Source organism: Burkholderia sp. L-4, assembly GCF_056856535.1.
Genome location: NZ_JBXEOX010000002.1, coordinates 737,834 through 792,424, shown reverse-complemented (window position 1 = coordinate 792,424; position 54,591 = coordinate 737,834). Strand labels below are relative to the sequence as shown.

The 54,591-nt window shown below is 66.0% G+C and carries 60 protein-coding genes (2 of these 60 only partly in view); 34 read left to right on the top strand and 26 right to left on the bottom strand.

Annotation, left to right across the window (positions count from 1 at the left end; genetic code table 11):
* The 4 genes from AC1VVG_RS20365 to AC1VVG_RS20350 all read right to left on the bottom strand — a co-directional run.
* Positions 1-681, bottom strand: partial view of a hypothetical protein gene (locus AC1VVG_RS20365; RefSeq protein WP_124609194.1) — the 5' portion only. The gene continues 114 nt to the left of window position 1, outside the view; the window shows 681 of its 795 coding nt (coding positions 1-681); it begins with the start codon at positions 679-681; its stop codon lies off the left edge, out of view.
* A gap of 3 nt (positions 682-684) precedes the next feature.
* Complete coding sequence (locus AC1VVG_RS20360; protein WP_154233783.1) at positions 685-921, bottom strand: hypothetical protein; 237 nt, start codon at positions 919-921, stop codon at positions 685-687.
* A 117-nt stretch (positions 922-1,038) separates the two neighbouring features.
* Positions 1,039-1,596, bottom strand: coding sequence for a carboxymuconolactone decarboxylase family protein (locus AC1VVG_RS20355; RefSeq protein ID WP_059556384.1), 558 nt, complete (start codon positions 1,594-1,596; stop codon positions 1,039-1,041).
* Between the two features lie 157 nt (positions 1,597-1,753).
* A complete protein-coding gene (locus AC1VVG_RS20350) occupies positions 1,754-2,665 on the bottom strand; it encodes a LysR substrate-binding domain-containing protein (protein WP_034189739.1) in 912 nt (303 codons plus the stop codon).
* 467 nt (positions 2,666-3,132) lie between these two features.
* Between AC1VVG_RS20350 and AC1VVG_RS20345 the strand changes: the two genes are divergently transcribed.
* Positions 3,133-3,525: a DUF2384 domain-containing protein gene (locus tag AC1VVG_RS20345; RefSeq protein WP_482837190.1), complete on the top strand. Its 393-nt coding sequence runs from the start codon at positions 3,133-3,135 to the stop codon at positions 3,523-3,525.
* Positions 3,526-4,785: 1,260 nt separating this feature from the next.
* Here the strand turns inward: AC1VVG_RS20345 and AC1VVG_RS20340 are convergent.
* A complete protein-coding gene (locus tag AC1VVG_RS20340) occupies positions 4,786-6,027 on the bottom strand; it encodes an RHS repeat-associated core domain-containing protein (RefSeq protein WP_482837189.1) in 1,242 nt (413 codons plus the stop codon).
* 451 nt (positions 6,028-6,478) lie between these two features.
* Between AC1VVG_RS20340 and AC1VVG_RS20335 the strand changes: the two genes are divergently transcribed.
* The 3 genes from AC1VVG_RS20335 to AC1VVG_RS20325 all read left to right on the top strand — a co-directional run bounded on the left by AC1VVG_RS20335 (position 6,479) and on the right by AC1VVG_RS20325 (position 8,074).
* Positions 6,479-6,934: a hypothetical protein gene (locus AC1VVG_RS20335; protein WP_482836080.1), complete on the top strand. Its 456-nt coding sequence runs from the start codon at positions 6,479-6,481 to the stop codon at positions 6,932-6,934.
* A gap of 165 nt (positions 6,935-7,099) precedes the next feature.
* Positions 7,100-7,717, top strand: coding sequence for a LysE family translocator (locus tag AC1VVG_RS20330; protein ID WP_200086989.1), 618 nt, complete (start codon positions 7,100-7,102; stop codon positions 7,715-7,717).
* 108 nt (positions 7,718-7,825) lie between these two features.
* Positions 7,826-8,074 (top strand): hypothetical protein, encoded by a 249-nt coding sequence (locus AC1VVG_RS20325; protein ID WP_034189741.1) that lies wholly within the window; start codon positions 7,826-7,828, stop codon positions 8,072-8,074.
* Positions 8,075-8,132: 58 nt separating this feature from the next.
* Here AC1VVG_RS20325 and AC1VVG_RS20320 read toward each other — a convergent pair whose 3' ends face one another.
* From AC1VVG_RS20320 to pobA, 7 genes are all read right to left on the bottom strand, one after another.
* Positions 8,133-9,491 (bottom strand): MFS transporter, encoded by a 1,359-nt coding sequence (locus AC1VVG_RS20320; RefSeq protein ID WP_482836079.1) that lies wholly within the window; start codon positions 9,489-9,491, stop codon positions 8,133-8,135.
* A 198-nt stretch (positions 9,492-9,689) separates the two neighbouring features.
* Complete coding sequence (gene pcaC / locus AC1VVG_RS20315; RefSeq protein ID WP_034189743.1) at positions 9,690-10,076, bottom strand: 4-carboxymuconolactone decarboxylase; 387 nt, start codon at positions 10,074-10,076, stop codon at positions 9,690-9,692.
* A gap of 10 nt (positions 10,077-10,086) precedes the next feature.
* Complete coding sequence (gene pcaD, locus AC1VVG_RS20310) at positions 10,087-10,872, bottom strand: 3-oxoadipate enol-lactonase (RefSeq protein ID WP_059556389.1); 786 nt, start codon at positions 10,870-10,872, stop codon at positions 10,087-10,089.
* Positions 10,872-12,245, bottom strand: coding sequence for a 3-carboxy-cis,cis-muconate cycloisomerase (locus AC1VVG_RS20305; RefSeq protein ID WP_482836078.1), 1,374 nt, complete (start codon positions 12,243-12,245; stop codon positions 10,872-10,874). Before AC1VVG_RS20305 ends, pcaD begins: the two co-directional genes overlap by 1 nt.
* An 88-nt stretch (positions 12,246-12,333) precedes the next feature.
* Positions 12,334-12,990 (bottom strand): CoA transferase subunit B, encoded by a 657-nt coding sequence (locus tag AC1VVG_RS20300; protein ID WP_034189746.1) that lies wholly within the window; start codon positions 12,988-12,990, stop codon positions 12,334-12,336.
* Between the two features lie 64 nt (positions 12,991-13,054).
* The gene (locus AC1VVG_RS20295) at positions 13,055-13,771 is read right to left on the bottom strand and encodes a 3-oxoacid CoA-transferase subunit A (protein WP_021157587.1); all 717 of its coding nucleotides are present in this window, start codon (positions 13,769-13,771) and stop codon (positions 13,055-13,057) included.
* A 143-nt stretch (positions 13,772-13,914) separates the two neighbouring features.
* Complete coding sequence (gene pobA, locus AC1VVG_RS20290; RefSeq protein WP_034189748.1) at positions 13,915-15,147, bottom strand: 4-hydroxybenzoate 3-monooxygenase; 1,233 nt, start codon at positions 15,145-15,147, stop codon at positions 13,915-13,917.
* A gap of 116 nt (positions 15,148-15,263) precedes the next feature.
* On the opposite strand from pobA, the gene AC1VVG_RS20285 reads away from it, so the two are divergent.
* The 3 genes from AC1VVG_RS20285 to AC1VVG_RS20275 all read left to right on the top strand — a co-directional run bounded on the left by AC1VVG_RS20285 (position 15,264) and on the right by AC1VVG_RS20275 (position 17,725).
* On the top strand, positions 15,264-16,190 hold the full coding sequence (locus tag AC1VVG_RS20285) for a LysR family transcriptional regulator (RefSeq protein ID WP_049030913.1): 927 nt from the start codon (positions 15,264-15,266) through the stop codon (positions 16,188-16,190).
* 96 nt (positions 16,191-16,286) lie between these two features.
* A complete protein-coding gene (folE, locus tag AC1VVG_RS20280; RefSeq protein WP_034189750.1) occupies positions 16,287-16,922 on the top strand; it encodes a GTP cyclohydrolase I FolE in 636 nt (211 codons plus the stop codon).
* Positions 16,922-17,725, top strand: coding sequence for an SDR family oxidoreductase (locus tag AC1VVG_RS20275; protein ID WP_482836077.1), 804 nt, complete (start codon positions 16,922-16,924; stop codon positions 17,723-17,725). Before folE ends, AC1VVG_RS20275 begins: the two co-directional genes overlap by 1 nt.
* 49 nt (positions 17,726-17,774) lie before the next feature.
* On the opposite strand, the gene epsC is transcribed toward AC1VVG_RS20275, so the two are convergent.
* Positions 17,775-18,695, bottom strand: coding sequence for a serine O-acetyltransferase EpsC (epsC, locus tag AC1VVG_RS20270; protein WP_034189752.1), 921 nt, complete (start codon positions 18,693-18,695; stop codon positions 17,775-17,777).
* 137 nt (positions 18,696-18,832) lie between these two features.
* Complete coding sequence (locus AC1VVG_RS20265) at positions 18,833-19,066, bottom strand: hypothetical protein (RefSeq protein WP_034189753.1); 234 nt, start codon at positions 19,064-19,066, stop codon at positions 18,833-18,835.
* Between the two features lie 279 nt (positions 19,067-19,345).
* Here AC1VVG_RS20265 and AC1VVG_RS20260 point away from each other — a divergent pair, with 279 nt between their 5' ends.
* The 3 genes from AC1VVG_RS20260 to fnr all read left to right on the top strand — a co-directional run bounded on the left by AC1VVG_RS20260 (position 19,346) and on the right by fnr (position 21,578).
* Positions 19,346-19,753 carry a DUF3005 domain-containing protein gene (locus AC1VVG_RS20260; RefSeq protein WP_034189754.1) on the top strand — a complete coding sequence of 136 codons (408 nt, stop codon included), beginning with the start codon at positions 19,346-19,348 and terminating at the stop codon, positions 19,751-19,753.
* Positions 19,754-20,260: 507 nt separating this feature from the next.
* Positions 20,261-20,728 carry a universal stress protein gene (locus tag AC1VVG_RS20255; protein WP_034189755.1) on the top strand — a complete coding sequence of 156 codons (468 nt, stop codon included), beginning with the start codon at positions 20,261-20,263 and terminating at the stop codon, positions 20,726-20,728.
* Positions 20,729-20,831: 103 nt separating this feature from the next.
* Positions 20,832-21,578 carry a fumarate/nitrate reduction transcriptional regulator Fnr gene (gene fnr / locus AC1VVG_RS20250; RefSeq protein ID WP_034189756.1) on the top strand — a complete coding sequence of 249 codons (747 nt, stop codon included), beginning with the start codon at positions 20,832-20,834 and terminating at the stop codon, positions 21,576-21,578.
* 48 nt (positions 21,579-21,626) lie between these two features.
* Here fnr and AC1VVG_RS20245 read toward each other — a convergent pair whose 3' ends face one another.
* Positions 21,627-22,520 carry a LysR family transcriptional regulator ArgP gene (locus AC1VVG_RS20245; protein ID WP_175028894.1) on the bottom strand — a complete coding sequence of 298 codons (894 nt, stop codon included), beginning with the start codon at positions 22,518-22,520 and terminating at the stop codon, positions 21,627-21,629.
* Between the two features lie 110 nt (positions 22,521-22,630).
* Here AC1VVG_RS20245 and AC1VVG_RS20240 point away from each other — a divergent pair, with 110 nt between their 5' ends.
* From AC1VVG_RS20240 to AC1VVG_RS20220, 5 genes are all read left to right on the top strand, one after another.
* Complete coding sequence (locus AC1VVG_RS20240; protein WP_069705957.1) at positions 22,631-23,251, top strand: LysE/ArgO family amino acid transporter; 621 nt, start codon at positions 22,631-22,633, stop codon at positions 23,249-23,251.
* Positions 23,252-23,595: 344 nt separating this feature from the next.
* On the top strand, positions 23,596-24,543 hold the full coding sequence (locus AC1VVG_RS20235; protein WP_200086993.1) for an aldo/keto reductase: 948 nt from the start codon (positions 23,596-23,598) through the stop codon (positions 24,541-24,543).
* A 154-nt stretch (positions 24,544-24,697) separates the two neighbouring features.
* Positions 24,698-25,486, top strand: coding sequence for a hypothetical protein (locus AC1VVG_RS20230; protein WP_473375996.1), 789 nt, complete (start codon positions 24,698-24,700; stop codon positions 25,484-25,486).
* A gap of 203 nt (positions 25,487-25,689) precedes the next feature.
* On the top strand, positions 25,690-26,658 hold the full coding sequence (locus tag AC1VVG_RS20225; protein WP_034189760.1) for a helix-turn-helix domain-containing protein: 969 nt from the start codon (positions 25,690-25,692) through the stop codon (positions 26,656-26,658).
* 149 nt (positions 26,659-26,807) lie between these two features.
* Complete coding sequence (locus tag AC1VVG_RS20220; RefSeq protein WP_473375995.1) at positions 26,808-28,373, top strand: GMC family oxidoreductase; 1,566 nt, start codon at positions 26,808-26,810, stop codon at positions 28,371-28,373.
* 86 nt (positions 28,374-28,459) lie between these two features.
* On the opposite strand, the gene AC1VVG_RS20215 is transcribed toward AC1VVG_RS20220, so the two are convergent.
* On the bottom strand, positions 28,460-29,440 hold the full coding sequence (locus tag AC1VVG_RS20215) for a helix-turn-helix domain-containing protein (RefSeq protein ID WP_034189762.1): 981 nt from the start codon (positions 29,438-29,440) through the stop codon (positions 28,460-28,462).
* Between the two features lie 176 nt (positions 29,441-29,616).
* On the opposite strand from AC1VVG_RS20215, the gene AC1VVG_RS20210 reads away from it, so the two are divergent.
* The 6 genes from AC1VVG_RS20210 (at position 29,617) to AC1VVG_RS20185 (ending at position 35,286) form a co-directional block, all read left to right on the top strand.
* Complete coding sequence (locus AC1VVG_RS20210) at positions 29,617-30,150, top strand: 2,4'-dihydroxyacetophenone dioxygenase family protein (protein WP_473375994.1); 534 nt, start codon at positions 29,617-29,619, stop codon at positions 30,148-30,150.
* Positions 30,151-30,168: 18 nt separating this feature from the next.
* On the top strand, positions 30,169-31,473 hold the full coding sequence (locus AC1VVG_RS20205; RefSeq protein ID WP_482836076.1) for an MFS transporter: 1,305 nt from the start codon (positions 30,169-30,171) through the stop codon (positions 31,471-31,473).
* A gap of 1 nt (position 31,474) precedes the next feature.
* Positions 31,475-32,596: a 2,3-butanediol dehydrogenase gene (locus tag AC1VVG_RS20200; RefSeq protein WP_059556393.1), complete on the top strand. Its 1,122-nt coding sequence runs from the start codon at positions 31,475-31,477 to the stop codon at positions 32,594-32,596.
* A complete protein-coding gene (locus AC1VVG_RS20195; RefSeq protein WP_034189766.1) occupies positions 32,574-33,296 on the top strand; it encodes an SDR family NAD(P)-dependent oxidoreductase in 723 nt (240 codons plus the stop codon). Before AC1VVG_RS20200 ends, AC1VVG_RS20195 begins: the two co-directional genes overlap by 23 nt.
* 177 nt (positions 33,297-33,473) lie before the next feature.
* Positions 33,474-34,565, top strand: coding sequence for a porin (locus tag AC1VVG_RS20190; RefSeq protein WP_034189767.1), 1,092 nt, complete (start codon positions 33,474-33,476; stop codon positions 34,563-34,565).
* A 181-nt stretch (positions 34,566-34,746) separates the two neighbouring features.
* Complete coding sequence (locus tag AC1VVG_RS20185) at positions 34,747-35,286, top strand: cytochrome b (protein ID WP_482836075.1); 540 nt, start codon at positions 34,747-34,749, stop codon at positions 35,284-35,286.
* A gap of 48 nt (positions 35,287-35,334) precedes the next feature.
* Here the strand turns inward: AC1VVG_RS20185 and AC1VVG_RS20180 are convergent, their stop codons facing one another.
* Together AC1VVG_RS20180 and AC1VVG_RS20175 are read right to left on the bottom strand one after the other, a co-directional pair.
* Complete coding sequence (locus tag AC1VVG_RS20180; RefSeq protein ID WP_482836074.1) at positions 35,335-35,784, bottom strand: hypothetical protein; 450 nt, start codon at positions 35,782-35,784, stop codon at positions 35,335-35,337.
* A gap of 13 nt (positions 35,785-35,797) precedes the next feature.
* Positions 35,798-36,001 carry a hypothetical protein gene (locus tag AC1VVG_RS20175; protein ID WP_034189769.1) on the bottom strand — a complete coding sequence of 68 codons (204 nt, stop codon included), beginning with the start codon at positions 35,999-36,001 and terminating at the stop codon, positions 35,798-35,800.
* Positions 36,002-36,268: 267 nt separating this feature from the next.
* On the opposite strand from AC1VVG_RS20175, the gene AC1VVG_RS20170 reads away from it, so the two are divergent.
* The 3 genes from AC1VVG_RS20170 (at position 36,269) to AC1VVG_RS20160 (ending at position 38,231) form a co-directional block, all read left to right on the top strand.
* Positions 36,269-36,979 (top strand): PadR family transcriptional regulator, encoded by a 711-nt coding sequence (locus AC1VVG_RS20170; RefSeq protein WP_226227126.1) that lies wholly within the window; start codon positions 36,269-36,271, stop codon positions 36,977-36,979.
* A 38-nt stretch (positions 36,980-37,017) separates the two neighbouring features.
* The gene (locus AC1VVG_RS20165) at positions 37,018-37,839 is read left to right on the top strand and encodes a siderophore-interacting protein (protein ID WP_059556401.1); all 822 of its coding nucleotides are present in this window, start codon (positions 37,018-37,020) and stop codon (positions 37,837-37,839) included.
* Positions 37,840-38,006: 167 nt separating this feature from the next.
* On the top strand, positions 38,007-38,231 hold the full coding sequence (locus AC1VVG_RS20160) for a hypothetical protein (protein ID WP_034189771.1): 225 nt from the start codon (positions 38,007-38,009) through the stop codon (positions 38,229-38,231).
* Positions 38,232-38,257: 26 nt separating this feature from the next.
* Here the strand turns inward: AC1VVG_RS20160 and AC1VVG_RS20155 are convergent, their stop codons facing one another.
* Complete coding sequence (locus AC1VVG_RS20155) at positions 38,258-38,839, bottom strand: undecaprenyl-diphosphatase (protein WP_049030290.1); 582 nt, start codon at positions 38,837-38,839, stop codon at positions 38,258-38,260.
* Between the two features lie 432 nt (positions 38,840-39,271).
* Between AC1VVG_RS20155 and AC1VVG_RS20150 the strand changes: the two genes are divergently transcribed.
* From AC1VVG_RS20150 to AC1VVG_RS20135, 4 genes are read left to right on the top strand one after another with little or no spacing between them, the layout of a single operon-like run.
* A complete protein-coding gene (locus AC1VVG_RS20150) occupies positions 39,272-40,012 on the top strand; it encodes an acetoacetate decarboxylase (RefSeq protein ID WP_482836073.1) in 741 nt (246 codons plus the stop codon).
* A gap of 52 nt (positions 40,013-40,064) precedes the next feature.
* On the top strand, positions 40,065-40,850 hold the full coding sequence (locus tag AC1VVG_RS20145; protein ID WP_226252449.1) for a 3-hydroxybutyrate dehydrogenase: 786 nt from the start codon (positions 40,065-40,067) through the stop codon (positions 40,848-40,850).
* The gene (locus tag AC1VVG_RS20140; RefSeq protein ID WP_034187538.1) at positions 40,847-42,064 is read left to right on the top strand and encodes a patatin-like phospholipase family protein; all 1,218 of its coding nucleotides are present in this window, start codon (positions 40,847-40,849) and stop codon (positions 42,062-42,064) included. The genes AC1VVG_RS20145 and AC1VVG_RS20140 overlap by 4 nt, the downstream gene beginning before the upstream one ends.
* 60 nt (positions 42,065-42,124) lie before the next feature.
* Complete coding sequence (locus AC1VVG_RS20135) at positions 42,125-42,589, top strand: signal peptide protein (protein WP_482836072.1); 465 nt, start codon at positions 42,125-42,127, stop codon at positions 42,587-42,589.
* Between the two features lie 43 nt (positions 42,590-42,632).
* Here AC1VVG_RS20135 and AC1VVG_RS20130 read toward each other — a convergent pair whose 3' ends face one another.
* Positions 42,633-43,517: a LysR family transcriptional regulator gene (locus AC1VVG_RS20130; protein WP_482836071.1), complete on the bottom strand. Its 885-nt coding sequence runs from the start codon at positions 43,515-43,517 to the stop codon at positions 42,633-42,635.
* A 122-nt stretch (positions 43,518-43,639) separates the two neighbouring features.
* On the opposite strand from AC1VVG_RS20130, the gene argC reads away from it, so the two are divergent.
* Positions 43,640-44,581, top strand: a complete 942-nt coding sequence (gene argC / locus AC1VVG_RS20125) for an N-acetyl-gamma-glutamyl-phosphate reductase (RefSeq protein WP_482836070.1) — start codon at positions 43,640-43,642, stop codon at positions 44,579-44,581.
* 110 nt (positions 44,582-44,691) lie between these two features.
* Here argC and AC1VVG_RS20120 read toward each other — a convergent pair whose 3' ends face one another.
* Entirely contained in the window at positions 44,692-45,615 is a 924-nt protein-coding gene (locus tag AC1VVG_RS20120; RefSeq protein ID WP_482836069.1) for a LysR substrate-binding domain-containing protein, read from the bottom strand.
* 117 nt (positions 45,616-45,732) lie between these two features.
* Between AC1VVG_RS20120 and AC1VVG_RS20115 the strand changes: the two genes are divergently transcribed.
* Entirely contained in the window at positions 45,733-46,818 is a 1,086-nt protein-coding gene (locus AC1VVG_RS20115; protein WP_034187543.1) for a tartrate dehydrogenase, read from the top strand.
* A 389-nt stretch (positions 46,819-47,207) separates the two neighbouring features.
* Here the strand turns inward: AC1VVG_RS20115 and AC1VVG_RS20110 are convergent, their stop codons facing one another.
* The gene (locus AC1VVG_RS20110; RefSeq protein ID WP_049036013.1) at positions 47,208-47,687 is read right to left on the bottom strand and encodes a nuclear transport factor 2 family protein; all 480 of its coding nucleotides are present in this window, start codon (positions 47,685-47,687) and stop codon (positions 47,208-47,210) included.
* A gap of 63 nt (positions 47,688-47,750) precedes the next feature.
* Positions 47,751-48,356: a TetR/AcrR family transcriptional regulator gene (locus AC1VVG_RS20105; protein WP_059559282.1), complete on the bottom strand. Its 606-nt coding sequence runs from the start codon at positions 48,354-48,356 to the stop codon at positions 47,751-47,753.
* Between the two features lie 267 nt (positions 48,357-48,623).
* Here AC1VVG_RS20105 and AC1VVG_RS20100 point away from each other — a divergent pair, with 267 nt between their 5' ends.
* Positions 48,624-49,040, top strand: coding sequence for a hypothetical protein (locus AC1VVG_RS20100; RefSeq protein ID WP_343727236.1), 417 nt, complete (start codon positions 48,624-48,626; stop codon positions 49,038-49,040).
* 382 nt (positions 49,041-49,422) lie between these two features.
* Here the strand turns inward: AC1VVG_RS20100 and tdh are convergent, their stop codons facing one another.
* A complete protein-coding gene (gene tdh, locus AC1VVG_RS20095) occupies positions 49,423-50,451 on the bottom strand; it encodes an L-threonine 3-dehydrogenase (protein WP_034187547.1) in 1,029 nt (342 codons plus the stop codon).
* 13 nt (positions 50,452-50,464) lie between these two features.
* On the bottom strand, positions 50,465-51,664 hold the full coding sequence (locus AC1VVG_RS20090) for a glycine C-acetyltransferase (protein ID WP_059559279.1): 1,200 nt from the start codon (positions 51,662-51,664) through the stop codon (positions 50,465-50,467).
* A 161-nt stretch (positions 51,665-51,825) separates the two neighbouring features.
* Between AC1VVG_RS20090 and AC1VVG_RS20085 the strand changes: the two genes are divergently transcribed.
* From AC1VVG_RS20085 to AC1VVG_RS20075, 3 genes are all read left to right on the top strand, one after another.
* Positions 51,826-52,437, top strand: a complete 612-nt coding sequence (locus AC1VVG_RS20085; RefSeq protein ID WP_034187549.1) for a helix-turn-helix domain-containing protein — start codon at positions 51,826-51,828, stop codon at positions 52,435-52,437.
* A gap of 139 nt (positions 52,438-52,576) precedes the next feature.
* A complete protein-coding gene (locus tag AC1VVG_RS20080) occupies positions 52,577-52,954 on the top strand; it encodes a DUF2471 family protein (RefSeq protein WP_049036022.1) in 378 nt (125 codons plus the stop codon).
* A gap of 101 nt (positions 52,955-53,055) precedes the next feature.
* Positions 53,056-54,075, top strand: coding sequence for a tyrosine-type recombinase/integrase (locus AC1VVG_RS20075; RefSeq protein WP_124608553.1), 1,020 nt, complete (start codon positions 53,056-53,058; stop codon positions 54,073-54,075).
* 137 nt (positions 54,076-54,212) lie between these two features.
* On the opposite strand, the gene AC1VVG_RS20070 is transcribed toward AC1VVG_RS20075, so the two are convergent.
* Positions 54,213-54,591: the 3' portion of a DNA-binding protein gene (locus AC1VVG_RS20070; protein ID WP_034187836.1), read on the bottom strand. Its footprint extends 803 nt past the window's final position; the window shows 379 of its 1,182 coding nt (coding positions 804-1,182); its start codon lies beyond the right edge, outside the window; the stop codon is at positions 54,213-54,215.

The window sequence follows — 54,591 nt, the reverse complement described above, 5'->3', positions numbered from 1 at the left end:
AATCGAGCGTTGATCCGCTTCGTACGTCTTGTCGCGGGGAACGCGTCGCTGGATCCGGGGCCACAGGTCGGCGTGCAAATCGCGCCATCGCGACGGTCTGCCGTTGTCGATCGCCGGGATGAACGTCTTGATGCTGTAGCAGTCGTCTCGCACTTCGCCAACAAATACGCCTTCTTCGCACGCGAGCCCCAACTGCAACCATTTGTCCCGGTAGATCCACGGCTGCAACCAATAGATATTTGCCATGGCGGTATAGAGGCGTGTGCGGATCTCGTCCTCGCCGGTTCGGCCCGTCCGCTGAATGATCCGTTGCATTGCATGCTGGCTAACCTCGATCCGGTACATGAGACCGTCTTCCGGCCGCACAGCCGACGAACAGACGAAGAAGAAGAAATCCAGCCCGCCAGTGGCGCCACGTTGCTCGAACAATCCGCAGTACATGGTCATTTCGCCGAGGCGTATCAGCGGAAACGTGATCAGGTGCTTGTCGAGTTCCGGCTTCAGCACACGTTCCATGTAGCGGAATGCCTTCCTGCCGCTCATCCCGGGTCGCCACTGCTTTGATACCCGCTTTATCGCGCCATCAAATACCCTGGAAAACGCGAACTGAGACGTCGCATCTGAAATGACTCTTGCTCGTCCGTTCGCTATACGCGGATCAACGAAGCGCGGATGGTCCATGATTCATCGGGTCTCTGCTGCATGCAGTCGATCTGCCAGATCGGCCACAACGGGGAAGTCGATGTGGGTTTTAGCCACTTCGTCGAGGTCGTGGGTGAAGACATTCACGGCGGCGAGTGCAACGATTTCGACGCTCGGTGCGTCGTCGTAGCCCGCATGCCTCACTGCAGCGATGTCGGCATCGCCGAGATGACCAAGCTGCTTCGCTACCAGGCGCGACCATCCAGCGGATTGCATCAATAGAAGCGTTCCGACCAACCACGCGCGCATAGGGAATTGCGCGTGGCCAGAACGGAGCAGCCAGCCATCGAGGCCAGGCAGCCGGACGCTTCATAGGACGCCCGGACCACCCGGACTTCAGGCGGCCTGACGGGCCCGCGTCCGAAGCGGCGGGAACGTCGCGTCAATGTCGGTCTTGAACGTGTTGTTGAAGAGGTTGGTGATGAAGCTGAACGCGGTCTCGGCGACGATGTCGACGATCTGCTCGTCGGTGTAACCCGCGGCACGTACGGCTTCGACATCCGCGTCTTCGATGTGACCGCGCGACATGGCGATCTTGTAGGCGAACTGCAGCGCGGCGTCGGCCTTCGGATCGGTCGAATGGCCGTCGCGATTGAGCTCCATGTCTTCCGGCGTCAGCCCCTGCAGCTTGGCGCCGAGGTAGGTGTGGGCCGACAGGCAGTAGCTGCAGCCGTTCACTTCGGCGGTCATCACGTGGATGCGCTCCCGGGTCTTGTGACCGAGGCTCTTGCCGAGCGCACCGTGCATGTCGGCGATCGCCTTCAGTGCGTCGGGGGATTGCGAGATCAGGGCGAAGAAGTTCGGGATCACACCGAGAACTTTCTCGTAGTTCGCGAGGATCGGTTGCGCTTTGGCGGGAGCGGCTTCTTTCGAGGGGATTGCAAGGCGGGCCATGAGATTTCTCCGTTAATCCGAGCCACCGTGGCTTCGGTAGGAGAGATAGTAGTGACTTCCACCCAAAACAATAATTGGCTATTTTCGAGAACCGACATTCCATCCAGTGAAAGTATTGAGGAATTGGAAAGAGCGCACTCCTTGGAGCGAACGCCCGTCAGGCCTTACCCAGCTCCGACATCGCCGAGCGCAACCGGTCGGTTGCGAAGTCGAGGAAGACTCTCATCTTGAGCGGCAACAGCCCGCGCTCTCCGTGGACGAGACTGACAGGAATCGACTCGACATCGAACTTCGGAAGGACGTGGACAAGCTCCCCGGTGCGGAGCGCGGCATCGCAGTGGTAGCGGTACACCCTCGTCAAACCGGTGTGACGGAGCGCCGCCTGTACCGCTGCCTCAGCCGTGGTCACGGACAGGCGCGGAGTGATGTTGACGTTGAAATCACGTTGGGTCGACGGATCCCGAAACCACCATGTTGCGGTGGAAGGGCCGGCGAAGACAACGCACGGAAGCTTTTCCAGGTCGCTCGGGTGTTTTGGTTTGCCGTGCGCAGCCAGCAGGGCCGGCGAAGCGCACACGAGTGTATCCATGGCGCCGACACGCGTTGCAATCATGTTGCTGTCCGGCAGGGTGCCGATGCGAACTGCCATGTCAACGTGGTCATCGTAGAGATGAAGGTTCCGATCCGAGAGAACCAACCGGACGTTGATCTCGGGATAGGCAGCCAGGAAGTCCGTGACGATGGGCAAGATGTATACATGGCCGAACAGCACCGGCGCGGTGAGCACCAGCTCTCCCCGTGGAGTGGTGTACTCGCCAGCCGCGGCGCGTTCGGTTTCCTCGATGTCTTCCATGATGCGTCTGGCAGACGCGACGTATGCTTGGCCGGCATCGGTCAAGGTCAGCTTGCGCGTTGAACGATGCAGCAATTTCGTGCCGAGATACGCTTCGAGTTCCGTGACCTTCCGGCTCACGGTCGGCAGCGGCATATTCAAGGCTTTCGCGGCCGCAGTGAGGCTACCTTTTTCGATCGTGAGCAGCACGATCGACATTGCTTCCAGTTTGTCCACTTAATCTTCCACCCAATGAAAGATGATCTATGGATATGAAACTATCATTTTTTTGGGTGAAATATCGGAGAAGGCTCTGTCCACACTGGCCGGGGCCTGACGAAGCCGCGTAGTCGGAGTAGATGTTGGCCATAAAAACGACATCGGGGGATGCACCGGAATCTCCTGGTTTTACAAACACGTGTGGGCTCTCAGAAAAGGTGTCTTTGGTCTCCTCGACAGATCAAGGGCTTGGACATCTTTTTTGAGAACGCCGCATGCTTCTTGTCTCAGAAAAGATGTCCGCAGCCCCGGAAATTCTCGGAAAAGGTGTCCTTCGGAATGTCACGGCCCTGCCTAAGCGCCTCGACGGAACTCGGCGACCGGCAGCGCAATGGACGAGCGTTTCAGCGGCCAGCGATGTCGGCACTTCTTGTACTATAAATACGCACAGACTGTGCGCCGAGAAAGCTTCCGCGGACCCTAATCTGGCCCGAGATTCAACGCCACTCCTCGATTTCGATCACTTCCAGGCGTCTTTGAAGGACTCGGAGAGCGCTGCTCCGATCGTCTCGGCGCGACGCTTCGCGGCCGCCCTGCATATCGATATGCGGACACTCGCACGGCCGGCCCATGTCTATCGCAATAGCATCAGTCGTCTTCCCGGCGCCGAAAGCGTGCAAAAGTATCTTCAAGACGCGCTGCGGGTCATCCGAGCTGCAACGGATATATCCGGAGACGTACGAAACACGCTATTTTGGTATCGCAATGAACCGCTGCCAACCTTTGATTGCAAGACTGCTAAACACCTCGTTTCCGAAGGGCGCACTGAAGACAGGCTGCTATACGTCACATCGCTCGGGGCTGGCGCGGCTGGATAGGTCGAGCGCATACGTTACCGTTCCGCAAATTCGCGGCTACTCTCATGTCGTAGCCGACGAATGCGCGGCCCTAGAAAATAGGGAGCGAAACTTACTGGATTGGGCGTGATCCCGCGGTATGTTCCTGCCTCATCTCCTCAAATGCCTGCCTGATGAGCCGGCATTTTCTTTTTCACGCTCATTTAACCGTAGGTCTACCCGGAAATTGCGTATCTCGGAGCCGATAGCGTCGGCAGGCCATCATCACGATCGACCAGTACCCAGCCGAACAGCTGATACCGTCGGTGACTTCGTTGTGGATCCATCTCATTAGATCCTTCGCGTAATCGAGATGCGTACAATCGACGCGAAGGTATTTCTTGCTACGAGAGTTGTAGATGTAATCTGTCTGATCGTTGAAGAATTACGTTCCGTCTGTACCCCCAATTCAGCCTGTCGGTGAAATTCCGGTCGTTGGGGCTACCTGCGACCTTGAATGCCCTTGCCAGAATGTCTCCGTATTTCTACCTTTGTCGCGTTCACCGCTGCACGCAGGGCTAGACGATGAAGCAAAACTCCCTCTCGCACATACCACGCCGACTCGAGTCGTATCGATCGAAATGGACTCCAAGCGAGAAAGAAGAAACAACGCAAGATCAGCGCTGACCAAGTCGAGCATGTTATCGTGGATCTGGCGCAACGTCGGCAACCGCAAAGCCAGCAGACAAATTTTACCGTCAGCCCACAAAAACAAGGGAACGGACGTGAGCCCCTGCCCGTTTAAGCACCGACTTTCGACGCTGCTTACGGTTAAAGCGAGGAGAGAGACACGGCAAAAACCACCTCAAAAATGGATATTTTAAATGACCCCCAGGTAGAAAATCGAACGCAATTATGATATTGCCATCATGAGAAGATGTCGACTCGAGTAATTCAGAATACTGAAAACTCTCAATTCGACTCCGATTTAGAGTTGATCCACCTGATTGCAAGGATAATTATCCCTATCATAACAATGCTCATTAAAATAAATGAGGTGACCGACTGCACTGAAATTTCGCCTCTGAGTCGACCATAAGCAATGATTGGAACCGCACCTACCGCAAGCATCCCGAGTATGTAATGAAAAAATGCCAAACAACGACAAATTTTAGCGTTTTTGCGGTTGCTTGGCACACGATCCTTTATGACCATTAAAATGCAAGCGTATCCTACGAATGACATACCAAGGAGATAAGCTGATGCCGACCCGATTAATATTTGAAATATATCTGACATTCGTCATCTCTTAGACGGGAACCGTGTATTGAACCACGTTCCAATATCGAACAAGGCTTGAGTTTCAGCAGTGGCTAGACCGCCCGCAGCAGCAGCTCCGATAGGACTAGACCCAACTGCCGCTGCCCCGATTCCGGTCAGTGCGCCCGCGGCTCCAGCGCCAGCAGCTAAGCAAACTTGCCCCGGATCAATTCCATGGTTCCCGGTAAGCCACTGGCCTGCCGCGTTTCCTGCGGCACTGGAGATCGCCCCCGTTGCTAGCGCTTCCGACGCTCCGAGTGTGAGACCGGAAAGTCCTCCTACGAGGCCACCAGCGATAGTAGAGACCGCGATATCCGAGAACGAACCTCCCTGCAAATAGGCCGTTAGCCCACCTGCGATACCCCCTATTGCGGCCCCTACTCCGGCGGCCTCCAAATTGAAGATGAACTTCCCATAGGGGTCAATATAGCTTGAAGGGTTTCCGCCCACGTAGGCGTATAAGTTCGCTCCTCCATTCAAATCGATCGGATCTTCGCTCAAGAAGCGCCCGAGAACGGGTTGATAATATCTCGCTCGGTAGTAGAAAAGGCCCGTGCCGTCGTTCTCGCGTCCGGCGTATTGAGCGCTATTACTGCTGGTTTCGCCCGTTGCGGACGACTTTCCGTACGGTTCGTAAGCATAGGATGTCTTGAGCACACCGCTCGTATCCGTGAGCGCGACCGTGCTGCCCAACGCATCGGTGATGAAGCTCCGAGCGCCAAGGCCATCGATTCGGCTATAGATCTCGTCTATGCGGAGGCCGCTGAGCAAGTTCGCAGTGCGCGTAGCCCCTGCCAATTCCTGCACCGCGTTCGGTCCATCATAAAGGAAATTCGTTGCAGTCCCATTGACCGTCTTCACAGTTCGCCGTCCGATCGCGTCGTAGACAAAGCTCGCAGTCGCCGTCCCAGACAGGGAGGCTAGCCGACCACGCGAATCCCATCCATACGTGAGGCTACCATCGCCGGTGAGATTGCCGTTTGCGTCATAGGTGAGCGTAGTCCCGGCCCAGTTGGTCAAGCGGTTGTCCACGTCATAGGTTGCACTCGTGAGCGCGGCTGGAAGGTTCATACTGGCAAGCGATCCTCCAATTTGCGTACGTCGGCCGGCGTTGTCGTACGCGTAGATCAGGTTGCCAACGGTAGTACTGCCGTTCGCATAGGAGATGCCGCTCAATTGATTTGCCACATCGTAGCTGTACGTCGCAACGATCCCATTCGGCAACGTCAATGTCGACCGCCGGCTGGCAGCATCGTAGGTAAACGCTACCTGCGCACTACCTTGCGTGATACCTGCGAGGCGATTTGCAACAGGCAGTCGATGACCGGATTATCCGTTCAGCTGAAGTTATCGTTCCCGAAGTGGATCCGGTAGATGGGCGCGAACCGGCCATTGCACAATTCGTCGATATATTGCATCGAGAGCTGCCGGCTCGACTGACGAGATCGGCACGCTGGCTCCGCGATGACGAGCAACCAAAGGTGATGATGCGCGGAGACGATCTCGAGACTCTCTACCTCCTCCAGTCGGAGGTAGACCGAGTTTTCGACACGCAGTCCGTTCTCATTCATGATAGGGCGAAAAGTACGCCGGACAATCCGCTCCGCTTCACAAGCGTTTCCGCTGCGCGACGCGTACAACCAAGAGCCACGTTCTGGATACATCAGAAAAACTTATGGAGGGAACTGATGATCCCACATTCGTTGCCGTTGGCGTTTTTGACCTCATGAGCAATGCCAGACAGCTGGTACAACAGATCGGACGGACAACACGCTACGCAAGAGGTGGCGATCGCGAGCGCCAAACTGCATGGATCCTTGGCTCACCCGCGAACGCTCTGCGTATTCGTGATGCATGGGAGCGCTACAAGCGGTACGAGGACTATGCGGCACGAAATACCGGCTACATGGTTTCAAACGAAGTCACGTTACCTGATCGTCTGTTGGAGTATATGCCCGAGTACCAGTACATCGATGGGGAATTCCGAGGTCGCTTTGAGTTCGAGCGGCCACTCGCCGCGAGTGATATTCCAAATAAAAAAATGTGTTTACTCGTACATTTCTCAAAATCAAGGTTTAATGAGCCTTATTTTTCGCAGCTACGCCTCGAATATTCAAAGACAACATATTGAGACTGCGGACATCTTTTCTGAGAACCCACACACGCACCACACCGAGCCCCCCAAGCAGCATCCCCCCGTACCGGCATCCATCCACATAACTGTACCGGTACTGTACAGAAAACCGTCGCTAAACTGACCTCCATCCCAGTCCAGAACAGAAATGGAGAATCCGCGATGGAATTCCTCACCCTCAGCGCGTTGCCCGCCGGCATGCTGTTCGCGCTCGTCACGTCGATCACGCCCGGCCCGAACAACACGATGCTGCTCGCATCCGGCGTCAACTTCGGTTTCCGCCGCACGATGCCGCACCTGTTCGGCATCAGCATCGGCGTCGCGATCCTGATGCTCAGCGTCGGCTTCGGCCTCGGCGAGGCGTTCAAGCGCCTGCCGCTGCTGTATACGATCCTCGAGGCCGCCAGCGTCGCGTACCTGCTGTACCTCGCGTGGCGCATCGGCACGTCGGGCGAGGTGAAGGCGCACGGCGCCAAGCCGCGGCCGATGACGTTCGTCGAAGCCGCCGCGTTCCAGTGGGTCAACCCGAAAGCCTGGATGATGGTGCTGACCGCCGCGACGACGGTCCGCCTGTCCGCCGACTACGGGATGAATGCCGCATGGATGTCCGTCGTGTTCATCCTGATCGGCTTCCCGTGTATCTGCCTGTGGGCCGCGTTCGGCCTCGGCCTGCGCCGCTTCCTGTCGAATCCCCGCGCGCTGCGCATCTTCAACGTGACGATGGCCGTGCTGCTGATCCTGTCTCTGTATCCGCTCGTCGCGCACCTGCTGCCGCAGTAAGCGCTCACGGCGCGCCCGTTGAGATTCGCGCAAGGCAGGCGTACCCTTTTGGTACGGGCGCGCGCAACCGCTTCGCCGGTTGCGCCGCAGCTGTCGGGAGACAAGCCGATGAAGCCACTGCTGAGGGCGGGCGAACACATCGAGGGCGTGCACTGGATCGCCGAGTATCACCCGCTCACGCACGATATCCGCGTGCTGCGCGAGAACATCGAAGTCGGCACTTACTGCGCGCCGCCGACACTGTTCGGCGACGAGGAAGAGATGGGCGCCGCGAACCACGACGATCATCGCGGCCGGGAGGCCGCACTGCGCGCTTATCTGCGCAATTTCGTCAAGGAACACGACGCGGAAGAATAGCGGCCCGAGCGGGGCCGCTGGAAGCGGGGCCGGCGCAACGCACCGGCCCTTGCGTCGCTCAATGCCCGAGCGACTCGATCTTGCCGGCCGGCTGCGCGACGCCATGCGGCCGCGCCGTCTGCTTGATCAGCAACGCGATGCACGCGAGCACGCCCGCAACGGCGATCGTCGCGAACACGCCCGCGAACGAGAAGTGCCGGCGCGTCAGTTCGGCGACGAGGAACGATCCCGCGATCCCGCCGAAGCGGCCGACGCCAAGCATCCACGCGACGCCCGTGCCGCGCCCTTCGGTCGGATAGAACGCGGCGGCCAGCGCCGGCATCGACGATTGCGCGGTGTTCATCAGCACGCCGGCCACGAACACGATCAGCACGAGCAGCCCGACGTTGCCGGCCGCCTGCCCGATCGCGTACACGCTCACCGCCGTCAGCGCGTAACACACGGCGATCACGCGGTTCGCGTTGAAGCGGTCCATCAGCACGCCGCACAGCACGGCGCCCACACCGCCGAGCGGGAACAGTGCCGAGATCAGCGTCGCGCTCTTCGGCGTCAGCCCCGCATCCTTCAGCAGGATCGGCATCCAGTTGATCGACGCGTAGAAGATCACGAGGCCCATGAAGTACGCGAGCCACAGCATCACCGAGCCGACGATGTACGAGCGCGACAGCACGACGCCGAGGCCCTTGCTGCCGGTTTGCGGCGCGGCTTCGGTCATCGCGAACGAGCCGGCGTTCAGCGCGTCGCGCGAGATGCGCGCGAGCGTGGCGCGGATCCTGTCGATGGACTGACCGCTCGCGACCATGAAGCGCACCGATTCCGGCATCTTCAGCAGCAACAGCACGCCGAGCACCAGCGGCGTCACGCCGCCGAGCACCAGCACGCTGCGCCAGCCGAAATGCGGAATCATCCACGCGGCCAGGAAGCCGCCGAACGCGGCGCCAAGCGGGAAGCCGCAGAACATCAGGTTGATCACGGTCGCACGGCGCTTGTCCGGGCAGAACTCGCCCATCATCGTGACCGCGTTCGGCATCGCCGCGCCGAGCCCGACGCCGGTGATGAAACGCAGGATCGTCAGATGCCCGATCGTGTTCGAGAAGGCGGACATCAGGCACGCGACGCCGAACAGGAACACCGAGCCGAGCAGCAGCGAGCGGCGCCCGAGCCGGTCGGACAGCGGGCCCGACACGAGCGCGCCGCACGCGAGGCCGAACAGCGCGGCACTCAGCACCGGGGCGAGATCGGGTTTGGTCAGGTTCCATTCGCCGAGCAGCGACGGCGCGATGAAACCGATCGCGGCCGTATCGAAGCCGTCGAGCAGCACGATCACGAAACACATGAGGAACACGAGCCATTGAAAGCCGCCGAACGGCTGCTCGTTGATGAAGGTCTGGACATCGACCACGGGTGCGCGATTCATCGCGAGTCTCCTGGATATAGGTACGAGCAAGACGGCATGAAGCCGTGCCCTTTCTTTGTTCGCGCACCGGCCATCCGGTGCGCCGCGTGCCGATGCTCTGCCGGCACGTTCATCGATCCCATCGCGCGACCCGCTTGCGACAGCAAGCCGCGCGACGGCGGCCGGCCGCCCTCAGCCGGCCGCGCCTGACCGGCCGTCTTACGCGGCCGCGTCCTGTTCCTTGAAGATCTTGTCCGCGAGATGGAACGCGGAATTCGCGGCCGGCACGCCGCAATAGATCGCGGTCTGCAGCAGCACTTCCTTGATCTGGTCGCGCGTCACGCCGTTGTTGCGCGCGGCGCGCAGGTGCAGCGCCAGTTCCTCGCCGCGGTTCAGCGCGACCATCATCGCGATGGTCAGCAGGCTGCGCGTATGGCGCGGCAGGCCGTCGCGCGTCCAGATCTCGCCCCATGCATAGCGCGTGATCAGATTCTGGAATTCGTCGGTCACCTCGGTGCGGTTCTCGAGCGAGCGGTCGACGTGCGCGTCGCCGAGCACCGCGCGGCGCACCTTCATCCCTGCTTCGTAACGTTCCTGGTCGTCCATCGCCGTTACCTCACGCGTTCAGGAAATCGAGCAGCGCACGGTTGAAGCCGTCGGTGCACTCGATGTTCGAAATGTGCGCGGCGTCGAATTCGACGTGCAGCGCACCGGGAATCGCGGCAGCAAGCGCGCGGCCCTGGTCGGGCGGCGTCGACATGTCCTTCGCGCCGGTCACGACGAGCACCGGCAGCGTGATGCCCTTCACCTCCTCGCGCAGGTCGGCGGCGTTCAGCGCGTCGCAGTTCGCCGCGTAGCCGTCCTTGTCGGTATGCACGAAGGTGTCGCGGATCGCGTCGAACAGGCGCGGCTCGCGTTCGACGAATGCGTCGGTGAACCAGCGCGGCAGCACGGCGTCGGCGAGCGCGGCCATGCCTTCGGCACGCGCCTTCTGCGCACGCGGCACCCACACTTCCGGCGAACCGATCTTCGCGGCGGTATTCGACAGCACCGCGCGCACGATGCGTGACGGGTAGCGCGCGGCGAGCGCCGCGCCCGTCAGCCCGCCCATCGAAATCCCGCAGAAATGCGCGCAGTCGATGCCGACGTGGTCGAGCAGGCCGATCACGTCGCCGGCGAGCTGCTCGATCGTGTACGAACCGGCCGGCGCGTCGGAATGACCGTGGCCGCGCGTGTCGTAGCGCAGGATGTTGAAGTGCTGCGTGAGCGGGCGGATCTGCGGTGCCCACATCTGCAGGTCGGCGCCGAGCGAGTTCGAGAAGACGAGCCACGGCGCGTCGGCGCGCGCGGCACGGTCGATCCGGTAATGCAGTTTCACGCCGTTGACAGTGGCGAAAGGCATCAATGTTCTCCTGGTTGTTGCGCGCCCGCATGCAACGCGAGCACGGCGTCGACATAGGCCTGCGCCTCGCCGACGTAATGTGCGGGATCGAGCAGCCGCGCGAGCGCGTCGCGCGACAGGTGCGCCGACACGGTCGCATCGGCGGCGAGCACGTCGAACAGCGTCGCACCGGTGCGCACCGCTTCCTTCGACGCATGCTCGACGACATGGTGCGCATCGAGCCGGCCGATGCGGTCGCCGAGCGCGAGCATCACGGCTTCGCCGAGGATCAGCCCGTGCGTGAGGTCAAGGTTCGCGGCGAGGCGTTCGGTATTGACGTCGATCCCCGCGACGATCTGCGCGATCTGCGCGAGCGCGCCGCCCGTCAGGCGCGCGAGGTCGGGCAGCGCATCCCATTCGGCCTGCCAGCCGCCGAGCGCGCGTTCGTGCTCCTGCACCATCCCCGCGAACACGGTCGCGACGAGGCCCGGCGCGCGCACCGCGGCGGTCAATACCGCCGCGCAACCGACCGGGTTGCGCTTGTGCGGCATCGTCGACGAGCCGCCCTTGCCGGCGGCCGCCGGTTCGCCGAGCTCGCCGACTTCGGTCTGCATCTGCAGCGACACGTCGCGCGCGATCTTGCCGAGCGTGCCCGTCAGCATCCCGAAGCAGGACGCGGCTTCCGCGATGCGGTCGCGCTGCGTATGCCACGGCACGGCCGGCGCTTCAAGCCGCAGGTCGGCCGCGAGCGCGGCAGTGACGCCGCTCGCCTGCTCGCGCAGGCTCGCGAGCGTGCCGGCCGCGCCGCCGAACTGCAGCACGAGCGCCCGCGCGCGCAATTCGGCGAAGCGCGCGCGATGGCGCAGCAGCGCGTCGAGCCACTGGGCGAATTTCAGGCCGAGCGTGATCGGCAGCGCCTGCTGCAGCCACGTGCGGCCGATCATCGGCGTCGCGCGGTGCGTGCGCGCGAGCGCCGCGAGCGACGCGCACGCTTCGTCGAGCATCGGTTCGAGCACGTCAAGCGTGTCGCGCAGCTGCAGCACGGTCGCGGTATCGATGATGTCCTGGCTCGTTGCGCCCCAATGCACGAACTTCGCGGCCTCGGGGTCGTCGGCCTTCACCTGCGCGGTGAGCTGCTTGACGAGCGGAATCGCGAGATTGCCGCCGAGCGCCGCGCCGTGCGCGAGCGCGTCGGCGTCGAGCCGGCCGGCGTCGCATGCGCGTTCGATCGGCGCGACCGCGGTGGCGGGAATCACCTGCCGCGCGGCGAGCGCGCGCGCGAGCGCGGCCTCGACGTCGAGCATCCGCTGGATCGTCGCGCGGGGCGACCAGATCCGGTTGAGCGGCTCGGTGCCGCAGATGAGGGAGGTCAGGCGGGCGCTGTCTTCAAGCATGGCATCGGATTGGGGAAACGGCGTGTGCCTATTGTCCACCCAAGCGGGCCGGCCTGCGCGCGAGCGCACGCGCCGGCACGCCGGCGGTTCAGGCAGCGGCCTTCTGCGTCGCGTCGATCAGCGGCACGCCGGTCAGCTTCTGCAGTTCGTCGAACGACAGGTCGGTGAAGATCTCGCTCACCGCGAGGCCGTCGGCCGTCACGTCGAGCACCGCGAGATCCGTATAGATACGGCTTACGCATTGCACGCCGGTGACCGGATACGAGCACTGCGCGACGATCTTGCTTTCGCCCTGCTTCGTCAGGTGCTCCATCATCACGAACACCTGCTTCGCGCCGATCGCGAGATCCATCGCGCCGCCGACGGCCGGAATCGCATCGGGTGCGCCCGTATGCCAGTTCGCGAGGTCGCCGGTCGCCGACACCTGGAACGCGCCGAGCACGCAGTAGTCGAGATGGCCGCCGCGCATCATCGCGAACGAATCGGCGTGGTGGAAATACGCGCCGCCGGTGAGCAGCGTCACGTGCTGCTTGCCGGCGTTGATCAGTTCGTCGTCTTCCTCGCCCGGCGCGGGCGCGGGGCCCATGCCGAGCAGGCCGTTCTCGCTGTGCAGGAAGATTTCCTTGCTCGGGTCGAGGTGGTTCGCCACCAGCGTCGGCACGCCGATACCGAGGTTCACGTACGCGCCTTCGGGGATGTCCTGGGCGACGCGCTTGGCCATTTCATCGCGGGTCAGTCGTTTCATGTCGGGTCTCCTGGCGACCGGGGCTGACGCTTCAGCGCTTGCTCCGGTCCCATACAAAGTTCGGTCAGGCAGCTTGCGAAGCGGCGTGTTCGGCGGCCAGCTCGGCCGCGTGCGCGGCCTGCGGCACCTCGACGACGCGCTGGACGAAAATGCCCGGCGTCACGATGTGTTCCGGGTTCAGCGCGCCGAGCGGCACGACTTCCGACACCTGCACGATCGCGACCTTCGCGGCGCTGGCCATGATCGGCCCGAAGTTGCGCGCGGTCTTGCGGTACACGAGGTTGCCCCAGCGATCGCCCTTGTACGCCTTCACGAGCGCGAAATCGGCGTGGATCGGCGTCTCGAACACGTACGGCTTGCCGTCGATCACACGCGTTTCCTTGCCTTCCGCGAGCTTGGTGCCGTAACCCGTCGGCGTGAAGAAGCCGCCGATGCCGGCGCCTGCCGCGCGGATGCGCTCCGCGAGGTTGCCCTGCGGCACGAGCTCCAGCTCGATCTCGCCCGCCCGGTACAGCCCGTCGAATACCTGCGAATCGCTCTGGCGCGGGAACGAGCAGATGATCTTGCGTACCTGCTTCGCCTTCAGCAGCGCCGCGAGGCCGGTCTCGCCGTTGCCCGCGTTGTTGTTGACGATCGTCAGGTCGCGCGCGCCCTGCTCGATCAGCGCGTCGATCAGCTCGGACGGCATGCCGGCCGTGCCGAAGCCGCCGATCATGATTGTCGCGCCATCGTGGATGTCGGCCACCGCCGACTGGAGCGATTCGAAAATCTTGTTGACCATGTCTCTTCCTGATACGAACCCGCGGCTCGATGCGCGGCCTGTCGAGGGGACACGCGCGTGCCGCGTGCCGCGCCGGGGCCGACGTCGATCCCGGCATTTGTTCGCTAACCGAACCTAGATTCGATTAGCGAACGATGGGCCGATCATAGAGGCGCGCACAGCGCGTTGTCAAGGCGGGTTCCCTCGGGGGCCGTCGCGTCGTCGAACGGCAATCCGACGTAGTTTTCGGCGAGCGACTGCGCGGCGGCCCGCGAGCGCGTCACGTATTTCAGTTCGGCAAACTTCAGGCGATTGACGAACGGCGAGTCGTCCGGCGACGCGTGCAGCATGTTCGTCATGAAGTACGAGAAGTGCTCGGCGCGCCACACGCGTTCGAGGCAGGTCGCCGAATAGGTGTCGAGCGGCGTCGCGTCGCCCGTCCGGTAGCGTGCGCCAAGCGCGCGGGACAGCGCGCGGACGTCGGCCACCGCGAGGTTCATCCCCTTCGCGCCGGTCGGCGGCACGATATGCGCGGCATCGCCGGCGAGAAACAGGCGCCCGTGCTGCATCGTCTCCGACACGAAGCTGCGCATCGGCGTCACGCTCTTCTGCGTGATCCGGCCCTCGGTCGGCGTCCAGCCCGTGTCGTTCGAGAAGCGCGTGTGCAGTTCGTCCCAGATCCGCGCGTCGGACCATTCGGCGAGATCCTCGTCGGGCTTGCACTGCAGGTACAGGCGCGTGACCGTCGGCGAGCGCATCGAGAACAGCGCGAAACCGTTGTCGTGATGCGCGTACACGAGCTCGTCGAGCGACGGCGCGGCGTCGGCGAGGATGCCGAGCCACGCGAACGGGTAGACACGCTCGAACGTCTTCAGCCGCTCCGCGGGAATCGTCTGGCGCGCGATGCCGTGGAAGCCGTCGCAGCCGGCGATGTAGTCGCAGTCGATGCGGTCCGCGCGGCCGTCCGCATGCTTGAACGTGACGAACGGGTGCTCGCCTTCGACATCGTGCAGCGCGACGTCGCTGACCTCGAAGTGCATCGGGTGGCCGTGCTCGACGCCGGCCGCGATCAGGTCGCGCACGACTTCGTGCTGGCTGTAGACGGTGATCGCGCGCCCGCCGGTCAGCTCGGACAGGTCGATGCGATGGCGCCGGCCGTCGAACAGGAGTTCGATGCCGTGATGTTCGAGCCCTTCGCGGCGCATCCGGTCGCCGAGGCCGGCTTCGTTCAGCGTGTCGACCGTCCCCTGCTCGAGCACGCCGGCGCGGATGCGGTTCTCGCAGTATTCGCGCGAACGCGCTTCGACGAGGATGGAATCGACGCCTTGCAGGCGCAGCAGATGGGAAAGCAAAAGGCCGGACGGACCGGCGCCGATGATGGCGACCTGGGTGCGCATTGTTCGTCTCCTGAACATTGGTTCGAGTAATGGAACACATTTGAGCGCTTTCCCGACTATGCGGCAACGCGATTCAGGAGATATGTTGTATACGTTTTGACGATACTGGCCCGGCGATGGAAGCGCTCGATCTGAACCTGATTCCCTACCTCGTCGCGCTCGACGACACGCGCAACGTGAGCCGCGCGGGCGACCTGCTCGGCGTGAGCCAGCCGCGCGTGAGCACCGCGCTCGGGCGGCTGCGCGAGTATTTCGGCGATCCGCTGTTCGTGCGCACGTCGCGCGGGATGGAGCCGACGCCGCGCGCGCTCGCGCTGCTGCCGGCCGCTCGCGACGCGCTCGCGCAGATCGAGCGCGGCCTCGTCGCGCCGCACGACTTCGACCCGGCCGCGAGCACGCATACGTTCTCGATCGCGCTGTCGGACGTCGGCGAGATCGTGTTCCTGCCGAAGCTGCTGCAGGCGTTCGCGACGCGCGCGCCGCACGCGAACCTGCGTTCGGTCTCGCTCGCGCACGACGAAGTCGGGCGCGGCCTCGAAGCCGGGTCGATCGATCTCGCGGTCGGCTACTTCCCCGACCTCGACGGCAACAACTTCTTCCAGCAGCGGTTGTTCACGCACCGGTTCGTGTGCCTGATGCGGCGCGGCCATCCGTTCGAGCAGACGCCGCCGTTCACGGTCGAGCAGTTCCTCACCTGCGGCCATGCGGTGGTGCGCGCCGAAGGCCGCAGCCAGGAGGTGCTCGAGAAATATCTCGCGAAGCAGCGCATGCAGCGCCGCGCGGTGCTCGAGACGCCGCACTTCATGAGCCTGCCGTTCATCCTGAGCCGCACCGACCTGATCGCGACGGTGCCGCACGCGATCGGCTACGCATATGCGGCCGAGCACGCGTTCATCGTGCCCGTCGAGCCGCCGCTCGCGCTGCCGCGCTTCGACCTGAAGCAGCACTGGCACCGCAAGTACCACAACGATCCGCGCACCGCTTGGCTGCGCGGGGTCGTCGCGTCGCTGTTCAACGACGAGCAGGACGAATGGCCGAAGTGACGAAGGGTGAGCGCGGGGCCGCACGCACGACCCGCGAAAGCATGAAACAATGGCCGGATATCGGCCGCCGGAGGCGGCCTTCGATGGAGCCACTACATGGGTAAGGGAAAGAAAACCGTGCGGCCCGAGCCGGCCGTCACCCGGCCGAGCCGCGAAGAAGCGGAAGACGCCGTCCGCGTGCTGTTGCGCTGGGCCGGCGACGATCCCGCGCGCGAAGGCCTGATCGATACGCCCGCGCGCGTCGTGCGCGCGTACGAGCAGTTCTTCGCCGGCTACGCGCTGGAGCCGCGCGACATCCTCGCGCGCACGTTCAGCGAAGTCGACGGCTACGACGAGATGATCGTGCTGAAGGACATCCGCTTCGAGAGCTACTGCGAGCACCACATGGTGCCGATCATCGGCCGCGCGCACGTCGCGTATCTGCCGAACCATCGCGTGGTCGGCATCTCGAAGCTCGCACGCCTCGTCGACGCATTCGCGAAGCGCCTGCAGATCCAGGAAAAGATGACCGTGCAGATCGCCGACACGCTGTTCGACGTGCTGCAGCCGAAGGGCGTCGGCGTGATCCTCGAAGCCGCGCACCAGTGCATCTCGACGCGCGGCGTGCACAAGCCGGGCGTCGAGATGGTCACGTCGCGTATGCTCGGCACGTTCCGCACCGATCCGTCGACGCGGCGCGAATTCCTGTCGATCGTCGCGAATCCTTCTTCAGTCAACCTCACGAATACCTGATGGCGCAGACGAAGCAAGCGGCGCACGCGCCCGTCGTGCTCGTGACCGGCGCCGCGCGCCGAGCCGGGCGTGCGTTCGCCGAGTATTTCGCGAAGCACGGCTTTCGCACCGCGGTGCATTACGACCGCTCGGCCGATGCGGCGCAGGCAACCGCGCGCGCGATCGCCGAAAGCGGGCACGATGCGGTCGCGCTGCAGGCCGACCTGTCGGATGCCGCGCAGATCACCGCGCTGATCGACCAGGTGTATGCGCGCTTCGGGCGCCTCGACGTCTTGGTCAACAACGCGTCGGTGTTCTGGCAGGACCATTTCCCGAGCTTCGACCTCGCGGCGTTCGACCAGGCATGGGCCGTCAACTGCCGCGCGCCGATCCTGCTCACGCGGGCATTCTACGAACGGGCGCGCGCCGCCGGCACGCAGGGCGTCGTCGTGAACGTGGTCGACCAGAAGATCAAGGAAAACTTTCACCGCGACCACTTCAGCTACACGGTCGCGAAGGCCGCGCTCGGCAACCTCACGCAGATGCTCGCGCTGTCGTCCGCACCGGTGCTGCGCGTGAACGCGGTGTTCCCCGGGCTGATGCTGCCGAGCGACGACCAGACGCAGGCCGATTTCGAACACGCGAGCCGCGCGTCGACGCCGCTCGCGCGCATCGCCGGCCCCGACGACGTCGCGAGCGCGATCCTGCTGCTGACCGGCAATGCGTACAACGGCGTGGATTTCGTCGTCGATGCGGGACAGAACCTGATCCGCGTCGACCAGGACGTGCTGTACAAGCACCGCTCGCCGGACGGCAAGCACTGACGCACACGGCGCGCGCCCGTGCGAAGCGGGCGCGCCGCCGCCCGCCGCGTTACGGCTTCTCGGCGCTCCCGCCTTCGCGAACCTTGCCCTGCGCGACGCTGGTGCCAGGCGGCACGCTGTGTGTGAGCCACACGTTGCCGCCGATCACCGAGCCGCGTCCGATCGTCACGCGGCCGAGAATCGTCGCGCCCGCGTAGATCACCACGTCGTCCTCGACGATCGGGTGCCGCGCATTGCCCTTCACCAGCGCGCCTTCGCCATCGGCCGGGAAACTCTTCGCGCCGAGCGTGACGGCCTGGTACACGCGCACGCGCTCGCCGATGATCGCGGTTTCGCCGATCACCACGCCGGTGCCGTGGTCGATGAAGAAGCTCGGGCCGATCTGCGCGCCCGGGTGGATATCGATGCCGGTGGCCGAGTGCGCGATTTCATTGATGAAGCGCGCGAGCAGCGGCACGCCAAGCCGGTGCAGCGCGTGGGCGAGCCGATGGTGCATCATCGCGAACACGCCGGGGTAGCACAGCAGGATCTCGGTGATGTGCTGCGCGGCCGGATCGCCCGCATACGCGGCCTGGATGTCGCTGACGAGCAGCGCGCGGACCGCCGGCAACTGCCGGCCGAATTCGCGCGCGATCTCGAACGCGCGTTCGTCGAGCTCGGCGAACGGCGTATCGGCATGCTCGGGCAGGAACGGCAGCGCACGGCGAATCTGCTCGGCCAGGATGCGCAGCGTGCTTTCGAGCGTGTGGCCGACATAATAATCGACGCTTTCGTCGGTCAGGTCCGGTGCGCCGTAGTGCGTCGGAAACATCGACGCGCGCAGGCCGGTCACAATCTTGCAGATCGCATCGCGCGACGGCAGTTCGCGGATGCCGCGCGGATGGCGCGTGCGATGGAGTTCCTCGCGCGACTCGCGCAAGCCGGCGACGATTTCTTCGAGGCCCCACTGACGGGCGGGTGATGTCGACATATGCCAATGCACGCGGCCGCGCTCGGTCGCACGGCCGCTAATAAAGTGACGGGTTCCGCAAGATTACCGCGTTTTTCGTCCGGGAGCGGGACACCGGGGCTCGACCGGACGGCCAGTGCTGCACCGGCGCGGCGGCGTCACATCGTGACGCTGCTCGCGTCGATCCATCGCACGGCCCAGTCGCGCGCGTGCGCGATCGCGTCGCCTTCGTCGTTGAACTGGAGCTCGATCGGAAAAAAACGGTTCGCAACGAGCTCCCCGTCGCTCGATCGGGAGATCACGACGTAGGGCTTGAACGACCCGTCGCTGGCGCGCGCGGGCGCGCAATTCAACAGATAACCGCGGTGCGTGAAGGCAGTAGTCGCTTGCATGAATCCGCCACCTCTAGTCCCTTGCTTTGTTGTTCACTACCCGTCTCCAAGGGGTGCTGCGGCGCCCCGGCGCGGGCAGAGGCGGCGCGTCTGCATCCCCTGTCGCCGCTTCGCAGGAAAAGAATCATACTCTGTAGAAAACGTGTCTTCTAGCTGAAATAAATCATGACAAATCAGTGCGCGCCGCGCGGCTGCGGCGGTCGCTCGCGCGCCTTTTCCCGTCGTGCCCGGAACGGGATTTGCTTCGATCCGGAGCGTTTCGCCGCCAGGAGAGCCGCGATGGAATCATCCGGTCAAACAGGTCGTGTGCATCCGCGCAGCATCGAGCTCGACAACGACGACACGCACGACAGCACGGTCGACACCGACGGCAAGAACCGCGAGGCGTCGCGCCTCGCCGGCGGCGGGCCGATCTCGCCCGACCAGATCACGCGCAGCAATGCGTCGCTCGTCAACGCGATGCCGGAAGCCGGCGACGGCTTCGCCGGGTTCGACAGCCGCCCCGGCGGCAACCATCCGGCATTCGCGCTGCGCGCGGGCTACATGGTGATCGAGAAAGGTTTCGACGCGCCGGCTCCGGGCGACGCGCCGTTCGGCCCCGTTCACAGGATGTACGGCAGCGCGTACTGGCCCGGCCACGGACGGCGGCCGGAACGCATCATCGAACTGACGGCCGTACCGCGATAGCCGGCGCGCCGTTTGAATCGATCGTTCGTTTGCGCAACGGCACCGGTCGGCGACCGGTGGCGGCGGACCGGCGTGCGCGATCGATGCTCGATTGAACGATTTCACGCATCGGCATCCACGGCTTCATGCATGCCGCGAATCGTGCCAATGCCCATGCGTTGATCGAAGTCATGTCGAAACGGCCCGGTTGCGATTGAATGGCGACACGGGCGGTGCATCGACGTGTCTGTCGCGCCCGGCTGGTGCATGTCCTCATGCGTTCCCGCCGCCGACGCGCGCGGCGGCCACGACCGAGCCGCACGCGACGCACCCCGCGTCGCGCGGTGCGGCATGCGCCGCACGCCTGGCCGTTCGCCGCAGCGGCAGGCGCCGTGCGGCCGCGCGACCCGGCGGGCGCCGCACTGCAAAGTCCCCGCCGTTGGTTTACCCTGCCTCGCAGCATCGCGCATTGCCCAGCCCGATCGGCCATCCGGCCGACTTCGTTTCAACCCGCCATTCGGAGACACTATGTACAAGCGTATTCTGGTTGCCGTCGACGGCAGCGACACGTCCCGCCACGCGTTCGATGCCGCGCTGGCGCTTGCGAAAGCGCACGGCGCCGAGCTGCAACCGTTCTACGTCGTCGAGAACGCCGCGATCTACTACAACGTGCCCGGCTACGATCCGTCCGTGCTGCGCGATCAGCTCGTCGCGCAGGGCAACGCACTCGCGCAGGATTTCACGAAGCTGATGCAGGCCGCCGGCGTGAAAGGCGAAACACGGCAGAACGAAGCGACGTCGCTCAACGATGTCTCGTCGTTGATCCTCGATGGTGCAAAGGCGTTCGGCGCCGATCTGCTCGTGCTCGGCACGCATGGCCGCCGCGGCTTCCGCCGCCTCGTGCTCGGCAGCATCGCCGAACAATGCGTGCGGCACGCCACCGTGCCCGTGCTGCTGATCCCCGCGGCCGCGAACGTCGACGAACAGCCTGCCTGAACGGTATCCGGCACGCGCCGCCGGTCGCGACGTTTTGTCACCCGACAGCGGCAACTTGCGGTGGGACAATGATTCCGTCGATCCAACGCCGGAGTAAACGATCATGCTGACGCCCGTCGCCACACGTCCCGCCGCCACGCCGCACACCGGTAGCTGGGCGCCTCGCCAGGCCGCGCACTGCTCGTCGTGCGCAATGCGGCACCTGTGCATGCCGCAGGGCCTGGCACCCGAAGCACTCAGCCGCCTCGAGTCGGTCATCTGCGCGGCGCGCCCCGTCAAGCGCGGCGAAGCGCTGTTCCGCGAAGGCGACGCATTCGACAACCTGTACGCGGTGCGCTCGGGTTCGCTGAAAACCGTCGCGACCCGCCACGACGGCCGCGAACAGGTCACGGGCCTGCATCTCGCCGGTGAAGCGCTCGGCCTCGACGGCATCTGCGACGATACCCACCCGCGTACCGCGGTCGCGCTGGAAGACAGCTCCGTCTGCGTGATCCCGTACAGCGCGCTCAAGGCACTGTGCTCGGAAGCCGGCTCGATGCAGCTGCGCATGCACAAGCTGATGAGCGAACAGATCGTGCGCGAAACGTCGCAAACGATGCTGCTCGGTTCGCTGAATGCGGAAGAGCGCGTCGCCGCCTTCCTGCTCGACGTGTCGTCGCGCTACCTGAAGCGCGGCTACTCGCCGTCGGAATTCAACCTGCGGATGACGCGCGAAGACATCGGCAGCTATCTCGGCATGACGCTCGAAACGGTCAGCCGCACGCTGTCGAAGTTCCAGAAGCGCGGCTTGATCGAAATGCAGGGCCGCCACGTGCAGATCGTCGACTTCGACGGCCTGCAGCACGTCTGATCCCGCTCGGCGCGCACGGCTCGCGCGCCGCCGGCATCGCCTGCCGAATCAATCGAGAAACAGCGCGGCGCGCGTCTTCAGCGCCGCGCTGAAATCGTCGAGCCAGCCGATCGACAGGCGCCAGCTCTGCCAGTAGAGATCGATGTCGACGGTGCGCCCGCGCGACATGTCCACGAGCTCACCCGCCGCCAGCTGGCGATCGACCATCCGGTCCGGGCACATCCCCCATCCCAATCCCGTTTCGCATGCGCGCAGATAGCCTGCCACGTGCGGTATCCAGTGCTGCGGCGGATCGAGATCCGCGCGTGTCACGCGCCGGATGAAACGCGCCTGCAGCCCGTCCTTCGGATTGAACATCACGCACGGCGCGCGGCGCAGCGCGTCGCGCGTGATGCCCGCGTTGAAATAGCGGTCGTAAAACGCCGGCGAGCACACCGCGCGATAACGGATGCGGCCGAGCCGTTCCGACCGGCATCCCTGGATCGGCTCGGCCTGCGCGGTCACGGCGCCCTGCACGCTGCCGTCGCGAATGCGCGACGCCGTGTAATCCTGGTCGTCGATCACGAGGTCGAGCAACGTCTCGCGCTCGGTGCAGAACGGCCCGACCGCATCGATGAACCACGTCGCGACGCTGTCGTCGTTGACGGCCACGCGCAGCGTCGGCCACGCGCTCGCGATCTGGCCCGGCAGCGCCGGCATCCGGCCGCCCAGTTCGGCCTCGAGCAACTGCACGCGTTCGGTATGCCGGCACAGCAGCGCGCCCGACGTCGTCGCGACGCACGGCTGCCCGCGCTTGACGAGCACGCTGCCGACGCGCTCCTCCAGCAGCTTCACGCGCTGCGACACGGCCGACGGCGTGACATTCAGCTCCTTGGCCGCCCGTTCGAACGAACCATGCCGGATCACGGCCGCGAGGGCATCGAGCAACGCGTAGTCGAGCATTAGATTTCCTTAATCCGCATTAGGTGAATTAGCTTCTCTTATCTTCATGCTGACCGCAGACTAGCGCTACCCGATTCATTCGTCTACTGCCCGTCCCGCTGCCCATCATCATGAACTGGCTCGCTTTTTCCCACGGCGCCGCCCTGTGCGGATCGCTCATCGTCACCATCGGCGCGCAGAACGCGTTCGTCCTCCGCCAGGGCATCATGCGCGCGCACGTCGGCAAGATCGTGCTGCTGTGCGCGCTGTCCGACATGATCCTGATCGGCGCGGGCGTCGGCGGCGCATCGGTGCTCGTCGAACGCTATCCGGCCTTCGTCCATGCGGTGCTGTATGTCGGGCTCGCGTATCTCGCCTGGTTCGGCATCAACGCGCTGCGCCGCGCGTTCAAGCCGGGCCACGCCACGCTCGACGTGCGCGGCGACGCGGTCGCGCCGCCGTCGCAGGGCGGGCTCGCGATCGTGCTGATGACGCTCGCGTTCACGTGGCTCAACCCGCACGTGTATCTCGACACGTTCCTGCTGATCGGCACGGCCGGCGCACGCGAACCGGAAGGCGCACGGCTCGCGTTCGCGATCGGCGCGATGACGGTCAGCGTCGTGTGGTTCCTCGGGCTCGGCTACGGCGCGCGCCTGCTGGCGCCGTGGTTCCGCAAGGCCGTCGCGTGGCGCGTGCTGGACGGCGCGATCGGCGGCATGGTGCTGTTTCTCGCGGCGGTGCAGTTGCGCTGACGGCTCCCCCTCGGACGGGCGGCCGACTGCCGCCCGTCTTTCCCACCGCGCCGGCACCCCGCCCGCGCAGCCTGCCTCCTCGTCGCCCCCGCCGCCGTAAAAAATTCGCTCCCGATCGAACGCAGCCGCACGAAACGCTCACGTAACGGACGGCGCATCCGCCATCTGCCGCGAGCCATCCATCATCGCGGCGACGCACCGGCTGCACGAACCGGAGCGATCGGCGAGAATGTCCTGTGTCCCGCGACAACGGCGGAACCGCATCGCGCACGCCGCCGTCCCGCCGCATTCGTATCGCCCCATCCGCAGTTCAATCCCGTCACCCGCAGTTATCGGAGAGGAACATGGCATACCGCACCCTCGGCACATCGACCATCCAGGTTTCGCCGCTCGCGTTCGGCGGCAACGTCTTCGGCTGGACCGTCGACGAAAGCACGTCGTTTTCGCTGCTCGACGCGCTCGCCGACACCGGCATCAACTTCATCGACACGGCCGACGTCTATTCGGCCTGGGTCCCCGGCAACAGCGGCGGCGAATCGGAAACCATCATCGGCAAGTGGCTCAAGCGCTCCGGCAAGCGCGAGCAGGTCGTGATCGCGACCAAGGTCGGCCTGCTGGCCGCGCGCGCGGGGCTGACGAAGGACAACATCCTGAAAGCCGTCGACGATTCGCTCGGCCGCCTGCAGACCGACCATATCGACCTGTATTTCTCGCATCGCGATCTCGCCGATACGGCCCCGCTCGAGGAGACGCTCGGCGCGTATCAGACGCTGATCGACGCCGGCAAGGTGCGCATCATCGGCGCGTCGAACTACAGCGGCGCGCGCCTGCGCGAAGCCGCCGCGATCAGCCAGCGCGACGGGCTGCCCGCATACCAGGTGATCCAGCCCGAGTACAACCTGATCGACCGCGCCGGTTACGAACGCGATCTCGAGCCGGTCGTGCGCGACCTGAAGCTCGGCGTCGTCAACTACTACGCGCTCGCGAGCGGCTTCCTGTCGGGCAAGTACCGCAGCGAGGCCGACCTGAAGAAGAGCGTGCGCGGGGATCGTGTCGCCGGCTATCTGAACGAACGCGGCCTGCGCATCCTCGCGGCCCTCGACGCCGTGTCGGCGAAGCACCGCACGCAGCCGGCCGCGATCGCGCTCGCGTGGCAGATCGCGCGGCCGACGATCACCGCGCCGATCGCCAGCGCGACGTCGCTCGCGCAGCTCGACCTGCTCGGCGAGGCGATCCGCCTGCAACTCGATCAGGACGATATCCGCCAGATCGACGAGGCCAGCGCGCCCTGAGACCCGTCGCGGCAGCAGGCCGGCTGGAGAAGTCGCGCGGTTGCACGGCCGGCCTGTGTCATATGTGCATCCGTTTCGCCGTCCGTGCGGAGGCGGGCAATCGCGGAATGACGGATGGATACAATGGCGAGCATCCCACGCACCCGGACCGCCGATGAACCGCATCCCGCGCCGCGCCCGATTCTCCCGCCCGCTCGCCGCGGCGATCGCCGCGCTGCTCGCCTGCGCGCCGGCCGTGTCCGTCGCCGGCTGGTACGAAATCGCGAACTACACGGGCACGATCGGCCACGCACCCGTTCACGTATCGCTGCAGACCTACGACGCCATCAACCGCAACGACGCAGGCCGCTGGCGCGTCGACGGCAGTTATTACTACGACGCGCATCGCAAGCCGATCCCGTTGCAGGGTCGGCGCACGCCCGACGGCCGCATGACGTTGTGCGAAGCATCGCAGCCCGCGTCGACGGCCGACTCGCCGGTCGTGCCGGCCGCGTCGCCGACGCGGCCGAAGCCTTGCCCGATCGCGCTGAACCTCGCCGGCAAAACGGTGACCGGCACGTGGGACGACGGCCGCCACACCTTCCCGATCACGCTGAACGAAGTCGGACGGCTGAACGACAACGACCAGGATCATCTCCAGCTCGACGGCGTGGTCGATATCCCGATGTGGTATCGCACCAGGACGCACATGCTGGTCGGTGTTTATGCGCTGTCCGACACGTGCGGCATCGCGATGCGGTCGCTGCGCGCCGTGAACATCGCGACCGGCCGCGCCGACCGCACGATCGCGCTCGGCTGCGACGCGGGGATGCTGATGACGTCGATCTACGCGAACGTCACCGACGCACGGCGTGCCGGCTACGTGAGCGTCGCGTTCCGCGGCGGCAAGATGGGTGACGAGCGGGACGTGCCGCTCGGGCTGCCCTCGTCTTCGTCGAAGTGAGCCCGCGCCGGCTGCCCGAAAATCACGGCCGTGTCTTGACTCGTACGGCCGCTTCCGTTGACTCGGCCGGACATCGATCGCGCAACCGCCCGCCGCGCCCCGCTGCAAGGGCGTGACGCGCCGGCCCCGGGTCTTTCACGGATTGACCGCGCCGTTCGACGTGCCCGAGACTGCGCCGCTCGGGCGGTCATTGGGAGAACGTCATGCCGGATACCAGCACGGAGATCGCCACGGTCTCGACGCGCGCCGTACGCGGTGCCGAGCGCGTCGACTTCTGGGTCGACCATGTCGCGCGCACGCTCGTGCGGATCGAATGCAGCGGAAAGTCGTCCGAAGGCATCGATGCGTCGATGCGCACGCGCGATCTCGGGCTGTTCCGCGCATGCGACATCGTCGCGAACCGGCATGCGGTCGTGCGCACGCCGCACAACATCCACACGGATCAGCGCGACGCCATCTTCATCTGCCTGATGCACGCGGGGCAGGGCTATACGTTCCAGGACGTCGACTGCATGCAGCACGCGCCCGGCGACCTCGTGCTGTACGACACGTCGATGCCGTACGGTCACGGCTTTCCGGCCGACATGGCGATGACCGTGCTCGACGTGCCGCGCGACGTGTTCGAAGCGCGCGTCGGCCCGTGGCGCTACCGCAGCCTCGTCAAGATCGATCGCGACGACGGCGTGACGTCGTGGGCCGTGCGGCAGGTGGTCGGGCTGCTCGCCGCGCCGCACGAGCCGACGCCCGACGCGCGCGAACGGCGCGCCGCCGCGCTCCTCGATCTCGTGCAGTCGATGCTGCGGCTGCGCGACGGCGACACGTCGCCGACCAAGTCGACCGTCCACACGCTGTCGCGCGCGAAGGCCTTCATCGACAGCCATCTCGCCGACGACGATCTCGACAGCCAATCGGTGAGCCGGGCGATCAACCTGTCGCCGCGCCAGCTTGCGCGCGTGTTCGAGATCGAAGGGATGCCGCTCACGCGCTACATCCTCGCGCGGCGGCTCGAACGGTGCCGTGCCGACCTGCGCGACCGGTCGCTGAAGCACCTGACGGTCAGCGAAATCGCGTTCCGCTGGGGCTTCAACAACAGCGCGCACTTCAGCCGCAGCTACCGCGCGCGATTCGGCGAGACGCCGAGCGCGTCGCGCGCACCCGCCGACGCCCGCTAGCGCCCGTTCGCGCCGCCACCCGCCGCCGTGTCCGGGCGAGGCAAGCACGGCGGCCGTCCCGGTCAAATAGGGCCGCAACCCGTTCGCTAAGCTGGCTTCCTGCGCGGCGGCACGCGTTCCGCCGCCCGACAACAAGGAGAAGAAGCGGGATGGAGACGTACGACCACATCGTCGTCGGCGGCGGTTCGGCCGGCTGTACGGTCGCGCATCGGCTGGTGACGGCCGGCAGGCGCGTACTGCTGCTCGAGGACGGCCCGAAGGACGACAGCCTGTTCATCCGGATTCCGGCGACGTTCATCCGCGTGCTCGGCACACGGCGCACGGTCACGTTCGAGAGCGAGCCGCAGCCCGGCGCGGCCGGCCGCAAGACCTATGTGCCGCAGGGCCGCACGCTCGGCGGCGGCAGTTCGGTCAACGCAATGCTGTACGTGCGCGGCACGCGCGACGACTACGACGACTGGGCCGCGCTCGGCTGCACGGGCTGGAGCTGGGACGACGTGCTGCCCGTGTTCAAGCGCGCCGAATCGCACCTGCGGCTGTCCGAGCCGTTCCACGGCACCGACGGGCCGTTGAAAGTCGGCGACACGCGCTTCCGGCATCCGCTGAGCCTCGCGTTCGTGAAGGCGGCGCAGGAAACCGGCATCGCGTACAACGACGACTTCAACGGCGCCGCGCAGCACGGCGTCGGCTTCTATCACACGACGATCTTCGACGGGCAGCGCGGCAGCACCGCGGCCACCTATCTCGCCGAGGCGCTCGCCCATCCGAACCTGCGCGTGCTGACCGGCTGCCGCGTGACGCGCATCCGGTTCGACGGGCGGCGTGCCGCCGGCGTCGAATGGCGCACCGAAGGCGGCGCAACGGGCGCGGCCGCCGCACGCGCCGACGTCGTGCTCGCGGCCGGCGCGCTGAGCACGCCGAAGCTGCTGATGCTGTCGGGCATCGGGCCCGGCGCGCACCTGCGCGCGCACGGCATCGACGTGCTGCACGACAGCCGTGACGTCGGCGCGAACTATCAGGATCATCTCGAGGTGTCGATCTACGGCCGCAGCCACGCGCCGGTCAGCCTGCTCGGCGAGGATCGCGGGCTGAAGGCGCTGCGGCACGGGCTGCAGTGGATGCTGTGCCGCACGGGCCTGCTGACGTCGAACGTGGTCGAATCGGGCGCGTTCGTCGATACGACGGGCGGCGGCCGCCCGGACATCCAGTTCCACGTGCTGCCGACGCTCGTCGGCGACGTCGACCGCGCGCCGCTGCCCGGCCACGGACTGTCGATCAACCCGTGCCTGCTCAGGCCGCGCTCGCGCGGCTCCGTGCAACTGCGCGGCAACGATCCGGCCGCGCCGATCCTGTTCGACAGCGGTGCGCTGTCGGATCCGGCCGATGTCGACGGCCTCATGCGCGGTGTCGCGCTCGCGCGGCGGATCATCCGCGCACCGTCGCTCTCGCGCATCGTCCGCGAAGCCGAGACGTTGAGCGACGCGACGCTCGCCGATTACGTGCGGCGCCGCGCGAAAACCGTCTATCACCCGGCCGGCACGTGCCGCATGGGGAACGACGACGAGGCGGTCGTCACGCCGCACCTCAACGTGCGGGGCGTCGACGGATTGCGGATCTGCGATGCCTCGGTGATGCCGCGCATCGTGTCCGGCAACACGAACGCGCCGACGATCATGATCGCGGAGCGCTGCGCCGAGTTCATGCTGGCGGAGTGACGCGGCGCGCGTGCGGCATGCGGCACCGCGCCGAAAACAAAAGCGGCGCGTGACCCACGCGCCGCCGAACCTGCGAAAGCCGGGCCTCAGCCCCCGGCCGCACGCGCCGCATCGCGCAGCGCCATCGGCGACGCGCCGTAGCGCTCGCGGATCGCGCGGCTGAAGTGCGCCTGGCTCGAAAACCCCCAGCGAAACGCGATCTCGCCGATGCTCGTCTTGCGCAGCCGCGCGTCGGTCAGCTCGCGATGCGCGTGCGACAGCCGCTCCGACCAGATGTGCTGCGTGATCGACTCGCCTTCGGCCGCGAAGAGCCGGCCCAGATGCCGCAGCGACAGCCCGACCGCGTCCGCGACGGCCTGTGGCCCGAGTTCCGGCTCGCCGAGATGCGTCGCGATGTACTGCTTCGCGGTCAGCAGGTACGACAGCGATGCACGCGACGCGCCCGCGCCGTTGACTTCCGTGTCGATGAGTTCCGCGATCAGCGTGCGCGTATGCTCGACGAACCGCGCGGCATCGTGCGCCACCGGATCCTTCATGAAACGCTCGACGCTCGCGCGCAACGTCGCGCCGAGCATCGCGCCCGCGCCCGGTTTCGGCGCGATCCGCAGCGGCAGCGCGGCCAGCTCCGCGTCGAGCCGCTCGTCGAACGACGTGACCGGCATGTCGATCAGCAGCTGCCGCATCGGCGTCAGGAATCCGAACAGATAGGGCACGCGCGTGTCGTAGACGACGACATCGCCGGCTTCCGCGAGCAGGCACCGGTCGCGCTGGATGAAATACGCGCGCCCGCTCAGGATCTGGCACGCGAACAGCGATTCCTTCGGCAACTGGCGCACCAGCGCGGGGCTGCGCTCGATCACGTGATCCTGACCACTGATGTCGGCGATGCCGAGGCCCGGCAGCGCGATGTCGGTCTTCTCGACCTCGAGCCCGGCCGGCGACAGCGACGAGCAGCGCAGCCCGACCAGCGTCGCCGCATTGAACGCATCCCAGTACGCCATCCTGTCGCGCGCCGGCACGTCGGCCGTCGAGCCTCGCGTGCGTGAAAAAACGGTCGAATTCGTCACGTCGCCTCCTGCGGGCGCCCGCCGCGCGGAGCGGCACGGATTGGGGGATGGTTCGTCTGGATTTTGGTGCGATGCAATGTCCGGCGCGGTCAAGCAATTCGTCCAGCCCAGTCAAGAGCGGCGCGCACCGGCTGGCTAAAGTCGAGCCCACGACAACCCATAGAAGGAGACAAACCGTGGTCGACCAAGCCGTATCCGAATTCTGGCAAAACATTCCGGCGATTGCCAATCCGTTCAAGCCCGATGCGCTGCCCGAAGCGTACATCCCGAACGCGGCCACCGACGACGAACGCTATTACGTTCCGTTCACCGAAACGGTTTCGTCCCGGCCGCTGTGGATCTCGCCGTCGCAGAACAAATGGTGCGACATCCTGATGGCCAAGGAAGCCGGGCTCGTGAACCGGCACTATCACCCGCACGAAGTGTTCGCGTACACGCTGTCCGGCAAATGGGGCTACCTGGAACACGAATGGACCGCGACGAAGGGCGACTTCGTGTACGAAACGCCCGGCGAAGGCCACACGCTCGTCGCGTTCGATCACCCCGAGCCGATGCGCGCGTTCTTCATCGTCAAGGGGCCGCTGATCTGGCTCGACGACGAAGGCAACCCCGACGGCTACTTCGACGTGCATTCGTACATCGCGATGTGCAAGGCGCATTACGAGAAGGTCGGCCTCGGCGCGAAAGCGATCGAGAAGCTGTTCCGCTGACGCACGACGAGGCACCCCATGACATCCCCGTCTTCCTCCCGGTCCCCCTGGACGTACGAGAACAGGCTGCTGCTGATCCTGTTCATGACGTTCGGCTTCGTCTTCTTCGACCGCCTCGCGCTGTCGTTCCTGTTCCCGTTCATGTCGGCCGAGCTGCACCTGACGAACACGCAGCTCGGCATGGTGTCGTCCGCACTGGCGCTCACGTGGGCGCTGTCGGGCGCCGCGACCGGCGCATGGTCCGATGCGCGCGGCACGCGCAAGCCGCTGCTGATCGCCGCCGTGCTCGGCTTTTCCGTGTGCTCGGCACTCTCCGGGCTCGTCGGCGGCTTCGCGAGCCTGATCGCGTTCCGCGCGCTGATGGGCATTGCGGAAGGCCCCGTGCTGCCGCTGTCGCAATCGCTGATGGTCGAAAGCTCGACGCCGAGCCGCCGCGGCTTGAACATGGGCCTGCTGCAGGGTTCGGCCGCCGGCCTGCTCGGCGCGATGATCGGCCCGCCGGTCGTGATCGGCATCGCCACCGCGTACGGCTGGCGCGAGGCGTTCTACGTGTCGTGCATCCCGGGCTTCCTGATCGCGTTCTGCATCTGGCGCTGGGTGCGCGAAGTGCCGCCCGGCGGCGCGCGGCACGTGCAGGCCGACGACACCGGCGCGCCGGCCGCGAGCGGCGCGGCGATCAACCGCTGGGCGCTGCTGAAGGAACGCAACATCCTGCTCTGCGTGCTGATCAGCTGCTTCTTCCTCACGTGGTTCGTCGTGATCATCTCGTTCGCGCCCGTCTTCCTCGTGGAAAGCCGCCACCTGTCGCCGTCCGACATGGGCATCGTGATGACCTGCCTCGGCGCCGCGTGGGTGTTCTGGGGCTTCGCGGTGCCGGCGATCTCCGACCGGATCGGCCGCAAGCCGACGATGATCGTGTTCGCGCTGATCGCGGCCGTGTGCCCGCTGGTGATGATCCATGTCGGGTCGGTCTGGGCGCTCGGTGCGCTCGTGTTCGTCACCTATACGGGCCTCGGCTGCTTCACGCTGTTCATGGCGACGATCCCGGGCGAAACGGTGCCGCCGCGCGCGATCGCCAGCGCGCTCGGGCTGATCATGGGCGCCGGAGAGTTGATCGGCGGCTTCGTCGCGCCGACTGTCGCAGGCTTTGCCGCGGACAAGTATGGCCTCCAGTTCGCGATGTGGACGTCGGCGACCGGCGCGATCCTCGCGTGCGTGCTGTCGTTCGGCCTCGTCGAAACCGCGCCGGCCGTGCTGCGCAAGCGCGCGCTCGCCGGTGCCGCCGCCAGCCGCCTCGACACGCCAAACCTCGGAGGGCGCTGACATGCGGGCACTCCAATGGCATGGCCCGCGCGACGTCCGTCTCGTCGACATCGACACGCCGCGCGTCGGCCCCGGCGACGTACGCATCGCGATCGCGTATTGCGGGATCTGCGGCAGTGACCTGCACGAATATGCGGACGGCCCCCACGCGATTCCCGTCGACGCGCCGCACCCGCTGTCGCGCCGCACCGCGCCGCTGACGCTCGGCCACGAGTTCTGCGGCACCGTCGTCGAAGTCGGCGAAGGCGTGACGGCGCTGCGCGCGGGCGACCGCGTCGCGGTCGAGCCCGAGTACCGCTGCAGCCAGTGCGCGTACTGTCGCGCCGGGTCGTACAACCTGTGCGTGTCGATGGGCTTCGCCGGGCTGATGGGCGACGGCGGGATGGCCGACTTCGCGGTCGTGCCGGCCTACATGCTGCATCGCCTGCCCGACGGCGTGAGCCTCGAGCAGGCCGCGGTGATGGAGCCGGCCGCCGTCGCGCTGCATGCGCTGCGGCGCGGCGCACTGCGGCTCGGCGAGACCTGCGCGGTGTTCGGGCTCGGACCGATCGGCCTGCTGCTGATCATGCTCGCGAAGCTGCAGGGTGCGACGACGATCGTGGCCGTCGACGTGTCGCCCGAGCGGCTCGCGGCCGCCACGCGCGTGGGCGCGACGCATGCGTTCGACGCGCGTGCGCTCGACGCCGGCACGTTGCAGGATGCAATCCGCACGGCGACAGGCGGGCTCGGCGTCGATGCGAGTTTCGAGGCGGCCGGGCTGCCGGCCACGTTCGAGTCGGCGATGCAGGCGCTACGCAAGGGCGGCCGCCTCGTGATGGTCGGCCTGATGCCGCATGCGGGCTTCGACGCGTTCCGCGCGGTCAACGACGAGCTGACGTTCACCGCGAGCGTCGGTTACCGACACGCGTACGAAGACCTGCTGCGCATCGTCGCGTCGGGCGCGCTCGATCTCACGTCGATCGTCACGCGCACGGTGTCGCTCGAGGACGCCGTCGCCGACGGCTTCGATGCGCTGCTCGCCGACCGCACGCAGATCAAGATTCTCGTTTCACCCGCGCAACGGCCCGCCCGTCGCGCCCATCTCACCGGGAGTGCCGAGCATGAGTCGTCAGTGGGCGTTTGAAGGCCAGTCCGTCGTCGTGACGGGCGGCACGTCGGGCATCGGCGCGCGCACCGCGTTGCGGTTCGCGCAAGCCGGCGCGTCGGTCGTCGCACTCGGGCTCGACGCCGCCGGCCCGCATGCGCCCGTGCATGCGGGCATCCGCTGCGTGGCGCTCGACGTGACCGACAGCGATGCGCTCGCGCGTACGATCGCGGCGCTGCCGCGGCTCGACGTGCTCGTCAACGGCGTCGGCATCAGCCGGCACGCGGACGAATACCGGATGGACCAGTTCGAGCTCGTGCTGAACGTGAACCTGACGTCGGTGATGCGCGCGTCCGACGCCGCCCGGCCGGCGCTGTCGGCACACGGCGGCAGCATCGTCAATATCGCGTCGATGTACACGTACTTCGGCAGCAAGGACCGGCCCGCGTACAGCGCGAGCAAGGGCGGCATCGCGCAGCTCACGCGCTCGCTCGCGCAGGCGTGGGCCGATCGCGGCATCCGCGTGAACGCGGTCGCGCCCGGCTGGATCGACACGCCGCTCAGTACCGGCCTGAAGGCCGACGCGCAGGCGTCGCGCCGCATCCTCGAGCGCACGCCGCTCGGTCGCTGGGGCACGGCCGACGAGGTCGCGGAAGTGATCCTGTTCCTCTGCTCGCCCGGCGCGTCGTTCGTGACCGGCGCGGTCGTGCCGGTGGACGGCGGGTACTCGACGGTCTAGCGCTCGGCGCGCGGGACATCGGCGGATTCGCGAAACCCGCCGATACCCGTCGCGCGGCCGGCTCTCTTCCGTTGCCGCCGAACCGGGATTCTCCCGGTTCGGGTTTGTTCATATCAATCAGTAGTCCGATCAAAAAATATCCGATCCGATCGGAAACATGTGAGGAGCACATTGGAGATGACGAAAAAGACCTTACTGGCACTCGCGGCCTGCACGCTTCCGGCTGCGGCGTTTGCACAGAGCAGCGTGACGATGTTCGGGCTGATGGACGCCGGCATCAGCTATGTCAGCAATCAAGGCGGCCACGGCGCCGCGAAATTCGACGACAACATCTTCTTTCCGAACCTGCTCGGCTTCGAGGGCAAGGAGGATCTCGGTGCGGGCACGCGCGCGATCTTCCGGCTCGTGAACCAGTATTCGCTCGGCAACGGCTCGATCATCGGCGGCGGGCTGTTCGCGCGCACCGCCTACGTCGGGCTGCAGAACGACCGGTACGGCACGCTGACGCTGGGCAACCAGTACGAGTTCATGGTCGATTCGCTGGCCGCCAGCGGCAACGAGATCGCGCAGGATCTCGTCGGCCTGTACGGCTTCCGCAACGGACCGTTCGACAAGCTCGCGCTGCCGAACAACCCGACGGGCGCGTTCGACTGGGACCGCGTCGCGGGCAGCAATCGCGTCGCGAATTCGGTCAAGTACACGAGCCCGTCGCTGTCGGGCCTGACCTTCGGTGCGCTGTACGGCTTCGGGAACGTCGCGGGGTCGATCGGCGCGAACAACACGGTCAGCGTCGGTGCGAGCTACGACAACGGCCCGTTCGGCGCGGGCGCGGCCTATACGAACCAGAAATACGGCGCCGTCGGCGGACTGCCGCCCACCAGCGTGCGCAACTGGGGCGCGGGCCTGCATTACACGGTCGGCACGGTCACGGGGAAGGCGCTCTTCACGACCGTGCACAACGCGCAGAACGGCGCGGGCGCATGGTCGGCCGAAGCCGGTGCCGCATGGCACCCGTCGCCCGCCTGGGTCGTCGGCGCGAGCTATACCTACATGAAGGGCAACGACACGCTCGACAACGCGCATGCGCATCAATTCCTGGCCGCCGTCCAGTACTGGCTGTCGAAGCGCACGATGGTGTATGTCGCCGGCGTGCATCAGCGCACCGGCCACGGCAGCAACGCGCAGATCAACGGCGTGATGGATGCGGACGGCGCATCGAGCGGCGCCCGGCAGTCGATCGCGCGGATCGGGTTCAGTACGCGGTTCTGACAGCTGGGGCTGGAGGGGGAAGCTGCCCCTTCCGTCTGCCGTGAAAATACGGTGCAACGGCAAGCGACGCATGCATCGGGAATAAATCCGGCCCGGTCCCGGTCCATCGGGTGTCGCCACGCCGTTCGCTGCGCCGGACGCGCGGGTGCGCGGCACCCTACCCGAATCTGCGAGACCGCTCATGTCACAGCCCAACCACGCCGCCTACGCACGCTTCGCGATCGCCATGCACGGGTCGATCGCGATCCTGATCCTGTTGAACCTCTCGATCGGACTCTACATGGATACGTTTCCGCACAACTCGCCGCAGTTCAACGGCATCCTGTTCTATCACGCGTCGATCGGCAGCCTGATCTTCATGCTGACCGTGCCGCGCCTCGCCTGGCGCGCGACGCACACCCCGCCGCCACTGCCGGACAACGTCCCGGCCTGGCAGGCGCGGATCGCCGGTGCGTTGCACGGCGTGCTGTACCTGCTGCTGCTTCTCGTGCCGCTGACCGGCTCCGTGCACCGCCTCGCCGGTGCGCACGCGGTCAGCTTCTTCGGCATCACGGACCTGCCGATGCTCGTCGGCCGCGACGAACCGTTGCGACTCCTGACCGATACGCTGCATCGCGCGCTGGTGCTGACGCTCGGCCTGCTGCTGGCCCTGCACGTCGGCGCCGCGATGAAGCACAAGTTCGTGGATCGCGACGGGGTGGCGGAGCGGATGGGCATCTGAAGGAAACGGGCACACGCGCCGGCCCGCGGCGCGTCGTTCGGCTGCCGCTCACCGCGCACCGCAGCGATTCCGGTGGACGATCTCGGGATCGACGCTCACGCGCCCCGGCGAGATCCGCATCATCACCAGCTTGGCATCGCCGCCCGGCGTCGACCACAGGCTCACCTGCGTCAGGTCGGTCCCGTTCGACGACCTCAGCCAGCGCACCATGCGGACCTGATCGGGAAAGCAGGTCGTCGCGCCTTCGTTGTCTTCGACGATGGTCCCGTACGCTTTCAGCGTCGCACGCATCGCGTCGGCCGCGTCGTCGTAGATCGCGTCGAACGCCTGCGCGTTGAAGCGCTGCACGACCAACGCTTCCGCCCGAAGCGCGGCCTGCCTGTCGTCGGCGTAGTAGCCGAAGTGGATGCGCATGCCGAGCGCGAACCATGCGACGCCCGCCAGCGCAACCAGCGCCAGCGCGACCTGCCACGTACGGTTCGCGGCTTTCGATCCCATGGTCGGCGACCTCTTACGAGACATCGGCGCCGTCGTGCATGTCACGCGGCGCCGCACCGGTAGTCAACACGCGCGAATCCTCGATGCGCTGCCTGGCCTCGGCGACGATACGCAACGATTCGCGGACGAATGCGTCATCCGCGGCCGCCTCGAGCAGCAGCGCGTCGGCGCGTTGACGCCGGTCTTGGCGTGGATTGTGCGGCAGGATGAACGTCATTCGAATTTTCCAGGGCGCGGAAAGCGAGAGCCGCTTCTCAAGCGCGCTCGTCCGGGCGAGCGCGCCGATTGTCGCCACTGAGTGCACGGACCACAACACACCGGCATCGGAATTGACCATTGTTGACATGGGCGACGGTGCGGGAGGTCATCGCGCGATGCACGGCGTCCCCCTCACAGACCCAATCCAACCCCAAATAAATCCCCTTGACGCCCTATCTTTCGATATATATCTTTAGATATGTTTTTCGACATATAGGACAGGATCATGCGACACAATCACTTCCGCGGCCATGACCGTTGCGACGGTCATGGTGCGCATGCCCGCCCCGACTGGTTCGCCGGTCTCTGGTACGCGATCGGCCGCCACCGCCGCGGCCACGACATGTTCGGTGGCGGCCCGTTCGGCGGCCGGGGCGGCCGGGGCGGCTTTGGCGATTTCGGCGACGACGGTATGCCGCGCGGCCGCCAGTTCAGCTCGGACGATCTCCAGTTGCTGCTGCTCGCGCTGGTCGCCGAACAGCCGAGCCACGGCTACGAGCTGATCAAGGCGCTCGACACGCGTTCCAACGGTTTCTACAGCCCGAGCCCCGGCATGGTGTATCCGGCGCTCACGTATCTGGAAGAAGTCGGCTTCGTCGCATCGCAGGCGGAAGGCAACCGCAAGCGTTATGCGCTGACCGACGCCGGCCGCGCGCATCTCGATGCGCAGCGCGAACGCGTCGACACGCTGTTCGCTCGCCTCACGCACCTCGCACGCAAGATGGAATTCATGCGCCGCGCGTTCGCCGGGGAATCGGCGGGCAACGACGCACCGGACGAATCGCAGGCCGGCTGGCTGCCGGAGTTCGTCGAGGCGCGCCTCGCGCTCAAGCGGGCGCTGCTGCACAAGAGCGCAGCCGACGCCGACGAACAACGCCGCATCGCGGCCATCATGCGCCGTGCGACGGCCGAAATCGAAGGCGGCTCCGGCGCGTGATCCGCGCCGCCCCGTCAAACCTCAAGGAGAACGGATTGATGCAGAACCTATCCGAGCGCACCGTGACCCGCGTGCGCCATACCCTCAAGTTCCGCCTGCTGCAGGTCCTGCGCGTGCGTGCCGTGACGCCGCACCTGCTGCGCGTCACGCTCGGCGGCCCCGATCTCGCGGATTTCGAGTCCGCGTCGTTCGACGATCACGTGAAGGTGTTTTTCCCCCCGCCCGGTGCGGAACGGCCCGCGATGCCGACGCTCGGCGCGAACGGCCCCGAGTTTCCGGAAGGCGAACCGAAGCCGGTCGCGCGCGACTTCACGCCGCGCCGCTTCGATCGCGCCGCCCGCGAGCTCGATCTGGAATTCGTGCTGAACCATCCGGGCCCCGCGTCGCAATGGGCCGCGCAGGCACGTGTCGGCCAATGGCTCGGCATCGGCGGCCCGCGCGGTTCGTTCGTCGTCCCGACCGGTTTCGACTGGCATCTGCTGATCGGCGACGATACGGCGCTGCCGGCCGTCGCGCGGCGTCTCGAGGAATTGCCGGCCGGTGCGCGTGCGGCCGTCGTGCTGGAAGTCGCCGATCGTGCCGCGCAAATCTCGTTCGACACGCGCGCCGACGTGCATGAAGTCTGGCGCTTCCGCGCCGAAGCCGACGCGGCGAACGGCGATGCGCTGTTGGATGCCGTCCGCGACCTGCCGTTGCCGTCGTCCGGCGACGGCTACGTGTGGGCGGCCGGCGAAGCGCTGTCGATGCGGGCGGTCCGCCAGCACCTGACCGGCGAGCGCGGCGTCGACAAGTCGCGCATCCGCGCGGCGGCCTACTGGAAGCGCGGCGCGGCAGCCGTGCACGAAACGCTGGAAGACTGACGGGGGCGGGTACCCGGTAAACGGGCACCCGGTCGACCGGCGGATGACACAATCGTGGCGTCCGCGCACCAGCGGGCTTGGCACCGGTATCGCGGCTGGTATATATCTGTATCTGCGACGCCGCTGTCAGGCGACAGCCGCCGCAGCCCGCCCAGGAGCGCCCGGTCATGACAAAAGAAAGCCACGCTTCGCCTTTCCTTCGCCACCTGAAGATCGTCGGCTATTGCGGCCTCGCCGCGGTAGTGCTCGCACTGTTCGTCGCGATGTGCGCGATCCTGAAGGAAAGCGCCCTCGAGCGCGATGCCGCTCAGCACCCGACCGATACGTCCGAACTGCACGATGCGGGCGGCGGCCCGTCCGCCTCGGCCGATTCGGCCAAGACACCCGGCTGACGGCGTCCTGCCCGATTTCCGTTCATTCAGGGCGCGTGCCGGCGCCCCATCACGACCGCGTGTACCGAATCGCCGATCCGTTCGAGCAGCGCGATCGCGCGTTGCCCGCACAGGTGCGCGGCCAACGCGCCGGCCGTACCGACCAGCACGCCGCCTGCCATGTCGAACGGCCAGTGCACACCCGCATACACGCGCCCCCATGCAATCACCACGGCCAGCGCGACCATCACGAACCCGGTGACGCGGGTCGTGCCGCCGAGCATCAGGCCGACCGCCATGCTCCACGCAAACGTCATGTGATCGCTCGGAAACGAGCTGTCCGGCGCGTGCGGAATCAGTTGCGTGCCGACGCCGGCCATGAACGGGCGCGGCGAGAACCAGACATGCCCGATCACTTGCGCGAGCACGAGCGCCACGCAAACGCCGACGCCGGCTTCGATTGCCTGGCGTCGTGTCGGGCGCGCGCCGAAGATCCAGGTGAGCAGCAGCATCGCCGGCAGCACATAGACCAGCCAGTCGGCAGCGAAGATCGCGAGGCGGGCGACGCCCGGCTGCGGCGCAACCCCGGCGTTGAGGGCGGAAAAGAGGGTGAGATTGAGGTTCTGCATGAATCCGGTTGCGTGGGGCAAAAAAACGACCGGTTGCCCGGCCTGATACGAACGATGCTAGGGCGCGCCCGCTTAAGCGATGCTTAATGCGTTCGCCGCCGGGGCGAAGGCCGCCGCGGCGAACGCACTTAGAGCATGCACCGCAACACAAGTTCACACAATTGTCATATTCCCGCGCGACCGTCTCCCGCAAAGGCTCACCCCGCCTCCCGAAAAGGCTCACCTTTTTCACATCGTGGTGTCATCGGCGCGTGCGACCATCGGACCGCCGGGCGCCTTCCCCGCCGTTGGTATCGTTCATCTCAATATTTACGCCGCAAATCATTCGAAATCGGCAACAATTAATTCCAGATGCGGCATCGCACAACGGCAACGCACAGGCATACGATTACGAGCACTCATCCACGAAGCGATCAACAACAAGGAGTCCGCATGAAAGCCAGCGATGTCCGATCGAAAGCGTTTGCGATGCCGTTGACCAGCCCTGCCTTCCCGATGGGTCCGTACCGTTTCGTCGATCGTGAGTTTCTGATCATCACGTATCGCACCGATCCGGACCGTCTCCGTGAAATTGTCCCCGAGCCGCTGCAGGTTACCGAGCCGCTCGTGCATTACGAATTCATTCGCATGGCCGATTCGACCGGTTTCGGCGACTACACCGAAAGCGGCCAGGTCATCCCCGTCGAATACAACGGCCAGCCGGGCGGCTATACGCTCGCGATGTATCTCGACGATCACCCGCCGATCGCCGGCGGCCGCGAGCTGTGGGGCTTCCCGAAGAAGCTCGCGTCGCCCACGCTGCACGTGAACACCGATCACATCCTCGGCACGCTCGACTACGGCAAGGTGCGCGTCGCCACCGGCACGATGGGCTACAAGCACAAGGAACTCGACATCGACGAGCAGGCGAAGCGGCTCGCCGGCCCCAATTTCCTGCTGAAGATCATCCCGCACGTCGACGGCACCGCGCGCGTCTGCGAACTCGTGCGCTATTACATGCAGGACATCAAGATGAAGGGCGCGTGGACGGGCCCCGCGTCGCTCGAACTGGCGCCGCATGCGCTTGCGCCCGTGGCCGACCTGCCCGTGCTCGAAATCGTCGAGGCCCGGCACCTGGTCGCCGATTTGACGCTGGGCCTCGGCGAAGTCGTCTACGATTACCTGGCCAAGTAACACGTCCGCAGTCCTTTCTCCCTGTCAAACCTTTCATCACGGGAATTCGAACATGAGCAACCTGAATGGCAAGACCGCAGTCGTCACGGGCGCCGCGAGCGGCATCGGCAAGGAAATCGCCCTCGAGCTCGCCAAGGCGGGCGCGGCCGTCGCGATCGCCGACCTGAACCAGGACGGCGCGAACGCGGTCGCCGACGAGATCAACAAGGCGGGCGGCAAGGCGATCGGCGTCGCGATGGACGTGACGAACGAGGACGCCGTGAACAGCGGCATCGACAAGGTTGCCGAAACGTTCGGCTCGGTCGACATCCTCGTGTCGAACGCCGGCATCCAGATCGTCAACCCGATCGAGAACTATTCGTTCTCCGACTGGAAGAAGATGCAGGCGATCCACGTCGACGGCGCGTTCCTGACGACGAAGGCCGCGCTCAAGCACATGTACAAGGACGATCGCGGCGGCGTCGTGATCTACATGGGTTCGGTGCACTCGCACGAAGCGTCGCCGCTGAAGTCGGCGTACGTGACGGCCAAGCATGGCCTGCTGGGCCTCGCCCGCGTGCTGGCGAAGGAAGGCGCGAAGCACAACGTGCGCTCGCACGTCGTGTGCCCGGGCTTCGTGCGCACGCCGCTGGTCGACAAGCAGATTCCGGAGCAGGCCAAGGAGCTCGGCATCAGCGAAGAGGAAGTAGTGAAGAAGGTGATGCTCGGCAACACGGTCGACGGCGTGTTCACGACGGTGCAGGACGTCGCGCAGACGGTGCTGTTCCTGTCGGCGTTCCCGAGCGCCGCGCTCACGGGTCAATCGTTCATCGTCAGCCACGGCTGGTTCATGCAATGAAGCCGCACGCCCGCACGGAAAAGCAGGCCGTCGATGCGGCGGACCTGCAACACGAAGCCGGCGCGCCGGCCCCCGCGCGATCGCTGCCGTACGAAACGATCGCGCTCGTCCTGCAGGGCGGCGGCGCGCTCGGCGCGTACCAGGCCGGCGTGTTCGAAGGACTGCATGAGGCGGGCGTTCCGCTCGACTGGATCGCGGGCATCTCGATCGGCGCGCTGAACACCGCGCTGATCGCCGGCAATGCGCCCGAGCATCGCGTCGAGCGCCTGCGCGAGTTCTGGGAAACGATCTGCCAGCCGGCATTCTTTCCGACGGTTCCGGCCGCGTTCGAATTCGCGCTGTTCAACAGCATCGACCAGATCCGCACGTTCTTCACGGCGTCGCAGGCGGCCAGCGCGATGATGCAGGGCCAGCAAGGCTTCTTCGTGCCGCGCTTTCCGCCGCCGCTGCCGGGCGTGTCCGACCATCCCGAGAAAATCAGCTGGTACGACACGTCGGCGCTGCGCACGACGCTGCTGAAACTGTGCGATTTCGACCGGATCAATTCGGGCGAGACGCGCGTGTCGGTCGGCGCGGTCAACGTCGGCACCGGCAACTTCGTGTACTTCGACAACTCGCGCATCCGCCTCGCGCCCGAGCACTTCATGGCGTCCGGTGCGCTGCCGCCCGCGTTCCCGCCCGTCGAGATCGACGGCGAGTATTACTGGGACGGCGGCGTCGTGTCGAACACGCCGCTGATGGAAGTGCTCCGCGCCCGGCCGCGCCGCGACACGCTCGCGTTCCAGGTCGATCTGTGGAGCGCACGCGGGCCGCTGCCGCGCACGATGGCCGACGTCGCCGAACGCACGAAGGACGTACAGTATTCGAGCCGTACGCGTTTCGTCACCGACACGCTGCAGCGCGAACAGCGCTATCGCAACGTGCTGCGTCACGTGCTCGAACAAGTGCCGGAAGAGCAGCGCAAGAACGACCCGTGGTGCGTCGAGGCAGAAGCGATGTCGAGCGGGAAGAAGTACAACATCCAGCACCTGATCTACCAGCAGAAGGCGTACGAACATCACTACAAGGACTATCAGTTCGGTCTGTCGACGATGCGCGACCATTGGTCCGCGGGGCTCGACGACATCCGCAAGACGCTCGCGGTGAAGGACGGCCTCGCGCTGCCCAACAACGACGCGGGCTTCGTCACGCACGACATTCACCGCCGCCGGTAATGCCGTGTACGGCGGCCCGGCGCGATGCATGCGCCGGGCCGTTCTCCTTTCAGATTCACCATGCCGATTTTCATTGCACTGTTCGCGCTCATCGCGATTGGATGGGGCGCGGTTCACCTGTTTCACGTCATCGCCGCGCAGTTCGGCCAGCCGGTCGCGATCGCGGCCGCCGTGCTCGCCGCCGCCATCGCGATCGCACGGGTCGCGTGGTGGATCAAGCGCCGCCGCGACATCGCACCGAATACGAAGGAAGAGGGCTGGACGCACATCGTGCATCGCGCGTGGGGCGAGTTGCGGCTGTCCGCGACGCAAGGGCTGCTCTGGCTGTCGCACGACGGCGCCGACGGTCGTTATACGCTGTCGCAGCTCGACGGCTGCCAGGCTGCCCCGATCGGCGGCCGCTGGCATCTCGTCGTACGTGTGCGCGACGCCGGGCGCGGCGAATGGAAGCTGCCGATGACGGACAAGCGCGACGCGCAGCGCTGGGCACGCGTGCTGATGCTCGCGAAGGACAACCGGCTCTGAACAATGCGCGCCCGGCGCGCGCGGGCAACCGCGCCGCGATCCGCTATCGCGCGCCGACCGCCCGCAGCGCATCGAGCACGTGCTGCGTCGCTCGTTCGACGGGGCCGGCCCGATGGGCAATACCCAGTTCGCGCCACAACGCCGGGCGCAGCGGCCGCATGACGATGCGCGCATCCGGCAGCGGCGCCCCGGCCTCGTGCGGCAGCAGCGTCGCCCCATAACCCGCGGCGACCAGGCTCTTGATCGCATCGTTGTAGTTGAGCTCGATCCGCGGCTCGGGCCGATAGCCGCCGAGCGCGAACCATTCCGTCGTGAGCCGTGACAGGCGCGTGGTCGCATCGTTGAGAATCAGCGGACGCGCCGCCAGATAGGCCGGCGTCACACGCGCCGGAAGCCGCCAGTCCGCGGGCAGGAAAGCCATCACCGGATCGCGCCGCCATGCGCGGATCGACAGCCCCGCGACCGGCGCCTGCGGCAGCGCCACCAGCCCGACGTCGAGCGTGCCCTGCGCGATGCGCGCCAGCGTGTCCTGCGACGTGAGCACCGCGATCTGGACGTCGATATCCGGATGCTGTTCGCGCAGCCGCGCCACCGCCTGCGGCAACAGGTGCGCGATCGCCCCGGTCGATGCGCCGAGGCGTACCCGCCCGGTCAGCCCCTGCACCTGTCGCTGCACGTCGTCCAGCGTGGCCTCGACCTCGGCCAGCAGACGCCGCGCCCGCTCCACCAGCACTTCACCGATCGTCGACGGCCGCACGTTTCCGCGCGTGCGGGACAGCAGCGGCGCGCCGACGCGGCTTTCGAGCTCGGCGATATGAAGACTGACGGTCGGCGGCGCGAGATGAAGCCATTGCGCCGCCGCGACGAAGGATCCCTGGTCGGCAATCGCGACCAGCGTACGCAGGCGATCGAGACTGATCTCGCGCATCAAGCACCTCTCGTTCAGAAAAGCTGAATCGGATAGTCAGTAAATTCAACTTTTCCTATTCTAGGCGTTCGATGGACGATACGGCTTTCCCCCGACGACCGAACGCGAGGAACACGACCATCATGCGCTTTCCCACTGTCTTCATCGACGGCGACCAGGGCACGACCGGACTGCTGATTCACGAGCGCCTGCGCGACCGCGCCGACGTGCGGCTGCTCACGCTGCCGGCTGCCGAACGCAAGGACCCCGTACGCCGCGCCGACGCGCTCAACGCGTGCGACATCGCGATCCTGTGCCTGCCCGATGCGGCCGCGCGCGAAGCGGTCGGTTTCATCCGGAACCCGGCGGTACGCGTGATCGATGCGAGTTCCGCTCACCGCACGCAGCCCGAATGGGTCTACGGCTTTCCCGAGATGGCCGACGGACATGCGCACCACATCGCGCAAGCGAAGCGCGTCACCAATCCGGGCTGCTATCCGACAGGCGCGATCGGCCTGCTTCGCCCGCTGCAACAGGCCGGCCTGCTGCCGCACGACTACCCGGTGAGCATTCATGCGGTTTCCGGTTACTCGGGAGGCGGACGGGCGGCCGTCGAAGCATTCGAATCGGGTGATGCCGCCGCACGCGGGCGGCCGCTGCAGGTGTACGGCCTGGCACTCGAGCACAAGCATGCGCCCGAGATCCGGCTGCACGCCGGGCTCGCACACCGCCCGTTCTTCGTGCCGGCCTACGGTGCCTACCGGCAAGGTATCGTGCTCACCATACCGATCGCACTGCGCTTGCTGCCGGCCGGCGTGACCGGTGAGCGGTTGCATGCGTGTCTCGCGCACCATTACGCCGGCGCGCGTCACGTCGACGTCACGCCGCTTGCCGAGGCGCGCGCGATCACGCATCTCGATCCGCAAGCGCTGAACGGCACCAATGACCTGCGGCTCGGCGTATTCGTCAACGAGGACCACGGTCAGGTGCTGCTGTCCGCCGTGTTCGACAATCTCGGCAAAGGGGCATCCGGTGCAGCCGTACAGAATCTCGACCTGATGCTCGGTGCGTCGAGCGCAGCGTGATTCGCTCGCGGGCATCGTCGAAGGCCTGCCCGCCAGGCCGATCGGCGTCGCGTCCAGCGCTGCGCCGGTGCCTGCGCACGCCCCCCGTAAAAGCTCACCTTTAGCCGATTTCAGGCCGTATCGCCACCCGCCGCGGCATTCAGGCCGGCCAGCGTCTCCGCCAGAAAATCCACGCACACGCGCACCTTCGCCGACGCCGCCACACGTTCCGGATACACGGCCCAGATGTTCGCGGGCTGAATCGCGTCCGGCAGCACGCGACACAGTTCACCGCGTTCGATCAGCGGCGCGGCCTCCCAGATCGAGCGCAACACGATCCCGCGCCCGGCAAGCGCCCATTGCACGGCCACCTCGCCGTGGTTCGTCGACAGCGCGCCGCCGACCTTCACCGTGACCGTCTCGCCGCGCACGTTCAGTCGCCATACACCCAACGGATGATCGCGCTCCTTGATCGCCAGACAGTCGTGCGACGCGAGATCCGCGAGCGAGCGCGGCGTGCCGCGTCGTGCGAGATAGTCGGGCGACGCGCACAGCACGCGATGGTTCGCGGCGAGGCGGCGCGCGATCAGGTGATCGGCGATCTCGTCGCCGATGCGCACGTCGAGGTCGTAGCCTTCGCCCGCGACATCGACGAGCCGGTCGAACAGATCGAGCCGCACGTTCAGTTGCGGGTAGCGCGCGCTGAAGTCGAGCAGCGCCGGCGCGATGACATGCCGGCCGAAACCGAAGCTGCTCGAGATGCGCAGCGTGCCGCGCGGCACCGTGCGCGTGGTCGACACGTCCTCGACGAGATGATCGACGTCGTCCAGAATCTTCTCGGCACGCGCGAACACGCGTTCGCCGGCTTCCGTAACCGTCACGCGGCGCGTCGAGCGATGCAGCAGGCGCGTACCGAGCTGCGCCTCGAGCAGCGCGATGCGCTTGCTGACGTACGCGGGCGACACCGCGAGCTGCTCGGCGGCCGCGCTGAAGCTCGTCAGGCGGACGACCAGGCTGAACACGCGCAGGTCGTCGAGATTCGGTGATTTGTTCACGATTCGTGGAAAGTCGATTAACCTTTCACACGATTCTAATCCGAATGGAAATAAATAGAATGACGTGACGGGCCGCCGCCTCCCTCGGCAGCCGGCCGACCAGCCAAGGAGATTTGCATGACCGACAGGACTTACAGAATTGCCGTGATTCCCGGCGACGGCATCGGCCGCGAAGTGATGCCCGAGGGCCTGCGTGCGCTCGCGGCCGTGACCGCGCGCTTCGGCATCCGCTTCGACTTCGTCGAGATCGACTGGGCGAGCTGCGACTACTACGCGCAGCACGGCAAGATGATGCCGGACGACTGGAAGGCGCAGCTGTCGGGCATGGACGCGATCCTGTTCGGCGCGGTCGGCTGGCCCGCAACGGTGCCCGATCACATCTCGCTGTGGGGCTCGCTGCTGAAATTCCGCCGCGAATTCGACCAGTACATCAACCTGCGGCCCGCGCGCCTGTTCGACGGCGTGCCGTCGCCGCTCGCCGGCCGCCGCCCGGGCGACATCGACTTCATGATCGTGCGCGAGAACACCGAGGGCGAATATTCGTCGGTCGGCGGCACGATGTTCGAAGGCACCGATCGCGAAGTCGTGATGCAGCAATCGATCTTCACGCGGCACGGCACCGAACGCGTGCTGAAATTCGCATTCGAGCTCGCGCAGCGGCGCGCGAAGCGCCTCACCGTCGCGACGAAGAGCAACGGCATCGCGATCAGCATGCCATGGTGGGATGCGCGCGCGGCCGACATGGCCGAACGCTATCCGGAGATCGCCGTCGACAAGCAGCACATCGACATCCTGTGCGCGCGCTTCGTGCTGCAGCCGGACCGCTTCGACGTCGTCGTCGCATCGAACCTGTTCGGCGACATCCTGTCGGATCTCGGGCCGGCCTGCACGGGCACGATCGGCATCGCGCCGTCGGCGAACCTGAACCCGGACCGCACGTTCCCGTCGCTGTTCGAACCCGTGCACGGTTCCGCGCCCGACATCACGGGGCAATACATCGCGAACCCGGTCGCGATGATCTGGTCGGCCGCGATGATGCTCGATTTTCTCGGTAACGGCGCGGGCCGCGAACGCGAAGCACACGACGCGATCGTCGCCGCGATCGAGGATGTGCTGCGCACCGGGCCGCGTACGCGCGATCTCGGCGGTGACGCAGGAACGCAGGCCGTGGGTGAGGCGATCGCCGCGCGGATCGCGGGCTGACGGTCATGCCCGGCGCGGGCCGGGCAGCACTTCGTGCATCCGTGCGCGGTGAGCAACACCCGATGCGTTCGCGCACTCGTGCAACCTCGCCGGACGCGTGCGCAACGAAGTCGATCCGATCGGTGAGTGGCACGTCACGCGCGCGCACACCGATCGGCGATGCCTGACCCGGTGAGATCGGTGAGATGCATCACGCGGCGGAACACACCGATGCGCATCGACGTGCCTGCGTCACCCGCGCCATGTCGCGTCGATCTGCGCGAAGTACACAGTCCGACGCGACATTTCACCTCCTCCCGAATAATCTCACCTCAGCGCATCGACTCCCGAATTTCCTCACCATTGAACCTCGGCGAGGCGTGCGGCGTTCCGCCGAGTCGACACGCATCTCACAGCCCGAGGTCGGACAGCCCCGGATGATCGTCCGGGCGACGGCCGAGCGGCCAGTGATAAAGCCGATCCGCCTCGCGAATCGGCAGATCATTGATGCTCGCATGACGATGCGCCATCAGGCCGTTCTCGTCGAACTCCCAGTTCTCGTTGCCGTACGAGCGGAACCAGTTGCCCGCATCGTCGCGCCATTCGTACGCAAAACGCACCGCGATGCGATTGCCGTCGAACGCCCACAGCTCCTTGATCAGCCGGTAGTCGAGTTCGCGCGTCCACTTCCGCTGCAACAGCCCGACGATCTCGTCGCGGCCCGTCACGAACTCCGCGCGATTGCGCCATCGGCTTTGCGGCGTATAGGCGAGCGACACGCGTTGCGGGTCGCGCGTATTCCACGCGTCCTCGGCGGCGCGCACCTTCTGGCGTGCCGTTTCGAGCGTGAAGGGCGGAACGGGCGGGCGGACTTCGGGGGAAGCGGACATGGGTTGCTCCTGTTCAGGTTCTGGCCGCGAACGAACGCAGCCGGTTCGAATTCGCTGCGTCGGCTACCGCGACACGGTATCGAGCAGCAGTTCAGCCGTCGCGCGCGCATCGCGCGCGACGTTTGCATCGCCGCTGACGAGCGCCACGCCGATCGCGCCGTCGATCAGCACGAGCCACTGGCGCGCGAGGCGGGCAAGCCCGCGGCGCTCGATGCCGGCTTCGTCGGCGTACGCATCGAAGCACGCGCGCACGAATGCCAGCAGCCGTGCCTTGTGCTCGCGCGCGACGACACGCACGGGATCGTCGGCGTCGGGGATTTCGCCCGACGTATTCAGGAACGCGCAGCCGTGAAAGTCGGGCTGCCCGAACCAGTCGCGCAGCACGTCGAACATGCCGAGCAGCTGCGCGCGCGGCGCCTTGCCGCGTGCCTGCGTGGCATCGACGAACCAGCGCATCCAGCGCTCGTCGCGGCGTTCGAGGGCGGCGACCACTAGCGCCTCTTTCGATTCGAAATGCGAATAAACGCTCTTGCGTGCCGCGCCGGATCGCTTGACGATCGCATCGATGCCCGTTGCGTGGATGCCGCCCGAATAGATCAGCGCTTCGGCCGCGTCGAGCAGCCGGTCGCGAACACCCGGTTCGCCGGAGGAGTCGTGAGATGGGTTCATGCGTTTACGGTAGAACGATCGTTCTCCATCGTCAACCCCCGTGTGAAAAAGCCCTGTCGGCGAAAGGGCTGAAGCGCGGCCTGACGGCGCGCGTTTACGACATTTTTTCTTGAAGGCGATACGGGGCGCTCACTACACTTCGGTCACCCTGTCTGGGCACAAGGACATCATGCAGCGACCGGAATCCGCGCGCCCCGCGCGCGCTCATGCGGCTTATGCGAAGCGGCTCGTCGGCCACGTCGTCGTGCGGCAAGCAGGCGCCGCGTCATGAAGCACGACGTGCCGAAACGCGACGGCGGAAACGATCGCGCACCGCTCGACGTCCGCCAGGCGCGCGTGCGTGCTGCGCTGCGGCTGCGCGGCGTGATGAAGCTGACGATCGTCACGATCGCGGTTGCGTATGTGCTGACATTCGCGTTCGACCGCCTGCTGGTCGCGGCCGGTTTCGCGCCGGACGCCGCAACGGTGCTGCTGTTCCGTTTCGTGACGTGCGCGCTCGTCAGCTTCTGGCTGCAGGCGGATGCCCTGCGCGCGTATCGGTACGCGGCGCAGCACGGGTTCGTCACCGTTCCCGGTGCACACGGCGATCCCGTTGACGTTGCGCCGCAATGCCCGAAACGCTGGCTCGTCGTGCTGAATCTTCAGCTCGAACCGCGATGGTTGAAGGGTGAAGAAAGCAGGTAGCGATCCGCGCACCGTCGAACGCCGTGCGCGACGCGTATGAGTGAGTCGCAACGACGTTCGCAGGCTCACGGTTGATGGCGCGATTCGATTCGGCCTCGCTGGCGGCGCATCGCGAACGAGCGCTCGGCGAGCGAAGCAGGGAAGCACGTGGAAAGGGAGGGCAGGCACCGAGCGGCGTAAACGGAAGAAGCGAAGCAGAGGCTGACAGGTGAAGGGAACGGGCAATCGCAAGTCACCGACGTGCGATTCGCGCCCGCAAACACAGCTCCCGAATAGTCTCACCTCAAGCGTTGAATCACGCACGTCGATGCCGACCATGTGCATGTCAACGAAAGCGGGGCAGGCGGCAAATGCGCCGCCCTGCCCCGTCTCGATACTCGACTCAGGCCGTCCAGTCGAGAATCACCTTGCCGCTTTCGCCGGACAGCATCGCGGCGAAGCCTTGCTCGTAATCGTCGGCCGCGAAGCGATGCGTGATGATCGGCGACAGGTCGAGGCCGCTCTGCAGCATCGCGACCATCTTGTACCAGGTCTCGAACATCTCGCGGCCATAGATGCCCTTGATCTCGAGCCCCTTGAAGATCACCTGGTTCCAGTCGATCGCCGTCTGCGCGGGCGGGATGCCGAGCAGCGCGACCTTGCCGCCGTGGTTCATCGCCTCGAGCATGCTCGTGAACGCGCTCGGCACACCCGACATCTCGAGACCGACGTCGAAGCCTTCGGTCATGTGCAGGTCGGCCATCACGTCGCGCAGCGACTCGCGTGCGACGTTGACCGCACGCGTCGCCCCCATCTTGCGGGCGAGTTCCAGCCGGTAGTCGTTGATGTCGGTGATCACGACGTTGCGCGCGCCGACGTGCTTCGCGATCGCGACGGCCATGATGCCGATCGGGCCCGCGCCGGTGATCAGCACGTCTTCGCCGACGAGGTTGAACGACAGCGCCGTATGCGTCGCGTTGCCGAACGGATCGAAGATCGACGCGAGATCGTCGGAGATCTCCGGCGGAATCTTGAACGCGTTGAACGCCGGAATCGCCAGATACTCGGCGAACGCGCCTTCGCGGTTCACGCCGACGCCGACCGTGTTGCGGCACAGATGCCGGCGCCCCGCGCGGCAGTTGCGGCAGAAGCCGCACGTGATGTGCCCTTCGCCGGACACGCGATCGCCGATCGCGAAGCCGCGCACTTCCTGCCCCATCTCGACGATCTCCCCGACGTATTCGTGACCGACGTGCATCGGCACGGGGATCGTCTTCTGCGCCCAGTCGTCCCACTTCCAGATATGGATATCGGTGCCGCAGATCGCCGTGCGGCGGATCTTGATCAGCACGTCGTTGTGGCCGACTTCCGGACGCTTCACGCGCGTGAGCGTGAGACCGGGGCCGCGTTCGAGCTTTGCCAGTGCTTTCATGGTCGCGCCTCCGTCAGATGATGCCGAGCGACTGGCCGACGCGCACGAACGCGGCGACCGTCTGGTCGATCTGCTCGGGCGTATGCGCGGCGCTCATCTGCGTACGGATGCGCGCGCGGCCACGCGGCACGACCGGGAACGAAAAGCCGATCACGTAGACGCCTTCACCGAGCAACTTGTCGGCCATGTTCGTCGCGAGCTGCGCGTCGCCGAGCATCACCGGGATGATCGGATGCGCGCCGGGGACGAGCGTGAAGCCCGCTTCGGTCATCTGCTGGCGGAAACGCACGCCGTTCTCGCGCACGCGCGCGCGCAGCTTCGCGCCTTCGTCGCTGCCGAGCAGTTCCAGCACCTTCAGCGATGCCGCGGCAATGCTCGGTGTGAGCGTGTTCGAGAACAGGTACGGACGCGAGCGCTGGCGCAGCAGTTCGATCACCTCGCGACGCGCGGCGACATAACCGCCCGATGCGCCGCCGAGCGCCTTGCCGAGCGTGCCCGTGATGATGTCGACGCGGCCTTCGACGCCGCAGTGCTCGGGCGTGCCGCGGCCGTGCGCGCCGATGAAGCCGACCGCGTGCGAATCGTCGACCATCACGAGCGCGCCGTAGCGATCGGCAAGATCGCAGATGCCTTTCAGGTCGGCGATGATGCCGTCCATCGAGAACACGCCGTCGGTCGCGATCAGCTTGTGGCGTGCGCCCGCCGCGTCGGCTTCCTTGAGCTTCGCCTCGAGGTCGGCCAGGTCGTTGTTCTTGTAGCGGAAGCGCTTCGCCTTGCAGAGGCGAATGCCGTCGATGATGCTCGCGTGGTTCAGCTCGTCGCTGATGATCGCGTCGTTCTCGTCGAGCAGCGTCTCGAACAGCCCGCCGTTCGCGTCGAAGCAGCTCGAATAGAGGATGCTGTCCTCGGTGCCGAGAAACGCGGCCAGCGCGCGTTCCAGTTGCTTGTGGACGGTTTGCGTGCCGCAAATGAAGCGCACCGATGCCATGCCGAAGCCGTCCTGGTCGAGGCCGGCCTTCGCCGCATCGATCAGGCGCGGATCGTTCGCCAGACCCAGATAGTTGTTCGCGCAGAAATTGAGCACGCCGGCACCGCCGGCGAGCGTCACGGCCGCCGCCTGGGGACTCGCGATCTCGCGCTCGGTCTTGTAAAAACCGTCCGCGCGGATCTGGTCGAGCGTCCCGCGCACCTGGGCGAGAAAGGCATCACGCATCGCAAAGCTCCTGACAGGGATTCGCATTCCGCAGCGCACCGCTCGTGGCGGCGGCGCAACGGCCTGCTACTGTTATAGTCGGTCGTTCGGTTGACCGCATTTATCCGATATTCCGAACTAGAATTCGAAATATCGAACAACTCTAAGCGAACGGAATCCAAATGGCAAGTTCCCCCGGATCGCGGCGCACGCCTGCCGGTGCCGCACCGCAGCCGCCGGCCGCGACACCGCCGCGTGTCGGCGAACAGATCCAGCGGCTGCGCAACGAGCGCAAGCTGACGCTCGACGACCTGTCGCGCGCGGCCGGCGTATCGAAATCGATGCTCTCCGAGATCGAACGCGACAAGGCCAACCCGACGATCGCCGTCGCGTGGCGGCTGACGAATGCGCTCGGCATCACGCTCGACGAATTGTTCTCGCAGCCGAAGGCGCCCGAGACGATCCGTGTGGACGGCCCGCACGACATTCCGACGCTCGCCGGCCACGACGGCCGGTACCAGCTGCGCGTATGGGGCCCGATCGACCTCGCCGGCAAGTTCGAGTGGTACGAACTGACGCTGCCGGGCGGCGGTGCATTGGTATCGAACGCACACGAACCCGGCACGCGCGAGCACCTCACCGTGCTGCAGGGCGCGATGGAAATCGAAGCCGCCGCGGCCAGCCGGCGCCTGAAAGTGGGCGACACCGCACGCTACCCGGCCGACGAGCCGCACGCGATCCGCAACCCCGGCAAGGCCGAAGCGCGGGCACTGCTGATCGTGATCCATCGCTGACGGCACGGATAGCTGGCCAACAGGCCATGCAGGCCAGTTGCGGAAAACACTGTATGTTTGTACAGTATACGGACATTCCGCCATGCACGGGCCGGAGCCGGCGCACCGAGGCGCCCGCCCCGGTCGACAGGAGCCTGCAATGACAGAAGAACAAGATTTGGCCGCGCTCAGCTTCAAGGCTGCCGCGCACGATCTCGAACTGATCGTCCGACATATCGCCGGACGCTACATCCGCCAGCGCGTGCCGCTCACGTGGCGCCTGCTGCACGCGATCGAAGCCGAGGCGCTCGCCGACCTCGGCTTTGCCAGCCGGCACGAAGCCGGCATGCGTCAACTGTTCGAACGACCGTCGGACATGACGTTTCCCGAAACGGACGACCCCATCGACTTCGGGCGCTCGAATGCGCTGCCCGCCGTCTTTTCGTTCGCGGTCCTCGCGTATGAAGCCGCGGCCGCGTCGCACGACACGGCGCCTCGCGAGCGTGCTCATCGTCCGTCCAAGGCGTGGGGCGACTGATGGCCGAGCCCCGGCCGTTGGGCACGGCGGCCGGTCCAGCCTCCGCTGCCCGAGACGTTGCGGAAAGGGCTACCATATACGCAACTAACGGAATAAATACCATGTCCCTTCCCACCTCGCCCGGCACCGCCGCACGCCCGGAAGAACCGGATCTGTTCGACCGCGGTGCATCCGACTGGATCGTCTCGCCCGAAGCCGCGTTCGACGCATGGCTTGCGATGCAGGACTATCGTCGCTCGTCGGCCGACGTCTATCGTGCGCAATGGGGCGCCTTTCTCACGTGGATGCGTGCACATCAAAAGAATCTGGCAACGGTCGATACGGCAACCATCGCCAACTTCGTCGGCGAGCTGCCGATCAGGAAAACGCAGCGCATGCGCTATCTGCGCCTGATCGAGCGTGTGCTCGACCACATCCGGCGCACCGAATACGCATCGACGAACCCGGCCCGCTTCATTGCTCAGGATGGCGAAGCGAACTGGCGCAAGGCACGCGACAACGAGCCGACCGGCTTCCTCACCCCGGCCGAGCGCGCGACGTTGCTCGCCTATCTGTTTTCGCCGATCGGCGTATCGGGTTCCGCGTACTGGAAAGAACGGCGCGACCGGGCGCTCGTCGCCGCGTTTCTCGGCGCCGGCATCAAGACTGGCGAAGCGCGGGCACTCACGATTAGTTGCATCAATACGAGCGGCACGTCGCTGCGGATCGAGGCGGCGCATCCGGATTACGCGCGCGAGACCCATCTGGCGTCGTTTGCGATCGCGCTGCTCGAGGCATGGCTCACCGAACGCAAGCGCCAGGATATCCCCGGAGAGCTCGTGTTCCCGGCATCGCACGCCGGGCGGCCGATGCACAAGGCGACGATGCTGCGCGCGATCGACGCGATCGTCGAATCGGCCGGGCTCACGTCATCGCGCACCGCGCGTGCGAGCCCGCAAACGCTGCGCAATACCTATGCGGCCGAACTGTTCGAACACGATGTGCCACCCGAGCGCGTGGGTAAATGGCTGGGCTTCATGCGGCCGGTCTCGTCGAACCGCCTGCATCGCGCGTGGAAAAACTGGCGCGATGGCCTGGCCCCGCACAACGGTGACGCAACCGACAGCGACGAAACTCACTGATCCGGAAACGGCTGCTCACGCGACACGATCCGTGAGCAGCCTTGCGTGACGCAGCCTCACCGTTTCACAGCTCCCGAAAAACCTCACCTCAAGCGTCCCGGATCCTCTCACCTGTGCAGGCGCTGCCGATCTTCGGGTCAGGAACGCGCAAAACGCGCGACGGCTTCGAACCGGGACGGCCATGCGCCCGACGCGTGTTCGCATTCCGGGCACGCCACTTCAAACCCTTCTTCGCTGTGTGACAGCTCGGGCTCCCCGTCGCAATGCGGGCACTCGGCCGGCACCGGAATGTCCTGATCCAGTGCCGTGCCGATCGCGGAAAACGCTTCCGCATCCAGCTGCCCGGCATCCGCCAGGCGCCGGATCAGCGCGGCGATTTCCGGATTCATTCCTCGGCTCGCGCGGAGCGCATTCGCGTCGCGAGTCGCGCGTTCCAGCTCATCGCCCTGGGTGCGCAGCTGTTCTTCGAGCCGGTCCGCGCGGGCCTTGGCCGAACTCAGTTGCTGCAGAAAATCG

Coding starts and splice junctions, on each gene's coding strand:
- AC1VVG_RS20355 (WP_059556384.1), bottom strand. CDS start 1,596: ATGGCCCGCCTTGCAATCCCCTCGAAAGAAGCCGCTCCCGCCAAAGCG.
- AC1VVG_RS20335 (WP_482836080.1), top strand. CDS start 6,479: ATGGAGGGAACTGATGATCCCACATTCGTTGCCGTTGGCGTTTTTGAC.
- AC1VVG_RS20330 (WP_200086989.1), top strand. CDS start 7,100: ATGGAATTCCTCACCCTCAGCGCGTTGCCCGCCGGCATGCTGTTCGCG.
- AC1VVG_RS20325 (WP_034189741.1), top strand. CDS start 7,826: ATGAAGCCACTGCTGAGGGCGGGCGAACACATCGAGGGCGTGCACTGG.
- AC1VVG_RS20320 (WP_482836079.1), bottom strand. CDS start 9,491: ATGAATCGCGCACCCGTGGTCGATGTCCAGACCTTCATCAACGAGCAG.
- pcaC (WP_034189743.1), bottom strand. CDS start 10,076: ATGGACGACCAGGAACGTTACGAAGCAGGGATGAAGGTGCGCCGCGCG.
- pcaD (WP_059556389.1), bottom strand. CDS start 10,872: ATGCCTTTCGCCACTGTCAACGGCGTGAAACTGCATTACCGGATCGAC.
- AC1VVG_RS20305 (WP_482836078.1), bottom strand. CDS start 12,245: ATGCTTGAAGACAGCGCCCGCCTGACCTCCCTCATCTGCGGCACCGAG.
- AC1VVG_RS20300 (WP_034189746.1), bottom strand. CDS start 12,990: ATGAAACGACTGACCCGCGATGAAATGGCCAAGCGCGTCGCCCAGGAC.
- AC1VVG_RS20295 (WP_021157587.1), bottom strand. CDS start 13,771: ATGGTCAACAAGATTTTCGAATCGCTCCAGTCGGCGGTGGCCGACATC.
- pobA (WP_034189748.1), bottom strand. CDS start 15,147: ATGCGCACCCAGGTCGCCATCATCGGCGCCGGTCCGTCCGGCCTTTTG.
- AC1VVG_RS20285 (WP_049030913.1), top strand. CDS start 15,264: ATGGAAGCGCTCGATCTGAACCTGATTCCCTACCTCGTCGCGCTCGAC.
- folE (WP_034189750.1), top strand. CDS start 16,287: ATGGGTAAGGGAAAGAAAACCGTGCGGCCCGAGCCGGCCGTCACCCGG.
- AC1VVG_RS20275 (WP_482836077.1), top strand. CDS start 16,922: ATGGCGCAGACGAAGCAAGCGGCGCACGCGCCCGTCGTGCTCGTGACC.
- epsC (WP_034189752.1), bottom strand. CDS start 18,695: ATGTCGACATCACCCGCCCGTCAGTGGGGCCTCGAAGAAATCGTCGCC.
- AC1VVG_RS20265 (WP_034189753.1), bottom strand. CDS start 19,066: ATGCAAGCGACTACTGCCTTCACGCACCGCGGTTATCTGTTGAATTGC.
- AC1VVG_RS20260 (WP_034189754.1), top strand. CDS start 19,346: ATGGAATCATCCGGTCAAACAGGTCGTGTGCATCCGCGCAGCATCGAG.
- AC1VVG_RS20255 (WP_034189755.1), top strand. CDS start 20,261: ATGTACAAGCGTATTCTGGTTGCCGTCGACGGCAGCGACACGTCCCGC.
- fnr (WP_034189756.1), top strand. CDS start 20,832: ATGCTGACGCCCGTCGCCACACGTCCCGCCGCCACGCCGCACACCGGT.
- AC1VVG_RS20245 (WP_175028894.1), bottom strand. CDS start 22,520: ATGCTCGACTACGCGTTGCTCGATGCCCTCGCGGCCGTGATCCGGCAT.
- AC1VVG_RS20240 (WP_069705957.1), top strand. CDS start 22,631: ATGAACTGGCTCGCTTTTTCCCACGGCGCCGCCCTGTGCGGATCGCTC.
- AC1VVG_RS20235 (WP_200086993.1), top strand. CDS start 23,596: ATGGCATACCGCACCCTCGGCACATCGACCATCCAGGTTTCGCCGCTC.
- AC1VVG_RS20230 (WP_473375996.1), top strand. CDS start 24,698: ATGAACCGCATCCCGCGCCGCGCCCGATTCTCCCGCCCGCTCGCCGCG.
- AC1VVG_RS20225 (WP_034189760.1), top strand. CDS start 25,690: ATGCCGGATACCAGCACGGAGATCGCCACGGTCTCGACGCGCGCCGTA.
- AC1VVG_RS20220 (WP_473375995.1), top strand. CDS start 26,808: ATGGAGACGTACGACCACATCGTCGTCGGCGGCGGTTCGGCCGGCTGT.
- AC1VVG_RS20205 (WP_482836076.1), top strand. CDS start 30,169: ATGACATCCCCGTCTTCCTCCCGGTCCCCCTGGACGTACGAGAACAGG.
- AC1VVG_RS20200 (WP_059556393.1), top strand. CDS start 31,475: ATGCGGGCACTCCAATGGCATGGCCCGCGCGACGTCCGTCTCGTCGAC.
- AC1VVG_RS20195 (WP_034189766.1), top strand. CDS start 32,574: ATGAGTCGTCAGTGGGCGTTTGAAGGCCAGTCCGTCGTCGTGACGGGC.
- AC1VVG_RS20190 (WP_034189767.1), top strand. CDS start 33,474: ATGACGAAAAAGACCTTACTGGCACTCGCGGCCTGCACGCTTCCGGCT.
- AC1VVG_RS20185 (WP_482836075.1), top strand. CDS start 34,747: ATGTCACAGCCCAACCACGCCGCCTACGCACGCTTCGCGATCGCCATG.
- AC1VVG_RS20180 (WP_482836074.1), bottom strand. CDS start 35,784: ATGGGATCGAAAGCCGCGAACCGTACGTGGCAGGTCGCGCTGGCGCTG.
- AC1VVG_RS20175 (WP_034189769.1), bottom strand. CDS start 36,001: ATGACGTTCATCCTGCCGCACAATCCACGCCAAGACCGGCGTCAACGC.
- AC1VVG_RS20170 (WP_226227126.1), top strand. CDS start 36,269: ATGCGACACAATCACTTCCGCGGCCATGACCGTTGCGACGGTCATGGT.
- AC1VVG_RS20165 (WP_059556401.1), top strand. CDS start 37,018: ATGCAGAACCTATCCGAGCGCACCGTGACCCGCGTGCGCCATACCCTC.
- AC1VVG_RS20160 (WP_034189771.1), top strand. CDS start 38,007: ATGACAAAAGAAAGCCACGCTTCGCCTTTCCTTCGCCACCTGAAGATC.
- AC1VVG_RS20155 (WP_049030290.1), bottom strand. CDS start 38,839: ATGCAGAACCTCAATCTCACCCTCTTTTCCGCCCTCAACGCCGGGGTT.
- AC1VVG_RS20150 (WP_482836073.1), top strand. CDS start 39,272: ATGAAAGCCAGCGATGTCCGATCGAAAGCGTTTGCGATGCCGTTGACC.
- AC1VVG_RS20145 (WP_226252449.1), top strand. CDS start 40,065: ATGAGCAACCTGAATGGCAAGACCGCAGTCGTCACGGGCGCCGCGAGC.
- AC1VVG_RS20140 (WP_034187538.1), top strand. CDS start 40,847: ATGAAGCCGCACGCCCGCACGGAAAAGCAGGCCGTCGATGCGGCGGAC.
- AC1VVG_RS20135 (WP_482836072.1), top strand. CDS start 42,125: ATGCCGATTTTCATTGCACTGTTCGCGCTCATCGCGATTGGATGGGGC.
- AC1VVG_RS20130 (WP_482836071.1), bottom strand. CDS start 43,517: ATGCGCGAGATCAGTCTCGATCGCCTGCGTACGCTGGTCGCGATTGCC.
- argC (WP_482836070.1), top strand. CDS start 43,640: ATGCGCTTTCCCACTGTCTTCATCGACGGCGACCAGGGCACGACCGGA.
- AC1VVG_RS20115 (WP_034187543.1), top strand. CDS start 45,733: ATGACCGACAGGACTTACAGAATTGCCGTGATTCCCGGCGACGGCATC.
- AC1VVG_RS20110 (WP_049036013.1), bottom strand. CDS start 47,687: ATGTCCGCTTCCCCCGAAGTCCGCCCGCCCGTTCCGCCCTTCACGCTC.
- AC1VVG_RS20105 (WP_059559282.1), bottom strand. CDS start 48,356: ATGAACCCATCTCACGACTCCTCCGGCGAACCGGGTGTTCGCGACCGG.
- AC1VVG_RS20100 (WP_343727236.1), top strand. CDS start 48,624: ATGAAGCACGACGTGCCGAAACGCGACGGCGGAAACGATCGCGCACCG.
- tdh (WP_034187547.1), bottom strand. CDS start 50,451: ATGAAAGCACTGGCAAAGCTCGAACGCGGCCCCGGTCTCACGCTCACG.
- AC1VVG_RS20090 (WP_059559279.1), bottom strand. CDS start 51,664: ATGCGTGATGCCTTTCTCGCCCAGGTGCGCGGGACGCTCGACCAGATC.
- AC1VVG_RS20085 (WP_034187549.1), top strand. CDS start 51,826: ATGGCAAGTTCCCCCGGATCGCGGCGCACGCCTGCCGGTGCCGCACCG.
- AC1VVG_RS20080 (WP_049036022.1), top strand. CDS start 52,577: ATGACAGAAGAACAAGATTTGGCCGCGCTCAGCTTCAAGGCTGCCGCG.
- AC1VVG_RS20075 (WP_124608553.1), top strand. CDS start 53,056: ATGTCCCTTCCCACCTCGCCCGGCACCGCCGCACGCCCGGAAGAACCG.